Origin of the sequence: Magnetospirillum sp. SS-4 (assembly GCF_902729425.1) — a bacterium.
Classification (GTDB): Bacteria; Pseudomonadota; Alphaproteobacteria; order Rhodospirillales; family Magnetospirillaceae; genus Phaeospirillum.
Genome location: NZ_CACVCH010000001.1, coordinates 63,294 through 119,168, shown reverse-complemented (window position 1 = coordinate 119,168; position 55,875 = coordinate 63,294). Strand labels below are relative to the sequence as shown.

The 55,875-nt window shown below is 67.1% G+C and carries 52 protein-coding genes and 1 riboswitch (2 of these 53 running past the window's edge); of the genes, 35 read left to right on the top strand and 17 right to left on the bottom strand.

Annotation, left to right across the window (positions count from 1 at the left end):
• The 11 genes from nuoH to MTBSS4_RS00505 form a co-directional block, all read left to right on the top strand.
• On the top strand, positions 1-421 hold the final stretch of the coding sequence (gene nuoH / locus MTBSS4_RS00555) for an NADH-quinone oxidoreductase subunit NuoH (protein ID WP_173981436.1). 599 nt of this gene lie to the left of the window's left edge; only the last 421 of its 1,020 coding nucleotides appear in the window; the start codon falls outside the window, past its left edge; it ends in the stop codon at positions 419-421.
• Positions 422-434: 13 nt separating this feature from the next.
• Positions 435-923: an NADH-quinone oxidoreductase subunit NuoI gene (gene nuoI / locus MTBSS4_RS00550; RefSeq protein ID WP_173981435.1), complete on the top strand. Its 489-nt coding sequence runs from the start codon at positions 435-437 to the stop codon at positions 921-923.
• A gap of 16 nt (positions 924-939) precedes the next feature.
• Positions 940-1,542, top strand: a complete 603-nt coding sequence (locus MTBSS4_RS00545; RefSeq protein ID WP_173981434.1) for an NADH-quinone oxidoreductase subunit J — start codon at positions 940-942, stop codon at positions 1,540-1,542.
• Positions 1,542-1,853 carry an NADH-quinone oxidoreductase subunit NuoK gene (gene nuoK, locus MTBSS4_RS00540; RefSeq protein WP_173981433.1) on the top strand — a complete coding sequence of 104 codons (312 nt, stop codon included), beginning with the start codon at positions 1,542-1,544 and terminating at the stop codon, positions 1,851-1,853. Before MTBSS4_RS00545 ends, nuoK begins: the two co-directional genes overlap by 1 nt.
• A gap of 6 nt (positions 1,854-1,859) precedes the next feature.
• Positions 1,860-3,791, top strand: coding sequence for an NADH-quinone oxidoreductase subunit L (gene nuoL / locus MTBSS4_RS00535; RefSeq protein ID WP_173981432.1), 1,932 nt, complete (start codon positions 1,860-1,862; stop codon positions 3,789-3,791).
• 18 nt (positions 3,792-3,809) lie between these two features.
• Positions 3,810-5,324 carry an NADH-quinone oxidoreductase subunit M gene (locus MTBSS4_RS00530; RefSeq protein WP_173981431.1) on the top strand — a complete coding sequence of 505 codons (1,515 nt, stop codon included), beginning with the start codon at positions 3,810-3,812 and terminating at the stop codon, positions 5,322-5,324.
• Positions 5,325-5,343: 19 nt separating this feature from the next.
• Positions 5,344-6,801, top strand: coding sequence for an NADH-quinone oxidoreductase subunit NuoN (gene nuoN, locus MTBSS4_RS00525; protein WP_173981736.1), 1,458 nt, complete (start codon positions 5,344-5,346; stop codon positions 6,799-6,801).
• Positions 6,798-7,541 (top strand): biotin--[acetyl-CoA-carboxylase] ligase, encoded by a 744-nt coding sequence (locus tag MTBSS4_RS00520; protein WP_173981430.1) that lies wholly within the window; start codon positions 6,798-6,800, stop codon positions 7,539-7,541. Before nuoN ends, MTBSS4_RS00520 begins: the two co-directional genes overlap by 4 nt.
• 10 nt (positions 7,542-7,551) lie before the next feature.
• Positions 7,552-8,334, top strand: coding sequence for a type III pantothenate kinase (locus MTBSS4_RS00515; protein WP_173981429.1), 783 nt, complete (start codon positions 7,552-7,554; stop codon positions 8,332-8,334).
• Complete coding sequence (locus tag MTBSS4_RS00510) at positions 8,331-9,992, top strand: ribonuclease J (protein ID WP_173981428.1); 1,662 nt, start codon at positions 8,331-8,333, stop codon at positions 9,990-9,992. The genes MTBSS4_RS00515 and MTBSS4_RS00510 overlap by 4 nt, the downstream gene beginning before the upstream one ends.
• Before the next feature lie 88 nt (positions 9,993-10,080).
• A complete protein-coding gene (locus tag MTBSS4_RS00505) occupies positions 10,081-10,485 on the top strand; it encodes a bacteriohemerythrin (RefSeq protein ID WP_173981427.1) in 405 nt (134 codons plus the stop codon).
• 2 nt (positions 10,486-10,487) lie between these two features.
• Here the strand turns inward: MTBSS4_RS00505 and MTBSS4_RS00500 are convergent, their stop codons facing one another.
• Positions 10,488-11,624 (bottom strand): patatin-like phospholipase family protein, encoded by a 1,137-nt coding sequence (locus MTBSS4_RS00500; RefSeq protein WP_173981426.1) that lies wholly within the window; start codon positions 11,622-11,624, stop codon positions 10,488-10,490.
• A gap of 160 nt (positions 11,625-11,784) precedes the next feature.
• Here MTBSS4_RS00500 and MTBSS4_RS00495 point away from each other — a divergent pair, with 160 nt between their 5' ends.
• Both MTBSS4_RS00495 and MTBSS4_RS00490 read left to right on the top strand, forming a co-directional pair.
• The gene (locus tag MTBSS4_RS00495) at positions 11,785-12,855 is read left to right on the top strand and encodes a ParA family protein (protein ID WP_173981425.1); all 1,071 of its coding nucleotides are present in this window, start codon (positions 11,785-11,787) and stop codon (positions 12,853-12,855) included.
• Between the two features lie 44 nt (positions 12,856-12,899).
• The gene (locus MTBSS4_RS00490) at positions 12,900-13,772 is read left to right on the top strand and encodes an alpha/beta hydrolase (protein ID WP_173981424.1); all 873 of its coding nucleotides are present in this window, start codon (positions 12,900-12,902) and stop codon (positions 13,770-13,772) included.
• Positions 13,773-13,972: 200 nt separating this feature from the next.
• On the opposite strand, the gene MTBSS4_RS22680 is transcribed toward MTBSS4_RS00490, so the two are convergent.
• From MTBSS4_RS22680 to lptG, 3 genes are all read right to left on the bottom strand, one after another.
• Positions 13,973-14,587 (bottom strand): cold-shock protein, encoded by a 615-nt coding sequence (locus tag MTBSS4_RS22680; protein WP_173981423.1) that lies wholly within the window; start codon positions 14,585-14,587, stop codon positions 13,973-13,975.
• 129 nt (positions 14,588-14,716) lie between these two features.
• Positions 14,717-15,427: a phosphatase PAP2 family protein gene (locus tag MTBSS4_RS00480; protein WP_173981422.1), complete on the bottom strand. Its 711-nt coding sequence runs from the start codon at positions 15,425-15,427 to the stop codon at positions 14,717-14,719.
• A gap of 2 nt (positions 15,428-15,429) precedes the next feature.
• Complete coding sequence (gene lptG / locus MTBSS4_RS00475; protein ID WP_173981421.1) at positions 15,430-16,533, bottom strand: LPS export ABC transporter permease LptG; 1,104 nt, start codon at positions 16,531-16,533, stop codon at positions 15,430-15,432.
• 94 nt (positions 16,534-16,627) lie between these two features.
• Between lptG and MTBSS4_RS00470 the strand changes: the two genes are divergently transcribed.
• Complete coding sequence (locus MTBSS4_RS00470; RefSeq protein WP_173981420.1) at positions 16,628-17,194, top strand: cob(I)yrinic acid a,c-diamide adenosyltransferase; 567 nt, start codon at positions 16,628-16,630, stop codon at positions 17,192-17,194.
• 9 nt (positions 17,195-17,203) lie between these two features.
• Here MTBSS4_RS00470 and MTBSS4_RS00465 read toward each other — a convergent pair whose 3' ends face one another.
• A complete protein-coding gene (locus MTBSS4_RS00465; protein ID WP_173981419.1) occupies positions 17,204-17,407 on the bottom strand; it encodes a ribbon-helix-helix protein, CopG family in 204 nt (67 codons plus the stop codon).
• 96 nt (positions 17,408-17,503) lie between these two features.
• Here MTBSS4_RS00465 and MTBSS4_RS00460 point away from each other — a divergent pair, with 96 nt between their 5' ends.
• The gene (locus tag MTBSS4_RS00460) at positions 17,504-19,576 is read left to right on the top strand and encodes a transglycosylase domain-containing protein (protein WP_173981418.1); all 2,073 of its coding nucleotides are present in this window, start codon (positions 17,504-17,506) and stop codon (positions 19,574-19,576) included.
• A 21-nt stretch (positions 19,577-19,597) separates the two neighbouring features.
• Here MTBSS4_RS00460 and MTBSS4_RS00455 read toward each other — a convergent pair whose 3' ends face one another.
• From MTBSS4_RS00455 to MTBSS4_RS00420, 8 genes are all read right to left on the bottom strand, one after another.
• Complete coding sequence (locus MTBSS4_RS00455; protein ID WP_173981417.1) at positions 19,598-19,828, bottom strand: hypothetical protein; 231 nt, start codon at positions 19,826-19,828, stop codon at positions 19,598-19,600.
• A gap of 183 nt (positions 19,829-20,011) precedes the next feature.
• Positions 20,012-20,929 carry a site-specific tyrosine recombinase XerD gene (locus MTBSS4_RS00450; protein WP_173981416.1) on the bottom strand — a complete coding sequence of 306 codons (918 nt, stop codon included), beginning with the start codon at positions 20,927-20,929 and terminating at the stop codon, positions 20,012-20,014.
• Positions 20,929-21,708 carry a hypothetical protein gene (locus MTBSS4_RS00445; protein ID WP_173981415.1) on the bottom strand — a complete coding sequence of 260 codons (780 nt, stop codon included), beginning with the start codon at positions 21,706-21,708 and terminating at the stop codon, positions 20,929-20,931. Before MTBSS4_RS00445 ends, MTBSS4_RS00450 begins: the two co-directional genes overlap by 1 nt.
• An 8-nt stretch (positions 21,709-21,716) precedes the next feature.
• Entirely contained in the window at positions 21,717-22,487 is a 771-nt protein-coding gene (locus tag MTBSS4_RS00440; RefSeq protein WP_173981414.1) for a carbonic anhydrase, read from the bottom strand.
• 72 nt (positions 22,488-22,559) lie between these two features.
• Positions 22,560-23,348, bottom strand: coding sequence for an energy-coupling factor ABC transporter ATP-binding protein (locus tag MTBSS4_RS00435; RefSeq protein WP_173981413.1), 789 nt, complete (start codon positions 23,346-23,348; stop codon positions 22,560-22,562).
• Positions 23,336-24,070, bottom strand: coding sequence for a cobalt ECF transporter T component CbiQ (cbiQ, locus tag MTBSS4_RS00430; RefSeq protein ID WP_173981412.1), 735 nt, complete (start codon positions 24,068-24,070; stop codon positions 23,336-23,338). Before cbiQ ends, MTBSS4_RS00435 begins: the two co-directional genes overlap by 13 nt.
• Complete coding sequence (locus MTBSS4_RS00425; protein WP_173981411.1) at positions 24,067-24,342, bottom strand: energy-coupling factor ABC transporter substrate-binding protein; 276 nt, start codon at positions 24,340-24,342, stop codon at positions 24,067-24,069. Before MTBSS4_RS00425 ends, cbiQ begins: the two co-directional genes overlap by 4 nt.
• The gene (locus MTBSS4_RS00420; protein WP_254432312.1) at positions 24,339-24,983 is read right to left on the bottom strand and encodes an energy-coupling factor ABC transporter permease; all 645 of its coding nucleotides are present in this window, start codon (positions 24,981-24,983) and stop codon (positions 24,339-24,341) included. The genes MTBSS4_RS00425 and MTBSS4_RS00420 overlap by 4 nt, the downstream gene beginning before the upstream one ends.
• A 91-nt stretch (positions 24,984-25,074) precedes the next feature.
• Positions 25,075-25,299, bottom strand: a riboswitch (cobalamin riboswitch).
• A gap of 73 nt (positions 25,300-25,372) precedes the next feature.
• On the opposite strand from MTBSS4_RS00420, the gene MTBSS4_RS00415 reads away from it, so the two are divergent.
• On the top strand, positions 25,373-26,068 hold the full coding sequence (locus MTBSS4_RS00415; RefSeq protein ID WP_173981409.1) for a response regulator transcription factor: 696 nt from the start codon (positions 25,373-25,375) through the stop codon (positions 26,066-26,068).
• On the top strand, positions 26,061-27,671 hold the full coding sequence (locus MTBSS4_RS00410) for a stimulus-sensing domain-containing protein (protein WP_173981408.1): 1,611 nt from the start codon (positions 26,061-26,063) through the stop codon (positions 27,669-27,671). The genes MTBSS4_RS00415 and MTBSS4_RS00410 overlap by 8 nt, the downstream gene beginning before the upstream one ends.
• A 6-nt stretch (positions 27,672-27,677) precedes the next feature.
• Here MTBSS4_RS00410 and MTBSS4_RS00405 read toward each other — a convergent pair whose 3' ends face one another.
• Entirely contained in the window at positions 27,678-29,045 is a 1,368-nt protein-coding gene (locus MTBSS4_RS00405) for a glutamate--cysteine ligase (RefSeq protein WP_173981407.1), read from the bottom strand.
• Between the two features lie 182 nt (positions 29,046-29,227).
• Here MTBSS4_RS00405 and MTBSS4_RS00400 point away from each other — a divergent pair, with 182 nt between their 5' ends.
• Together MTBSS4_RS00400 and queC are read left to right on the top strand one after the other, a co-directional pair.
• Positions 29,228-29,770: an aspartate 1-decarboxylase gene (locus MTBSS4_RS00400; protein ID WP_173981406.1), complete on the top strand. Its 543-nt coding sequence runs from the start codon at positions 29,228-29,230 to the stop codon at positions 29,768-29,770.
• 56 nt (positions 29,771-29,826) lie between these two features.
• Positions 29,827-30,507 carry a 7-cyano-7-deazaguanine synthase QueC gene (queC, locus tag MTBSS4_RS00395; RefSeq protein ID WP_173981405.1) on the top strand — a complete coding sequence of 227 codons (681 nt, stop codon included), beginning with the start codon at positions 29,827-29,829 and terminating at the stop codon, positions 30,505-30,507.
• A 2-nt stretch (positions 30,508-30,509) separates the two neighbouring features.
• Here the strand turns inward: queC and MTBSS4_RS00390 are convergent, their stop codons facing one another.
• On the bottom strand, positions 30,510-31,127 hold the full coding sequence (locus MTBSS4_RS00390) for a response regulator transcription factor (protein ID WP_173981404.1): 618 nt from the start codon (positions 31,125-31,127) through the stop codon (positions 30,510-30,512).
• Between the two features lie 447 nt (positions 31,128-31,574).
• Between MTBSS4_RS00390 and MTBSS4_RS00385 the strand changes: the two genes are divergently transcribed.
• The 15 genes from MTBSS4_RS00385 to MTBSS4_RS00315 all read left to right on the top strand — a co-directional run bounded on the left by MTBSS4_RS00385 (position 31,575) and on the right by MTBSS4_RS00315 (position 53,011).
• On the top strand, positions 31,575-32,939 hold the full coding sequence (locus MTBSS4_RS00385; RefSeq protein ID WP_254432311.1) for a DUF1329 domain-containing protein: 1,365 nt from the start codon (positions 31,575-31,577) through the stop codon (positions 32,937-32,939).
• A 17-nt stretch (positions 32,940-32,956) separates the two neighbouring features.
• Positions 32,957-34,645 carry a DUF1302 domain-containing protein gene (locus tag MTBSS4_RS00380; RefSeq protein ID WP_173981403.1) on the top strand — a complete coding sequence of 563 codons (1,689 nt, stop codon included), beginning with the start codon at positions 32,957-32,959 and terminating at the stop codon, positions 34,643-34,645.
• Between the two features lie 82 nt (positions 34,646-34,727).
• Positions 34,728-37,088 (top strand): RND family transporter, encoded by a 2,361-nt coding sequence (locus tag MTBSS4_RS00375; protein WP_173981402.1) that lies wholly within the window; start codon positions 34,728-34,730, stop codon positions 37,086-37,088.
• An 11-nt stretch (positions 37,089-37,099) separates the two neighbouring features.
• Entirely contained in the window at positions 37,100-38,083 is a 984-nt protein-coding gene (locus MTBSS4_RS00370; protein WP_173981401.1) for a YCF48-related protein, read from the top strand.
• 91 nt (positions 38,084-38,174) lie between these two features.
• Positions 38,175-39,680 carry an aldehyde dehydrogenase family protein gene (locus MTBSS4_RS00365; RefSeq protein ID WP_173981400.1) on the top strand — a complete coding sequence of 502 codons (1,506 nt, stop codon included), beginning with the start codon at positions 38,175-38,177 and terminating at the stop codon, positions 39,678-39,680.
• 71 nt (positions 39,681-39,751) lie between these two features.
• Positions 39,752-41,311: a quinohemoprotein amine dehydrogenase subunit alpha gene (gene peaA, locus MTBSS4_RS00360; RefSeq protein ID WP_173981399.1), complete on the top strand. Its 1,560-nt coding sequence runs from the start codon at positions 39,752-39,754 to the stop codon at positions 41,309-41,311.
• A 14-nt stretch (positions 41,312-41,325) separates the two neighbouring features.
• Complete coding sequence (gene peaB, locus MTBSS4_RS00355; protein ID WP_173981398.1) at positions 41,326-42,753, top strand: quinohemoprotein amine dehydrogenase maturation protein; 1,428 nt, start codon at positions 41,326-41,328, stop codon at positions 42,751-42,753.
• Positions 42,750-43,070: a quinohemoprotein amine dehydrogenase subunit gamma gene (gene qhpC, locus MTBSS4_RS00350; protein ID WP_173981397.1), complete on the top strand. Its 321-nt coding sequence runs from the start codon at positions 42,750-42,752 to the stop codon at positions 43,068-43,070. The genes peaB and qhpC overlap by 4 nt, the downstream gene beginning before the upstream one ends.
• A 14-nt stretch (positions 43,071-43,084) precedes the next feature.
• A complete protein-coding gene (gene peaD, locus MTBSS4_RS00345; RefSeq protein ID WP_173981396.1) occupies positions 43,085-44,176 on the top strand; it encodes a quinohemoprotein amine dehydrogenase subunit beta in 1,092 nt (363 codons plus the stop codon).
• A 4-nt stretch (positions 44,177-44,180) separates the two neighbouring features.
• A complete protein-coding gene (locus MTBSS4_RS22675; protein WP_173981395.1) occupies positions 44,181-45,839 on the top strand; it encodes an ABC transporter ATP-binding protein in 1,659 nt (552 codons plus the stop codon).
• Positions 45,836-46,540 (top strand): S8 family serine peptidase, encoded by a 705-nt coding sequence (locus tag MTBSS4_RS00335; RefSeq protein WP_173981394.1) that lies wholly within the window; start codon positions 45,836-45,838, stop codon positions 46,538-46,540. The genes MTBSS4_RS22675 and MTBSS4_RS00335 overlap by 4 nt, the downstream gene beginning before the upstream one ends.
• Positions 46,530-48,455 carry a cytochrome c biogenesis protein CcsA gene (gene ccsA / locus MTBSS4_RS00330; RefSeq protein WP_173981393.1) on the top strand — a complete coding sequence of 642 codons (1,926 nt, stop codon included), beginning with the start codon at positions 46,530-46,532 and terminating at the stop codon, positions 48,453-48,455. The genes MTBSS4_RS00335 and ccsA overlap by 11 nt, the downstream gene beginning before the upstream one ends.
• Positions 48,452-49,351, top strand: a complete 900-nt coding sequence (locus MTBSS4_RS00325; protein WP_173981392.1) for a hypothetical protein — start codon at positions 48,452-48,454, stop codon at positions 49,349-49,351. Before ccsA ends, MTBSS4_RS00325 begins: the two co-directional genes overlap by 4 nt.
• Complete coding sequence (locus MTBSS4_RS00320) at positions 49,329-50,411, top strand: U32 family peptidase (protein WP_173981391.1); 1,083 nt, start codon at positions 49,329-49,331, stop codon at positions 50,409-50,411. The genes MTBSS4_RS00325 and MTBSS4_RS00320 overlap by 23 nt, the downstream gene beginning before the upstream one ends.
• Positions 50,408-53,011 (top strand): FIST N-terminal domain-containing protein, encoded by a 2,604-nt coding sequence (locus MTBSS4_RS00315; protein WP_173981390.1) that lies wholly within the window; start codon positions 50,408-50,410, stop codon positions 53,009-53,011. The genes MTBSS4_RS00320 and MTBSS4_RS00315 overlap by 4 nt, the downstream gene beginning before the upstream one ends.
• 309 nt (positions 53,012-53,320) lie before the next feature.
• Here MTBSS4_RS00315 and MTBSS4_RS00310 read toward each other — a convergent pair whose 3' ends face one another.
• Both MTBSS4_RS00310 and MTBSS4_RS00305 read right to left on the bottom strand, forming a co-directional pair.
• Entirely contained in the window at positions 53,321-53,830 is a 510-nt protein-coding gene (locus MTBSS4_RS00310) for a GAF domain-containing protein (protein ID WP_173981389.1), read from the bottom strand.
• Positions 53,831-54,144: 314 nt separating this feature from the next.
• Complete coding sequence (locus MTBSS4_RS00305) at positions 54,145-54,369, bottom strand: hypothetical protein (protein WP_173981388.1); 225 nt, start codon at positions 54,367-54,369, stop codon at positions 54,145-54,147.
• 105 nt (positions 54,370-54,474) lie between these two features.
• On the opposite strand from MTBSS4_RS00305, the gene MTBSS4_RS00300 reads away from it, so the two are divergent.
• Positions 54,475-55,875: the 5' portion of a carbon-nitrogen hydrolase family protein gene (locus MTBSS4_RS00300; RefSeq protein ID WP_173981387.1), read on the top strand. The gene runs 147 nt beyond the window's last position; only the first 1,401 of its 1,548 coding nucleotides appear in the window; it begins with the start codon at positions 54,475-54,477; the stop codon falls past the right edge of the window.

The following is a 55,875-nucleotide window of genomic DNA, read 5'->3' as shown; positions in this document are numbered from 1 at the left end:
GTTCTTCCTGTTCCTGATCTCCGGGCTGGCCGAGACCAACCGCGCCCCCTTCGACCTGCCCGAGGCTGAGGCCGAACTGGTGGCCGGCTACAACGTCGAATATTCGTCCATGACCTTCGCCCTGTTCTTCCTGGGCGAATACGCCAACATGCTGCTGATGGGCGCGATGACCTCGATCCTGTTCCTCGGCGGCTGGCTGGCGCCGTTCGGGATGACCTTCATTCCCGGAATCGTCTGGTTCATCCTGAAGATCTGCTTCGTGATGTTCATCTTCCTGTGGGTTCGCGCCACCTTCCCGCGCTATCGCTACGATCAGCTGATGCGCCTGGGGTGGAAGGTGTTCCTGCCGTTCTCGCTGTTCTGGCTGGTGCTGACCGCAAGCGTGCTGACCGCCTTCGATCTGCTGCCGAACCAGGGTTGAGGAGAGAGAAACGATGTCGTTCCTTGACCGCACCGCGCGCGCCTTCCTGCTGGCCGAGCTGTTCCAGGGCCTGGCGGTGACGCTGCGCTACTTCTTCAAGCCGCCGGTGACCATCAACTACCCCTATGAAAAGGGGCCGCTGAGCCCCCGCTTCCGCGGCGAGCACGCGCTGCGCCGCTACGCCAACGGGGAAGAACGCTGCATCGCCTGCAAGCTGTGCGAGGCGATCTGCCCGGCCCAGGCGATCACCATCGAACCCGAGCCCCGCGCCGACGGCTCGCGCCGGGCGCGCCGCTATGACCTCGACATGACCAAGTGCATCTATTGCGGCTTCTGCCAGGAAGCCTGCCCGGTGGATGCCATCGTCGAGGGGCCGAATTTCGAGTACGCCACCGAGACCCGCGCCGAGCTGATGTACAACAAGGCCAAACTGCTCGCCAACGGCGACCGCTGGGAGGCCGAGCTGGCCTTCCGCATCGCCGCCGACGCGCCGTACCGCTGATAGGGGACGACAGACAATGTTCACGGCATTGATCTTCTACATGTTCGCCGGCATAGCGGTGGCGAGCGGGGTGATGGTCATCTCGGCCCGCAACCCCGTTCATTCGGTGCTCTGGCTGATCCTGGCCTTCTTCAACGCCGCCGGCCTGTTCCTGCTGCTCGGCGCCGAATTCCTGGCCATGCTGCTGGTGATCGTCTACGTGGGCGCGGTGGCGGTGCTGTTCCTGTTCGTGGTGATGATGCTCGACATCAACCAGGTCGAGTTCCGCGAGGGCTTCCTGCAATACCTGCCCACCGGCGCCCTGATCGGCTTTGTGCTGCTGGTCGAGTTGCTGACCATGTTCGGCGGCTGGGCTTTCGCCCCCGACATCAAGGTGCTGGCGGCGACGCCGCCGCTGGAGCAGGCCAGCAACACCGTGGCGCTGGGCAAGCTGATCTACACCAAGTACGTCTATCTGTTCCAGGCGTCGGGTCTGGTGCTGCTGGTCGCCATGATCGGCACCATCCTGCTGACCCACAGGAAGCGCACCGGCGTCAGGAAGCAGGTGATCGCCGATCAGGTCGCCCGTTCGCCCAAGTCGGTCGAGCTGCAAAAGGTCCAGACGGGGAGGGGCATCTGATGTTCGAGATCGGTCTGTCCCACTACCTGACGGTGGCGGCGATCCTGTTCACGCTGGGCGTGATGGGCATCTTCCTCAACCGCAAGAACGTCATCATCATCATGATGTCGGTCGAGCTGATCCTGTTGGCCGTCAACATCAACTTCGTGGCGTTCTCGTCCTACCTGAACGATCTGGTCGGGCAGGTGTTCGCCATGTTCATCCTGACCGTGGCCGCCGCCGAGGCGGCCATCGGGCTCGCCATCGTCGTCGTCTTCTTCCGCAACCGCGGCTCCATCGCGGTCGAAGAAATCAGCCAGCTCAAGGGGTAGAAGCGGATGATCTACGTCCTCACCGTATTCCTGCCGCTGCTGGGCGCCGTCGTGGCCGGCCTGTTCGGCCGCTTCATCGGCGACCGCGGCGCCCAGATCGTCACCTGCGGCCTGTTGCTGGTCTCCGCCGTCCTGGCGGGCGTGATCTTCCAGAAGGTGGCGCTGGGCGGCCAGCCGGAGACCGTGGTCCTGGCCAACTGGATCCAGTCCGGCACCTTCAGCGCCACCTGGTCCATCAAGGTCGACACCCTGACCGCCGTGATGCTGATCGTGGTGACCTGGGTGTCGTCGGCGGTGCATATCTATTCCGTCGGCTATATGAGCCACGATCCGTCCATCGCCCGCTTCCAGAGCTATCTGTCGCTGTTCACCTTCGCCATGCTGATGCTGGTGACGTCGGACAACCTGGTGCAGATGTTCTTCGGCTGGGAAGGCGTCGGCGTCGCCTCCTACCTGCTGATCGGCTTCTGGTACGAAAAGCCGTCGGCATCGAGCGCCGCCATCAAGGCCTTCGTGGTCAACCGGGTCGGCGATTTCGGCTTCGCGCTCGGCATCTTCGGAGTCTACTTCCTGTTCGGCTCGGTCGGCTTCGACGCCATCTTCGCCGCCGCCGCCGACAAGGCCAACGCCACGGTGACCTTCTTCGGCGTCGAGTGGCACGCCATCACCATCTGCTGCCTGCTGCTGTTCGTCGGCGCCATGGGCAAGTCGGCCCAGTTGGGTCTGCACACTTGGCTGCCCGACGCCATGGAAGGCCCGACTCCGGTCTCCGCCCTGATCCACGCCGCCACCATGGTGACCGCCGGCGTGTTCATGGTGGCGCGGATGAGCCCGCTGTTCGAATATTCCGACACCGCGCTGACCGTGATCACCGTGATCGGCGCCTCCACCGCCCTGTTCGCGGCGACGGTGGGCTGCGTCCAGAACGACATCAAGCGCATCATCGCCTATTCCACCTGCTCGCAGCTGGGCTACATGTTCTTCGCCATCGGCGTGTCGGCCTATCAGGCCGCCATCTTCCACCTGATGACGCACGCCTTCTTCAAGGCGCTGCTGTTCCTGGGCGCCGGCTCGGTGATCCACGCCATGAGCGACGAGCAGGACATCCGCCGCATGGGCGGCATCTGGAAGCACGTCAAGGTGACCTGGGTCTTGATGTGGATTGGCTCGCTGGCGCTGGCCGGCATCCCGTTCTTCGCCGGCTACTACTCCAAGGACACCATCCTGGAGGCAGCCTGGGCGTCCCACACCATGGTCGGCCAGGCCGCCTATTGGATGGGCTGCATGGCCGCCTTCCTGACCGCGTTCTATTCGTGGCGCCTGCTGCTGCTGACCTTCCATGGCCGTCCCCGCGCCGACGAGCATGTGATGGCGCATGTCCACGAAAGCCCGGCGGTGATGCTGATTCCGCTGCTGTTCCTGGCGGGCGGCGCCCTGTTCGCCGGCTGGCTGGGCTTCGACCTGTTCGTCGGCCACCACAACGCCGAGTTCTGGGGCAAGTCGATCCTGGTCACCGCCGCCCATCCGTCGCTGGAGAACGCCCACCATGTGCCGTCGTGGGTGGCGTTGCTGCCGACCGTGGTGGCGGCCTCCGGCATTGCCCTCGCCTATCTGATGTACGCCTTCGCTCCTGGCATTCCGCCGGCGCTGGCCAACGCCCTGCCGGGCCTGTACCGGTTCGTGCTGAACAAGTGGTACTTCGACGAGCTCTACGACAAGATCTTCGTCAAGCCGGCCTTCAAGCTGGGCCGGGCCTTGTGGCAAGGCGGCGACGGCGCCCTGATCGACGGCGTCGGCCCCGATGGGGTGGCGGCCGCCACCATCGTGGTCGCCCGGCGGGTCGGCCGGGCCCAGAGCGGCTATCTCTACCATTACGCTTTCGCGATGCTGATCGGTGTGGCGGTCTTCGTCACCTGGTACATCTTCAACGCGCGCTGACGACGAGGAAGACGTCACATGAACGACTGGCCCCTTCTCTCGCTGACGACGTTTCTGCCGCTGCTCGGCGCGTTGTTCATCCTCACCATCCGCGGCGAAGCCGAGGTGGTGGCGAGGAACGCCCGTGCCGTGGCGCTGCTGACCTCAGTGGCGACCTTCATCGTTTCGCTGTTCATCGCGCTGAACTTCAACGGCGCGTCGGCGGACTTCCAGTTCAAGGAAACCGCCACTTGGTTCCCCGGCACCACCATCGCCTATTCCATGGGCGTCGACGGCGTCTCCATGTGGTTCGTGATCCTGTCCACCTTCCTGACGCCCTTGTGCATCCTGTCGTCGTTCGGCAGCGTGACCACGCGGGTCAAGGAATACATGGTCGCCTTCCTGGTGCTGGAAACCCTGATGGTGGGCATGTTCTGCGCCCTTGACCTGGTGCTGTTCTACGTCTTCTTCGAAGGCGTCCTGATCCCCATGTTCATCATCATCGGCGTGTGGGGCGGCCAGCGCCGGGTCTACGCGGCGTTCAAGCTGTTCCTCTACACCCTGCTGGGCTCGGTGCTGATGCTGGTGGCCATGCTGGCCATGTATGCCGAGGCCCACACCACCGACATTCCGTCGCTGATGGCGCATTCCTTCCCCTTCGCCATGCAACTGTGGCTGTGGCTGGCCTTCTTCGCCTCGTTCGCGGTCAAGGTGCCCATGTGGCCGGTCCACACCTGGCTGCCCGACGCCCACGTCGAGGCGCCCACTGCCGGCTCGGTGATCCTGGCGGGCGTGCTGCTGAAGATGGGCGCCTACGGCTTCCTGCGCTTCTCGGTGCCGATGCTGCCCGACGCCTCGGTCTACTTCACGCCGCTGATCTATACCTTGTCCATCGTCGCGGTGGTCTACACCTCGCTGGTGGCGCTGGTCCAAGACGACATGAAGAAGCTGATCGCCTATTCCTCGGTGGCGCACATGGGCTACGTCACCATCGGCATCTTCTCCATGACCCCCCAGGGGGTCGAGGGCGCCATCTTCCAGATGCTGTCCCACGGCGTGGTGTCGGGCGCCCTGTTCCTGTGCGTCGGCGTGGTCTACGACCGCATGCACACCCGCGAGATCAACCGCTATGGCGGCCTGGCCGTCCGCATGCCGGTCTACGCGGCGGTGTTCATGCTGTTCACCATGGCCTCGGTGGGATTGCCGGGAACCTCGGGCTTCGTCGGCGAGTTCCTGGTGCTGACCGGCATCTTCCAGGTCAATTCCTGGGTGGCGCTGTTCGCCGCCACCGGCCTGGTGCTGGGCGCCGCCTACATGCTGGTGCTGTACCGCCGGGTGATCTTCGGCCGGCTGGTGCGGGAAGACCTGAAGACCATCCTGGACCTGAACAAGCGCGAGGTCCTGGTGTTCGCGCCGCTGATCCTGGTGGTGATCTGGATGGGGGTGCAGCCGGCGGTATTCATCGATCCGATGCATGCCTCGGTGACCAAGCTGATCGACAATTACGAGCTGGCCCGGGCGGCGCATGCCGGCCTGTCGGTCGCGGCGCGTTGAGGGAGAATCCGACGTGAGCATGATCCCCGACCTCGTCCCGGCTCTGCCGGAACTGTTCGTCGCCGTCGCCGGACTGGCCCTGCTGATGCTGGGCGTATTCCGCAAGGAGGACAATACCGGCCCGGTCTCGGTGATGGTCATCCTGGTGCTGGCCGCCGCCATGGTGCTGGTCTCCGGCCTGGGCGGCGACAGGCTGACGGCCTTCGACGGCATGTTCGTCGTCGACCGCTTCTCCGGTTTCGCCAAGGCGCTGATCCTGTTGGCCTCGGCCTTTTCGGTGGCGATGTCGCTGTCCTATCTGGTCAAGGAGAAGATCGGCAAGTTCGAGTATCCGGTGCTGGTGCTGTTCGCCACGCTGGGCATGATGATGATGGTTTCGGCCAACGATTTCATGTCGCTCTATCTGGGCCTGGAACTGCAAAGCCTGTCGCTCTACGTGCTGGCCGCCTACAATCGCGACAACCTGAAGTCCACCGAGGCCGGGCTGAAATATTTCGTCCTCGGCTCCCTGGCCTCGGGCATGCTGCTCTACGGCGTGTCGCTGCTCTACGGTTTCGCCGGCACCACCTCGTTCGACGGGCTGGCCCAGGTGTTCGCCGCCGGTGAAAGCCATCACGTCAAGCCCGGTATCGGCATCATCGCCGGTCTGGTGTTCGTGGTCGCCGGCCTGTCGTTCAAGATTTCGGCGGTGCCGTTCCACATGTGGGCGCCCGATGTCTACGAGGGCGCGCCGACTCCGGTGACCTCGTTCTTCGCGGTGGCCCCCAAGATCGCCGCGCTCTGCCTGTTCGTTCGGGTCATGACCGGCCCGTTCGCCGACCTTGCGGACCAGTGGCGTCAGGTGGTGAGCTTCATCGCCTTCGCCTCCATGTTCGTCGGCGCCTTCGCCGCCATCGTCCAGACCAACATCAAGCGTCTGCTGGCCTACAGCTCCATCGGCCATGTCGGCTTCGTCCTGGTGGGCGTCGCCGCCAATTCGGTGCTGGGCGTTCAGGGCGTGCTGATCTATCTGGCCATCTATCTGTTCATGAATGTCGGCGCCTTCGCCGTCATCTTGTCCATGCGCCAGAAGGGCCGTCTGGTCGAGGGCGTCTCCGATCTGGCCGGTCTGTCCAAGACCAATCCGGTGATGGCCTTCATCATGGCCATGCTGATGTTCTCTATGGCGGGCATCCCGCCGCTGGCCGGGTTCTGGGGCAAGTTCTACGTGTTCATGGCGGCGGTGGAGGCCGGCCTGTTCACCCTGGCGATCCTGGGCGTGCTGTCGTCGGTGGTGAGCGCCTACTATTACCTGCGCATCATCAAGATCATGTATTTCGACGAGCCGGCCGAGGTTCTGGACCGTCCGGTCGGTCGGTCCATGGCGGTGGTGATGGCGGTTTCCATGCTGGTGGTGCTGGCCTTCACCTTCGTTCCGGCGCCGCTGGTCACCGGGGCCAAGGCCGCTGCCGCCATCCTGTTTCCCGTCGCGGGATGACGGAGCGTTCCCTGCCGCCGCCGTTCCGCCTGATCCGGCGGGACAGCGTCGGCAGCACCAATGACGAGGCGCGGCGGCTGGCCTTGGACGGGGCAGCCGCCGATTTCATGGTGGTCAGCGCCCGAATCCAGACCGCCGGCCGTGGCCGACGCGGGCGGGAGTGGCAGAGCCCCGAGGGCAATCTGCACGCCTCGGTGCTGATCCGGCAAAGCCGCCCGCTGGCGGAATCGGCGCAGGTCGGCTTTGTCGCCGCCCTGGCATTGGCCGAGGGGCTTGCCGAACTGGTTCCCGATGCCGACTTCTTATGCAAGTGGCCCAACGACGTCCTGGCCGACGGCCGCAAGGTCGCCGGCATGCTGCTGGAAACCGCCGGTGACGGCTGGATGGTGCTGGGGCTCGGCGTCGACGTCCTGCGGGCGCCGCCGCCGGGAGAGACCCTGCATGCGGCGGTCGCCCTGGCCGACCTGGGATGGGCCGGCGACGCCGAGACAGTGCTGGCGGCCTTCTGCCGCCGCTTCGCCCCCCGGCTGGAGGAGTGGCGGACCGGTGGGTTCGCGGCGGTGCGCGGCCCCTGGCTGGCGCGGGCGCGGGGATTGGGCGAGCCCATGGTGGTTCGCCTGGAGACCGATACCCTGACCGGCCGTTTCGCCGGTCTGGACGAAGACGGCGCCCTGATGCTGGACCAAGGGGGCGACGGGCACCGCCGCATCCTGGCCGGCGACGTGTTTTTCCCAGGTTAGGAGAGCGTGCATGCTGCTGGCCATCGATTCGGGCAACACCAACATCGTCTTCGCCGTCTATGACGGGGACAGGCTGCGCGGCGAGTGGCGCGCCTCGACCGATTCCGAGCGTACCGCCGACGAGTTGGGGGTGTGGCTGACCCAGTTGCTGACCATCGAGGGGCTGAACCGCCTCGACATCACGGCCGCCATCATCGCCAGCGTGGTTCCGGCCATGGTGTTCGGCCTGAAGACCCTGTGCCGCCGCTATTTCCGCTGCGAACCGCTGGTGGTGGGCGACGAGGGGGTCGACCTTGGCCTGTCGATCCTGCTGGACCGGCCCGAGGAAGTGGGCGCCGACCGTCTGGTCAACGCGGTGGCGGCTCACAAGTGCTATCAGGGGCCGCTGATCATCATCGATTTCGGCACCGCCACCACCTTCGACGTGGTGGACCAGGAGGGCAATTATTGCGGCGGCGCCATCGCGCCCGGTATCAACCTGTCGCTGGAGGCGCTGCATACCGCCGCCGCCAAGCTGCCCCGCGTCGCCATCGGCCGGCCCAAGCAGGTCATCGGCCGCGCCACCGTGCCGGCCATGCAGTCCGGCATCTTCTGGGGCTATGTCGGCCTGATCGAGGGATTGGTGCGGCGGATCAAGGACGAATTCGGCTCCGACATGATGGTGGTGGCGACCGGCGGGCTGGCGCCGCTGTTCGCCGACGCCACCAAGACCATCAACGCGCTGGACGCCGACCTGACGTTGCGTGGCCTGCTTGAAATTCATCGTCGCAATCGGGGGCTGACCCGGGAATGACCGCCGCCCCGACCGATGGAGAGCTGTATTTCCTTCCCCTGGGCGGGGTCGGCGAGATCGGCATGAACCTCGCCCTCTATGGCTGCGAGGGCAAATGGCTGATGGTCGATCTGGGGGTGTCGTTCGGCGACGAATCCATGCCCATGGTCGACGTGGTGATGGCCGATCCCGCCTGGATCGCCGAGCGCGCCGACAAGCTGGTAGGTCTTGTGCTGACCCATGGCCACGAGGACCATCTCGGCGCCGTTCAGTATCTGTGGCCGCGCCTGAAATGCCCGGTATGGGCGACGCCGTTCGCCGCCTCGATCCTGAAGGCCAAGCTGCACGAAACCGGCCTGCACACCCAGGTGCCGGTCACCGTGGTGCCGGCCGGATCGCGCTTTCAGGTGGGGCCGTTCGCGGTCGAGACCATCGGCATGACCCACTCCATTCCCGAAGCCACCACCCTGGTGATCCGCACTTCGGCCGGCACCGTGGTTCATACGGGCGACTGGAAGTTCGATCCCGATCCGCTGCTGGGGCCGCCGGCCGACAAGGGGGCGCTGCGCCGGGCCGGGAAGGACGGCGTGCTGGCGGTGGTGGGCGATTCCACCAACGTCTTCTCCAGGGGGCATGCCGGATCGGAATCCGAGGTCCGCGCCAGCCTGATCGGCCTGCTGGCCCGCTATGACGGGCGCATCGCGGTATCGTGCTTCGCCACCAACGCCGCCCGTCTGGAAAGCATCGCCATCGCCGCCCAGGCCAACGACCGCCACGCCGCCCTGGTGGGGCGATCGCTGTGGCGCATCGACAAGGCGGCGCGGGAGAATGGCTATCTGTCGGATCTGCCGCCGTTCCTCACCGATCACGACGCCGCCTATCTGCCCAACGACAAGGTGGTCTATATCTGTACCGGCAGCCAGGGCGAACCCCGCGCCGCCTTGGCCCGCATCGCCGCCGGCGATCATCCGCACGTCACCCTGGGCAAGGGCGACGTCACGATTTTCTCGTCGCGCATCATTCCCGGCAACGAGAAGGAGATCTTCCGCCTTCAGAACGATCTAGTCCGCCTGGGGGTCGAGGTTGTGACGGAGAAGGACGAGTTCGTCCACGTTTCCGGCCATCCCGGCCGCGAGGAGATGGAGGAGCTTTACCACCTGCTCCGTCCCAGGGTGGCGGTGCCGGTGCATGGCGAGGCCCGCCACCTTCAGGAGCATGCCCGTCTCGCCAGGGCCTGCGGCGTCGCCGAGACGGTGGAAATCAGCGATGGCGCCATGCTGCGGCTGGCTCCCGGCCCGGTCGAGGTGGTCGAACACGTTCCCACCGGCCGGCTGTGCGTCGACGGTCCCCGGCTGGTGCGGCTGGATTCCGAAATCCTGCGCAACCGTCGCCGCATGGTGTTCAACGGCTCGGCGGTGGTGACGGTGGTGCTGGACAAGGCCGGAACGTTGCTGGGTGCCCCGCAGCTGACCGCCCTGGGCCTGCTGGACGCCGGCCACGAGGCCGAGGAGCACGAGGCGGTGGTCCAGGCGGTCAAAGACGCCATCGCGCAATTGCCGTCCAAGGCCCGGCGCGATGATTCCCAGGTCCGCGAGGCCGCCCGGCTGGCGGTTCGCCGTTCGCTGAGGGACAGTCACGGCAAGAAACCGATCACCGATATCCACTTGGTCCGGGTGTGACCCGTGTGGGGCCGGACGTTTGTCGATCATGCCATGCGGCCGGAAATCGGCTATGGTCGTACCAGTGTGAATGGCGATGGAAGATCCGATGTCGCTGATCGAATGGGACGACTCCTTCAGCGTGGGGTCGGCGCGGATGGATGCCGATCACCAGCGGCTGGTGGCCTTGCTCAACCGGCTTTACGACGCTTGGCACGGCGGCGAGGGCATCGACGAACTGGGCTGGCTGTTCGATGAACTGATCGCCTATGCCGAGACTCATTTCCTTGCCGAGGAAATGGCGCTGGAAGCGAGGAACTATCCCCGCCTGGACAAGCAGCGGGAGGATCACATCCGGCTCAAGGCCTCGGTGATCGACTTCCGCCAGCGCCACCTGTCCGGCGAGGCGCCGGCGGTCCTGACCGAGGCGATGACCGTGTTCCTCAAATCCTGGCTGCTGGAGCATATCCTGGGCGAGGACATGCTCTACAAGGCGTTCATCGACAACGCCTGAACTCAGGCCCGTTCGCGGGTGGCGATGGCCTTGCGGGCCAGGATGCTGTCGCACAAGGCGGTGGTGTCCCAGGACGAACGCTTGCCCAGCGCCGATTGAATCGCCGGCCACGACGACTTGAAGGTCTGGCGGCCCAGGTCGCGCAGGTGCACCAGGAAGTCCCAGGCGGGGGCATCCTTGGAGTAGATCCCCAGCCGGGCCATGTCCTCGTCGGCATGGATGCGGTGCAGGTTGATGCGGTGATAGGGCCGCTCGCGGGCCGGCGGGTCCTTGACCATGCCGGCGTCGATCAGCCGGTTGATGGTCTCGATGGCGTTGACCTCGTGAACCAGCGAGGCGTTGAAGGTGACCTCGTTCAGCCGGTCCAGCATCTGGCGCGGCCCGACCGGCGGCTGGTCGCGGTGCAGCGGATTGATGGTGACCACCACCAGGTCGTGGGCCTCGGTCTCGCGCAGGCATTCGATCAGGGGGGTGAGGGGGGGGCTGCCCATGTAGCCGCCGTCCCAGTAATGGCGCTCGCCGATGGCGACGCTGTGGAAACTGGTGGGCAGGCAATTGGTGGCCCGGATCACGTCGGGCGAGACGGCGCCGTCGATGAACAGCTGGCGGCGGCAGTCGGCGATATCGGTGGCGGCGACCACCAGCATCGGCGCGCCGGTCTGCGGCAGGGCGAAGATGGCCGGAATCTGGGGCAGCACTTCGCGCAGCACCGTGGTCAGGGTGGCGCCCAGTCCGGTTTCGCTCTGCTGGGCCGAGGCGGTGGCGACGTCGGCCCAGCGGGCGGCGGCGGTCTCGTCTATGTTCCAGCCGGTGGACATGCCGACGGCGGCGACGAAGGGATTACCGCCCCAGAAGGCGGTGCGGGCGACGGTTTCCCACAGTTCCCGGATCTTGCCGCGGGCCGCCTCGGCCATGCGCCGGGTGCGGGCGGTGGCGGGACCGGGCAGGGCGGCGCCTTCGTGGAAGCCGTAGACCAGGGCGGTGGCGGTCAGCGCCCCCGACGACGAACCGCTGACCCCGACGATGTCGACGGCTCCGGCGGCGGCCTCGTCCAGCAGGGCGTCCAGCACGCCCCAGGTGAAGGCTCCGTGCACGCCGCCGCCTTGCAGGGCCAGCGCGATCTTGTGCGTCCTTGCCATGACGTCTCCCCTTGAAGCCGGTTGTTGCTTTTCGTCGAGCGTACTCCTGCCGTCGGCAAGGAGCAACCTCGACTCGGCGCGGAACCGGCGGCGATGGGCGGTTGCCGCCGGCCGGCGCGGGCGGCTATTGTCTTGGGCGGAACCGATCCGGGAGGGGGGAATGGCACGGGCGGGAAAGGCCACCACCATCGTGGTCTTCAATCAGAAGGGCGGTATCGGCAAGACCACCACCAGCGTCAATCTGGCGGTGTGCCTGGCCGCGCTCGGCCGCCGCGTCGTCCTGATCGACCTGGACGCCCAGAGCAACGCCACCACCAGCGTCGGCCTGTCGTCGCCGGCGGCCACCGGCGCCTATCAGCTGTTGCGCGGCGAGGTCGACCTCGCCCATGCCTGCCGCCCCACCCCCTATCCCAATCTGCGTCTGGTGGCCGGTTCCGACGATCTGTCGTGGGCCGACGTGGAGATCGCGGTAAAGCCCGATCCGCAATACGTGCTGGAGCGTGCCCTGGCTTCGGCTCCCGATGACGTGGACGTTCTGGTGGTGGATTGCCCGCCCGCCTTCGGCATCTTGTCGGTCAACGCCAGCGTCGCCGCCGACGTGGTGATCCTGCCGGTGGTGCCGTCGCCCATGGCGCTGGACGGCCTGCACAAGGCGTGGTGGAACATGCAGCGGGTCCGCACCCACTTCAACCGCGATCTCGGCGCCATGGGCATCTTGTTCACCATGACCGAGGATAGCGAACTCATGCACCGGCTGACCGAGGCCATCATGGCCTCGTTCGGCGAGCGGGTGCTGCCGGTGATGATTCCCCGCGATCTCAAGGTGATCGAGGCGGCGGCCCGCGACCTGCCGCTGGTGGTGCTCGACCCCGATTCACTGGCGGCGACGGCGTATCAGTACCTGGCCGAGGTGGTCCTGACCCGGCTGATGGGAGAAGACGGCGCCGCCATGACCGATGCCCGCCGCGACGAACTGCGCGAGCGCTTGCGGGAATGGCGGGGTCCGCGGCCCGACGCCGGCCAGCCCGGCGCCCTGCCGGCGGTCCGGGAAACGCCGCCGCTGGAGGCGGGGCCGGCGCCGGAGGAGGGATGGGACGACGATCCTTCCCAGTATTCCGGCGACCTGGAACCGGTCGGCGGATTGGGATGGAAGATCGGCGTCGCGGTCCTGCTGGTGGCGCTGGGCGCCGTTCTCGGCTTCGCTTTCGGCCGCTGGCTGTATTTTTATTAACCGTCGGCGGCGCACCATCAAATCCTCCCGACGAGGAGGACATCATGGCGCGGCCCACCAATCGCTTGCTTGCCGTCGGATTCGCCCTGGCCCTGTCGGGCTGCGCCGGTTCGACCGCCTATACCATCGGCGCCGACCGCATGGCGCAGCGGGCCGGCATGGGAATGCTGGAGGTGGCGACCGAGCGCTTCACCCTGTTGACCTATGCCCGCCTGCACGCGCCGGGCAAGCCGGTGACCATCTATATCGAGGACGAGGGCCGCGTCTGGTTCAATCAGCGGCGGACCACCTTGTCCGTCAACCCCACTCCCGACGATCCGGTGGCGTTGCGCCTCGCGGTGCGCGACCCGTCTCGCAACGTCGCTTACGTGGGACGGCCCTGCCAGTACGTGGAACTGGCCTACGAGCCGAATTGCGGCGACGAATACTGGCTGGGCCGGCGCTATTCCCCCGAGGTGGTGGCGGCCATGTCCCAGGCGGTCGACCGCCTCAAGGCCCGCGCCGGGGCGCCCGCCGTCCACCTGGTCGGGTTCGGCGGCGGCGCCGCCATCGCCATGCTGGTGGCGGTGGGGCGCAGCGACGTGGCCAGCCTGCGGTCGGTCGCCGGCATTCTCGATCATCGGGCGGTTCCGAAGGATGCGCGCTTGCCGCCGCTGGACGGTTCCCTCAACCCCATCGACGTCGCCGGGCAATTGGCGCGGGTGCCTCAGATTCTGTACAGCGGCGGCGACGACCGCGAGGTTCCGCCCGCCATCGCCGAGGCCTATGCCGAGGCGGCCGGTCCCCGGTCCTGCATCCGTCTGGTCACCGTTTCCGGCCTGGCCGAATCCCGGATCTGGCCGGAACGCTGGGCCTATGACCTGCTGACGGATTCCCTGCCCACCTGTGGACAGGGGCGGGACAGTTCCCAGCCCTGACCAGCGGACAAAAAAGAGGCGGAATGTGGTGTTGTCCACATTCCGCCCAGATGTCAGGGAGACAAAGCAGTAATGAGCATTACGGTACCGGAATGCCTAAATAGGGTCAAGCCAATTCATGCGCCCAATCCCTACGTCATAATCCAAGGTCAAAAAAGATGTGCCGGCCCTTCGCGACGGAAGGGCCGACCAACCTTAACCTAGGAAATGATGGCGACCGTGTCCGCCTGCGGCCCCTTGAGGCCGAGGGTGGTGGTCACCCGCACCCGCTGGCCGGATTCGAGCGCCGACAGGCCGGACCGCTCCAGCGCCTTCACGTGCACGAATACGTCCTTGCCGCCTTCGTCGCAGGCGACGAAGCCAAAGCCCTTCTCGGCCGAGAAGAACTTGACCACGCCCTCGACGGTCTGGGTCGGACCGCGTTCTTCGCGACGGGGCGGCGCCTTGCTGGCGACCGCCGTGCTGCTGTCGACTTCGTGAACGGTCACGACCTGGGGGCCGCGCTGACCCTGTCCCAGATCGACCACGAGGGTCGTGCCCTCGGCCACCTGGGACAGGCCGGCGCGCTCCAGCGCCGAGATATGCAGGAATGCATCGGGCGAGCCATCGGCGGGAGCGACGAAGCCAAAGCCCTTGGAGGCATTGAACCACTTCACAGTGGCACTGACGTTCGCCTGGCTGACCATCTGTCGGTCGAAGGAGCTGGGTCCGACAGTACGGGCGCTACGCGGCGGTTCGTACGCCGGCTCGCCGAAGTCGTCCCTCCGCCCACGATCCCGGGAGCGGCTTCCATGATTATCTCGGTTCCATGCCATGTGTCGTTCTCGTCGTAAGTAAACAAAATCCCCCGCGCCCACGCGAAGGGCATGACGCCCCCGGCCAGTTCTGCCAAGGTCAGTCTGAACGGATATCATTACCCGAAGTGAAGCTGCCCCGCTAGGGGGTTACGGAGATTCTGGCGGCTCGGGATGATTATTTTTGCGAGTCTTGTTCTGGTCGGCCGGTACCATCCGGTCATGCAGCCAAAGGGTCAGTCCGACCACGATCATTCCTGAAACCAGCACATCCGACAGGAAATGCCCGCCCTGGCCGATCCTGACCAGCCCGACCAGGGCGCCGAACACCACCGCCGCCCGCAGGCCGCGCCGCCGCCAGGCGGGGGGAATCAGCAGGGCGAAGGCCACCACCCAGAAGCCCAGCGCCGCGTGGCCCGATGGAAATGAACAATTGTCCAGGCATTGTGACGACGGCAGGAATGGCGGCACGTATTGGTTGGGGCCGGAGAACTCGGCGATGGTGGAGGGGCGCGGCCGTCCCCAGTGGTCCTTCAGGATCAGGTTGACCACCAATCCCGGTCCCAGCGCCAGCGCCGCCAGCACGAACAGGGCGCGCCGCCCGTCGACGCCCAGCACCGACCGCCGCCGCCAGGCGGCCACCGCCCCCGCCGCCGCCGTCAACCCGGCCAGGGCGAACAGGAAGATCGGCAGGATCTTGCGCACGAATTCGCCGACCGGATGGGTGCGCAGCACGAAGATGCGCCGTTCCGGCTCGAAGAACAGGGCGGAGACCGAGATGTCGATCTGGGGGAACAGCAGCAGCGGCGCCAGCGCCGCCAGCGACCATCGCCAGGGATGACGTTCCAGAGACGACAGCATCGTCAGCCGTCTTCCAGGTGGAACAGGCCGGCCATGCCGACCAGCCCGGCGAAGACGGCCGGCGTCCAGGCAGCCAGGGATTGCGGCAGGGTCGAGGACAGGCCCAGGGCGTAGACCACCTTGGAGAAGAAATAGACGATGAAGCCGGTGGCGATGCCGGCGGCGATCCGCGAGGTCAGTCCCCCCGCCCTGACATTGGGCCGCAGCGAGAAGATGGCCGCCAGCAAGACCATGCCGCAATACAGGACCGGAGAGGCCAGAAGCGATTGCAGGTACAGGCGGTGCTTGGTGGCGGTGAAGCCGGCCCGCTCGAAAAAGCGGATGAAGCCGGGAAGTTCCCAGAACGACAGGGTTTCCGGCGAGGCGAAATTGTCGTGGATGCGTTCCAAGGTGAGCTGGGTCGGAATGCGCATGCTGTCCATGAACACCGAGGGCTTGCCGGCCTCCATCACCCAGGCGCGATGGGCCTCGAACATGCCGTCCACCAGGGTGGCGGTCTCGGCGCTGATGCGGCGCTGGAAGTGGTCGGGGCGGTCGTAGATGAAGATCTGGGCGTCCTTGAGGAACAGGGTCAGGCCTTCCTGGCGGACGTCCTGGGAATGCACCACCATTTCGCCCTGGTCGTGGGGCTCGCGCAGCCACAGCCCCACCTCGGACAGGTCGAAGGCGGTGGCGCGGTTATGGATCAGTTCGTCCTGCATGCGCTCGAACCGGCCGTACATGGCCGCCGCCAGCGGATTGAACACGGTGATCTCGAACAGGCCGAACACCAGCGACACGCCCAGGATCGGGGCGATGAACTGCCAGACCGAGATGCCGGACGAGCGCGCCACCACCAGTTCGTGGGTGCGGGTCAGCCGCCAGAAGCTGACCATGGCGCCGATCATCACCGCGAAGGGCAGGACGGTATGGAGCATCTGCGGCAGTTTCAGCACCGCCATCGCGATGATGGAGGCCATGCCCATCTCGGCCCGTCCGGCGCCGCGCCGGATCAGTTCGATCAGGTCGAACAGCAGGATCATACCCAGGATCACCAGCAGCACCCCGGCGAACGCCGCCGCGAATTGCTTCGCGATATAGCCGCTCATGATGGGGGAAAGGCGCATGCGCAGGGGTTCCGGGTGATGGCCGCACGAGAGTATAGAGATTTCGCCCCGGCCCGTGCCATAAACCTTGGCGGCCGGAACAAGGAATTCGACCATGGTCAGACTGACACGCATCTATACCCGGACGGGCGACAAGGGCAAGACTTCCCTGGGCAATGGCGATCGCGTCGACAAGCACGCCATCCGGGTCGAGGCCTATGGCACTGTCGACGAGGCCAACGCCGTGCTGGGCCTGGCGCGTCTGCACGCCGGGGGCAAGATGGCCGAGACTCTGGCCCGGATGCAAAACGACCTGTTCGATCTCGGCGCCGACCTGTGCACGCCGTCGGCCGGGGACGAGGCGCCCGATGCCCGTCTTCGCGTCGTCCAGGCCCAGGTCGACCGTCTGGAAGCCGAGATCGACGCCGCCAACGAGCATCTGGCGCCGCTGAACTCGTTCATCCTGCCGGGAGGGAGCGCGCTGGCCGCCCACCTGCACCACGCCCGTACCGTGGTGCGCCGCGCCGAGCGGATGATGACCGCCCTGGCCGAGGTCGAACCGGTCAGCCCAGCCGCCATCGCCTACGCCAACCGCCTGTCGGACCTTCTGTTCGTGCTGGCCCGCGTCGCCAACGACCACGGGCGGGCAGACATCTTGTGGGTGCCGGGCGGCGGTCGCTGAGGCGGCCGTCTATTCGTTGACGGCAGCCTTGAGGACGGCGCGGGCCTCGTGCTCGTCGATCTGGTGGACGTCGGACAGATGGGTTTCCCAGTTTTCCACGTATTCCTGGACCGCCACCAGCAGGCACTCCTCCAGGCTCTGCCCGGTCTCGGCAGCCAGCGCCTCCAGCCGTTGCTTCAGTTCGGTGGGAATCGCGACCGACAGGGCTTCCATTATGCTTTCCTCGTGAACGGCGGGGCCGACAGTTTACAACCAATGTCGCGAGGTTGCCAGTTCCGACCGAAGCCGGTGTTGTGGTAGATAGCGCGGATGACCGCTCCTCCCTCCCGCCCCAAGCGCGGCGCCAATCCGTTCAGGCTCTCCGTCGATCCGTCCGACCGGCTGAGGGCCGGTGGCGATGCCGCCCCCCCGCCCCGTCCACCGGCCCGCAAGCCGGCCAGGGAGCCAAGGCGCCCGGGTGGCGGCAAGGGCGGCCGGAACTGGGCCAGGCGGCTGCTGATGTGGGGGCTGACCCTGTCCATCTGGGTCGGCGTCGGCCTGGGCGGCGTGGTCGCCTATTACGCCCTCGACCTGCCCGACATCGACAAGATGACCGCCACCAGCCGGCGCCCCAGCGTGGTCTTCCAGGCCGCCGACGGCGAGGTATTCGCCGCCTATGGCGACCTGTACGGCGAGACCCTGGACCTGGGCGAGATATCCCCCTTCATCGCCCAGGCTGTGCTGGCGACCGAGGATCGGCGGTTCTTCAGCCACTGGGGTTTCGACCCCATCGGCCTGGCCCGCGCCCTCTACAGCAATCTCAGGGCCGGCCACACGGTGCAGGGCGGCTCCACCATCACTCAGCAACTGGCCAAGAACCTGTTCCTGACTCCCGACCGCACCCTGAAGCGCAAGGTTCAGGAACTGCTGATGGCGCTGTGGCTGGAAAAGCGCTTCACCAAGGAACAGATTTTGACGCTGTATCTCAACCGCGTCTATCTGGGATCGGGAACCTTCGGCGTCGACGCGGCCGCCCGCCGCTATTTCGACGTATCCGCCCGCAAGGTCGACCTCTATCAGGCCGCCGTCATCGCCGGCCTGCTGAAGGCGCCGTCGCGCTACAGTCCGCTCAACGATCCCGAGGCCTCGCGCAGGCGCACCGCCGACGTGCTGGCCAACATGGTCAAGGCCGGCTATATCGACCAGAAGACCGCTGACACCGTCCAGGTCACCGGCGCCTCGCAGATGATCCACCGGCCGCCGCCCACCGGCCGCTACTTCGCCGATTGGGTGATGGGCCAGCTCGATCAGTTCGGCGAGGTCGCCGGCAAGGACATCGTGGTGCGGACCACGTTGGACATCGCCCTGCAACGCAAGGTCGAGGCCAGCCTGGCCGCCATGCTGAACGGACCGGGGGCCAAGGCCCGGGTGGGGCAGGGCGCCGTGGTGGTCATGACCCATGACGGCGCCGTCCGGGTGATGGCCGGCGGCAAGGATTACGACGACAGCCAGTTCAATCGCGCCGCCCAGGGGCTGCGCCAGCCGGGATCGGCCTTCAAGCCGTTCGTCTATCTGGCGGCCATGGAGAAGGGGCACGCTCCCGACGATCTGTGGGAGGATGCCCCCATCAAGCGGGGCAACTGGAATCCGGGCAATTACACCGGCAAGTATCTCGGCCCCATCACCCTGCGCCAGGCCCTGGCCGAATCGGTCAATACCGTGGCGATCCGCCTGATCGAGGACGTGGGGCCGGGGCGGGTGATCGCCACCGCCCGCAAGCTGGGCATTTCCTCCAGCCTGACCGACAATGCCAGTCTGGCGCTGGGCACCAGCGAGGTGACGCTGGTCGAACTGACCACCGCCTATGCCGCCCTGGCCAATGGCGGCATCGGAGTAGGCGCCCACGCCGTCGCCCAGATCACCGATTCCTCGGGCCGTGTGCTGTATCAGCGCGGTGGCGGCGGCTTTGGCCGGGTGATCTCGCCCGATGTCCTGGCCCGCATGCACGACATGATGGGCGCGGTGATCGCCGGCGGCTCGGGCAAGGCGGCGCGGCTGGACCGTCCCGCCGCCGGCAAGACCGGCACTACCCAGGATTACCGCGACGCCTGGTTCATGGGCTTCACTGCCGATTATGTCGCCGGCGTGTGGATGGGCAACGACGACTACCGTGTCGAGATGAGGAAGGTCACCGGCGGCGGGCTGCCGGCCCAATTGTGGAAGCAGGTGATGACCGCCGCCCACAAGGGCTTGCCGGTCCACGCCCTGCCCTCGGCGGAGCCGCCGACGCCGTCCGACGATTCCCCCGATATCGCCGGAGAGATCGCCTCCGGCGCCGCCGAGGCGGTGCGCGGCATCGGTGGCGTCATCGACGACCTGCTGAAGGGCATCTTTGGGCGTTAGCAGGCAGCTAAGGCCCAGGCCTCAGGCCCGCAGCGCCTTGCGGATCAGTTGAAGGCGCATGTCCTCGGGCAGTTGCTCCATCAGCCGCAGCAGGGCCCCCACCCCCACCGGAACGCGCGAGCGTCCGTCAACCCAGCGCCAGACCGTGGTCGGCGCCGGCTGGCGCTCGCCCAGATCGTCGAGCAACCGCGCCAGGGCAGCCTGGGACAGGCCCAGCCGCAGCAACGATTCGGCAAGTTCATCCCCGGTCATGGACGCATCATCCCCCAGTGTTCCCCAATCCCGACTTATATCCTTCGACCAGAGTCATAGCTGGGGTAAGGGATGGGGGGCTGTCAACTGCCGACATGCCGGATACGTGGAAATCCTTATCGAAAGATAAGCGGCCGATCCCGTTTTGAGGTGGCGCGTGGTCGGCCATTCCCTCCCAGGATGCTATTCGCAGTCTTTACTTGCCGATTTAGCGAGGGGGTGATGGTCGTTAACCAGCCTGATCCGCTGTTCATCGAGGATGTGAGTGTAGATCTCGGTGGTGGCGATGTCGGCGTGCCCCAGCATCTGCTGGACGCTGCGCAGATCGGCCCCGCCGGCCAGCAGATGGCTGGCGAAGGAGTGGCGCAGCACATGCGGCGACACCCGCGCCAGGTTCAGGCCGGCCTTTTCCGCGACCCGGGCCAGCATCCTGGCGAAGCCCGAGCGGGTCAGGTGACCCGTCCTGCCGTGGGAGGGAAACAGCCAGCGCGAAGCCCTGCCTCCGGGCTGGGGGGCGTCGCGGACCGAACGCCAGGCGATCAGCGCCGCCCGCGCCGGATCGGACAGCGGCACCATGCGTTCCTTGTCGCCCTTGCCGCGGACCACCAGCACCGCCGGGTCGCGGGCGACGGCGGCGGCGGGCAGCGACACCAGTTCCGATACCCGCATGCCGGTGGCGTACAGGGTCTCCAGCAGGGCGGTCATCAGGATTCCATCCTCGCCGTCGAGGGCTCGGGCGGCATCCAGCAGCTTCGCGACCTCGTCGGTACCGAGATGTTTGGGCAAGGGCTTGCCCAGGCGAGGCGCGTCCAGGTTGGAGGTGGGATCGTCGGCGCGGATTCTCTCGGCGAACAGGAAAAGGTAGAACTGGCGGATGCAGGACAGCCGCCGTGCCTGGGTCCGGGGCGCCATGCCGGCGGCGGCCTGGGCCGACAGCCAGTCGCGGATAGCCGCGGCATCGGCATCGGTCACGTTACGGCCGCGCCTTGCCAGGAAATCCGCCAGATCGTCGAGGTCGCGGCGATAGGCGTCCAGGGTGTTGGCCGCGGCGCCCCGCTCCGCCGCCATCATCTCCAGGAAGGATTCAACGTGGCGGGACATCACTTCTCCCGGCCGGCGGCTCCGCATTCGCCGATGACCTTGCCCAGGTCCTTGCAGATGGCCTTGCCTGCGGCGGCGTCCGGAGCGGGGGCGAACAGGCGGACGAACTTGCCCTTGCCCTTGATCTCGACTTCGCGGGTGACCGGCTCCAGCCCCCTGAGGCCGGCCGATCCAGCCGCCAGGACCGTCCAGCCCTTTCTGGCCCAGACCTCGGTGCGATAGGAGGCGAGATAGACCAGGACGGGCGGCGGCGGGGCATGGATCTCGGCCATGGGCGGCGGTGGCGAGGCGGTGGCCGGCGGCGTCGGCATTGGCGCTTCCAGAGTCATGGGGGCGGGGTCGCCGGCCAATTTCTCGCCGTGTTCCAGCCGCAGCAGCCAGGGGCCGTGGCGGTGAAGCAGACTGCCATCGGGCTGGACGGCATAGCGGGCGAAGCGTTGGCCGGCGCAGCGCACCTCCAGCACCACGACCTCGCGGTCCAGTTCGCCGCCCGACCGGGCGGCGCCCAGCGCGTCGCCCAGTCGGGTCCGGCTCTCGCCGTACTCCGGCCAGGGGCAGATCCGGCCGGCCGGATCGCCGGCCACGGCCGCGTCCAGGCGGACCCGCTGGCCGCGTGGTACCGAGGCGGCGTCGGTCACCGCCCCGGCGGGAAAGGCGTCGGTGACGATCCAGATACCGCCCGACGCCGCGCCCGGCCCGGCCGTCATGGTTTCCGGACCGGCGGCGCAGGCCCCCAGCAGCAGCAGGCCGGCCAGCGACAGGGAATGGAATCTGGGCATGACGCTCCTCACAGGACGTCCAGCAACAGCTTGCGGCGGTTGAGCGGCTGAATCGGCCGCGCATTGTTGGGAAACAGCGCGGCGAAGCGCGCGATCTGTTCGGCCGAGGCGGTGATTCCCTGGCGGTAGACCACCCACTGCACGACCTCGGTGCAGGGCGGCGTGGTCAGCGATCCGGCATAGCGGAAGCTGACCTTGTCGGCGGGCAGCATGGTGGCGGGGTCGAACGTGCCGCCGGCATTGACGGTCTCGCCGCCCTTGGCCGGCATCACCTGCCAGATGGCTTCCAGCGCCGGATTGGCGGCGCCCTTGGCGATCATGACGCCCAGCACCGCCAGGCCGCCGTCGGCCGCCTTGTGGACGAAGTGACATTCCATGTCGAAACTGGCGCCGTCGACGGTGTGTTCGCTGGGGTAATGGAAATGGAACTGGAGCAGGGCGTAGGACTTGCCATCCAGCGTCAGGGTGCCGCCGTCGGCGCAGTCGGCCTGGATGGTGTGGCCGTTGTTGGACACCTTGAGCGGCAGCGGCCGCCACGCCGGCACCGGGTCGCCCATGATGGCGGCGGTGGGGCTGGCAAGGTCGACGGGAGATTGTTCCCGGCCCATGGAACAGGCGGCATAGTCCGGCGACAGGCCGCCCCATTCCTTGGGACCGCCATGGCCGCCATAGGTCCAGTGGGCGCCTTCCCCGGCGATGGCCTGGCCGATGCCGCCCCCGGCGGCGCCGCACAGACAGGCGGCTCCGGCGGCGCGATGGAGGAACGAGCGACGGTCCAAGGGCAATCCTCCCACATTGGAATGATGATTAATGATCAGCCTATCTTGGAAGCCGGAAGGCGTCCACGATCTTCACGATCGCCAGCGGGCCAGCGCCTCTTCCCGCGTCCGGACGCCCAGTTCCAGCAGCAGCGGCGGCTCCAGCCCCGCCTGTGCCAGCGCTTCCCGGTCCGCCAGCACTTCGGCCGCCGGTCCGCTCCGGGCCACCCGGCCGGCAGCGAACAGCGCCACGTCGTCGGCGAAGTCCCAGGCCAGATCGACGTCGTGGGTGGAAAACACCAGGGTGGTTCCCGCCGTCGCCAGCCGGTCCAGGGCGTCCAGCAGCCGTCTGGCCCCCAGCCGGTCGAGGCCGGCCAGCGGTTCGTCCAGCAGCAACACCTCGGGCCGCATGGCCAGGGCTCCGGCAATGGCGGCCCGCTTCTTCTGGCCGAACGACAGCATATGGGTGGCGCGGTCGGCCAGGTCGCCGATCCCCAGCGCCGCCAGCGCCTCGTCCACCCGCTGGCGGGTCGTGGCCTCGCCCAGGCCGAGATTGAGTGGTCCGAACGAGACGTCCTCGGCCACGGTGGCGGCGAACAGTTGGTCGTCGGGCTCTTGCAGCACCAGGCCGACGCGACGGCGCCATCGGGTCAGGCCGGCGCGGGAATAGGCGGTCTCGACCCCGTCCAGCAGCACCCGCCCGGACCGGGGGCGCAAGGTGCCGTTGAGGTGCAGCAGCACGGTGGACTTGCCGGCGCCGTTGGGGCCCAGCACCGCCAGCTTGCGGCCCCGCCGGATGCCGAGGTCGAGGCGGTCGAGGGCGGCGACGCCGCCGGGATAGTCGAAGCTCAGTCCCCGGGCTTCCAGGATCAGCTCAGCCACAGGCTTGCCCCCGCCAGCGCGGCCTGGCCCGCCAGCACCGTCGCCAGGAAAACGGACGAGACCGGCCGGGCCGGTGACAGCATGGGCAGCGACCCGTCGTGGCCCCGCGCCGCCAGGCCGATCTCCAGTCGCCTTGCCCTCTCCATGGCGCGCGGCAGTAACTGGGCGATCAGCAGGCCGGCCGAACGGAGCGAGCGGCGCCAGCCATGCCAGCCCAGCCGCGAGTCCTGGGCGATGCGGATGGCGGCGGCGCAATCCAGCAGCAGGAATACGAACCGCCAGCTCAGCAGCGCCAACTCGGCGATCTCGGCCGGCAGTCCCAGCCGGCGCAGCCCCCGCAGCAGGTCGGGGGTGGGGGTGGTGACCGCCAGCAGCAGCAGGCACGACAGCGACGCCGTCGCCCGCAGCGTCACCGCCAGCGCCCGGGCACCGGAATCGGCGGCCAGGGCAAGGCCGTCGGGGTGAAGTTCCACCGCCAGGGCGGCCGCGCCGGTCAGGGCGAAGCCCATGGGAACGGCGTTGAGCCGCAGCCACTCGCCCACGGGAATTCCGGCCCCGGCCAGGGCGGCGGTCCAGGCGGCCAGCAGCACCATCGCCGATCCCGGCCATGGCGGCAGCGCCAGGGCAAGGGCCAGAAGGCCGAGGGCGAGCACCGCTTTTTCCATCGGTGCCCGCCTGCGCCAGCGACCGGTCTGCGCCAGACGATCTATGGTCAGGGTCATTCGTCGGAACGGCGGCGCCGGCGGCCGAGGACATATCCCAGCAGGCCGGCGCCGAAGGCGGCCTGCAAGGCGAACAGCGAGCTTTCCACCTCCTTGCCCGGCGGCTGCCACAGCGGTCCGGTCCATTTCTCGTAGCCGGGGTTGGAGGCGGCCACCACCTGGCTGGCGGCGTCGTCGGTGCCGCCGAAGGGAGCGTCGGGAGACAGAACCAGCGGCGCGGCGACGATCAGGGCGGCGAGGCCCAGCAGCAGGACGTTCATGCGGGCGGTCATGGCCTGGCTCCTTCGATGCGGATCATGCCGCGCCCGACCAGGGCGTTGACGACCACGACGGTGACCAGACCCTCGGCTACCGCCAGCGGCAATTGGGTAATGGCGAAGATGCCGGCGAACTTGGCGAAGGCGCCGGTCAGGCCGGTGGCGGCGTCGGGGAAGGCCAGAGCCAGTTGGAGCGAGGTCACCACATAAGTGGCGAGATCGCCCAGGAAGGCGGCCAGGAAGATGCCGGCGGTGACGGGCAGGCCCAGCCGGATGGCCAGCCGCCATGTCGCCCAGGCCACCCACGGCCCGGCGATGGCCATGGAAAAGACGTTGGCGCCAAGGGTGGTGATGCCGCCATGGGCGACCAGCAATCCCTGGAACAGCAGCACCAGGGTGCCCAGAACCGCCATCACCGGCGGGCCGAACATGACGGCGCCCAGGCCGGTTCCGGTGGGATGCGAGCACGAGCCGGTGACGCTGGGCAGTTTCAGCGCCGACAGCACGAAGGTGAAGCCGGCGGCGGCGGCCAGTTGCAGGCGCGCCTCGGGGCGCTCCTCGATGACGCGCTTGAGACGGCGGGCTCCCGCCACTACGAAGGGGGCGGAAATCGCACTCCAGGCCAGCGCGTGCTGGGCCGGAAGAAATCCTTCCATGATATGCATTCGGACAGACTCCGTTCGTCGAGACCGCATGTCGTCGCGAAACGGAATACCAACCCACCGGCACACCCCGGCCGAACGGGCTCGCAACGACTCTCGTGATGGCAGGTCTCCTGACTCGCGGGTCATGAGGTTCGGCATAGCCTTCCCAGCCGTTTTCCAGCCAGTGGCGATCTCCGGGGCCGAACCCTCTCCGCCTACAGTTGCGGGGGCAGTCACGGATTTGGCCCCCTTTTCGGGTGCCGCACCGTCGTTCCCATTTTCACCCGGAGCCTATCCGGCACCGGGAACCATCGCGGCCACTATAATTTCGCCACGATCCGGATGCAAACCCTTCGCGAGGTGCTACCTTAATGATCGCCGTTTTTGGGGGAGTTCCGTCCTTGCCGCACACTATCGTCCTGGTCGACGACGACCGCAATATCCTGACCTCGGTCTCCATGGCGCTGGAGGCCGAAGGCTTCAAGGTCCGCACCTACGCCGACGGCGCCGAGGCGCTGCGCGGACTGGCCGGCCAACCGGCCGATCTGGCCGTGCTGGACATCAAGATGCCGCGCATGGACGGCATGGAACTGCTTCAGCGTCTGCGCAAGCAATCGGCCATCCCGGTGATATTTCTCACCTCCAAGGACGACGAGACGGATGAATTGCTGGGTCTGCGCATGGGGGCCGACGACTACATCAAGAAGCCGTTCTCGCAAAAGCTGCTGATCGAACGCATCCGTACCCTGATCCGTCGGATGGAGGCCAACGCCGGCGGCGAGGCTCCTGGTGGCGATCTGCTGGTCAGGGGCGATCTGGTGCTGGATTCAGCCCGCCACGTCTGCGCCTGGAAGGGGGAACGGGTCGATCTGACCGTCACCGAATTCTTGCTGCTGAAGGCGCTGGCGGTCCGGCCCGGCCACGTCAAGAACCGCGACCAGCTGATCGACGCCGCCTATGGCGAGTCCATCTATGTCGACGACCGCACCATCGACAGCCACATCAAGCGGCTGCGCAAGAAGTTCCGCGACGTCGACGAGACTTTCGGCCAGATCGAGACCCTTTATGGGGTCGGCTATCGCTACAGCGATGCCTGACGGCCGGTCCGGGGTGGCCGGCCGCAAGCTGCCGCGCTGGCGGCGGCTGGCCTCGCCGCTGACCCGGCGCATCCTGGCGGTGAACCTGCTGGCGCCGGTGGTCCTCGTCATCGGGCTGTTCTATCTCGACCATTACAAGCAGGGGCTGATCCGGACCGAGCTGGAGGGGCTGGGCACCCACGCCAAGGTGATGGCCGCCGCCCTCGGCGAGGGCGCGGTGACCGAGGAGGAGGCAAGCGGCTTCAGGCTCAATCAGGCCATGGCGCGGCAGATGCTGCGCCGCCTCGCCGAACCGGCCAAGCTGCGCGCCCGGCTGTTCGACAAGGACGGCGACATGGTGGCCGATTCCCGCATTCGCCCCGGTCCCAAGGGCGCCGTCCAGATCGAGGAACTGCCGGTGGCCGGAATCTCGCGCTGGGCCGACCGTCTGCGCCTGACCTGGGAGCGTTACACCCGCTGGATTCCCGTCGACGAATCCCTGCCGCTCTACACCAACCCGGCCCACCCCAAGGCCGGCGAGTTCGCCGAGGTGATGTCCGCCCTGGCCGGCCATCAGGACTGGGCGCTACGGGTCCGCAAGAGCGGCGGCCTGGTCTTGTCGGTGGCGGTGCCGGTGCAGCATTACAAGCAGGTGGTCGGCGGATTGCTGATCACCATCGACGGCACCAACATCGCCCGCTCGCTGTTCCAGGTGCGGGTCGCCATCCTGGAAATCTTCGTTCTGTCGCTGGCGGTCACCATCGGCCTGTCGCTCTATCTGGCCGGCACCATCGCGCGCCCCGTCCGCCGACTGGCCCTGGCGGCCGAACGGGTCCGTCACGGCCAGGGACGCGGCCACGCCATTCCCGACCTGTCGGCCCGCAAGGACGAGATCGGGGAATTGTCGGTGGCCCTGAAGGAGATGACCGAGGCGCTGTGGCGGCGCATGGACGCCATCGAGGCTTTCGCGGCCGATGTCGCCCACGAGATCAAGAATCCGCTGACCAGCCTGCGCTCGGCGGTCGAAACCGTTGCCCGTATCGAGAATCCCGAGCAGCAGCGCCGCCTGATGGCCATCATCCTCGACGATGTCGGGCGCCTCAACCGCCTGATCAGCGATATTTCCGACGCATCGCGCATCGATGCCGAGATGTCGCGCATCGAGACCGCGCCGGTCTCCATGGCCGCCATGCTGAACGCCCTGGCCGAGGTCCATAGCGGCGTCGCCGAGACCGAGGCCGTCGTCTTCGCCGTCGAGCTTCCGGACGGCGACCCGCTGGAGGTCCCGGGACTGGAGTCCAGGCTGGTGCAGGTGCTGCGCAACCTGATCGCCAACGCGGTCTCGTTCAGTCCCAGCGGCGGCACCATCCGTCTGCGGGCCGGCCGGATTCCGTCGGGCGTCCGCGTCGAGGTCGAGGACGACGGCCCCGGCATTCCCGCCAACAAGCTGGAATCCATCTTCGAGCGGTTTTATTCGGAGCGGCCGTCGGGCGAGAAGTTCGGCACCCATTCCGGGCTGGGGCTGTCGATCTCGCGCCAGATCGTTGAGGCCCACGGCGGCAGCCTCCGGGCCGAGAACCGTCCCGAGGGCGGGGCGGTGTTCATCCTGGACCTGCCGACGTGAGCGTTCTCAGTAGGCGTATTCGCGAAAGATCGGCTCGATCCGGCCCTGCCAGCGGCCGTGGAAGGCGTCGAGCATCTCCTCGGCCGGGGTGCGGCCCGACCGGACGGTGGCCAGCAGCGGTTCCAGGTATATGCTTTCGTCGCGGCCGGAATCGTTGAGGCGGGCCCGCCGCTTCAGGCCGGCCGAGGCCAGGTCCAGCACGTCGGCGGCGATCTCGCGCAGGCCGCGGCCGCCGATGGCGGCCGACAGGCCGGCGGCGGGAACCTCGCGGCGCAGCCGGTCGCGGTCCTCGGCGGTCCAGTCCTTGACCAGTTGCCACGCGCCATCCAGGGCGGCGTCGTCGTAAAGCAGGCCGGTCCACAGCGCCGGCAGGGCGCACAGCCGCCGCCACGGGCCGCCATCGGCGCCCCGCATCTCCAGGAATTGCTTCAGCCGCACCTCGGGGAAGGCGGTGGTCAGGTGGTCGGCCCAGTCGCCCATGGTCGGCGTCTCGCCCGGCAGGGCCGGCAACCGCCCGGCCAGGAAGTCGCGGAAGCTCTGTCCGGCGCAATCGATGTACCTGCCGTCGCGGTAGACGAAGTACATGGGAACGTCCAGCATCCAGTCCACATAACGCTCGAATCCCATGCCGGCCTCGAAGGCGAAGGGCAGGGGGCCGGTGCGGTGGGGGTCGGTGTCGGTCCACACGGCGGCGCGCGAGGACAGCAGGCCGGACGGCTTGCCGTCGACGAACGGCGAACTGGCGAACAGGGCGGTGGCGACCGGCTGCAACGCCAGCGACACCCGCAGCTTGCTCACCATGTCTGCCTCGGAGGCGAAGTCCAGGTTCACCTGCACGGTGCAGGTGCGCAGCATCATGTCGAGCCCCTTGCCGCCCACCAGCGGCATGTAGCGCCGCATGACGGCATAGCGGCCCTTGGGCATCCACGGCGTGTCGTCGCGGCTCCACTTGGGCTGGAAGCCGACGCCGAGGAAGCCCAGCCCCAGCGGATCGGCCACCTGCCTGACCTGATCCAGGTGATGGGTGATTTCGGTGGCGGTCTGGTGGATGGTTTCCATCAGGCCCCCCGACAGCTCCAACTGGCCGCCCGGCTCCAGGCTGATGGCTGCGCCCTGGCCGTCCTTCAGGGCGATGACGTTGCCGCCCTCGAACACCTTCTGCCAGCCCAGCCCCGCCAGCCCCTCCAGCACCGCCCGGATGCCGCGCTCGCCTTCATAGGGCAGCGGCCGCAGATCGTCGAGGGCATAGCCGAACTTCTCGTGCTCGGTGCCGATTCTCCAGGCGGTCCTGGGCTTGCACCCCGATTCCAGGGACGCGATCAGCTGGTGCTTGCCGGAGATGGGCTCGCCGCTGGACGTGGCGGGTGCGGACATGGGGTGACGGCCCTGATCAACTATGACGGCCGGTAGCAAACGACAGCGGCGGCAAGCGCGTCAAGCACCGAATCTGCGCCTCTCTCCTGTCCGGAGGGGGGAGGGTGCAATTAAGGTGTTGCGGAATGGCCGCCGCTGCGCTTAGGTCTCAGCTCGATTCTGGCTGTCTGTTCCGGTGCCCCATGATGAATATCATCCGCGCGAAGCTTCACGGCATTCGCGTCACCAATGCCGACCTCAACTACCACGGTTCGATCACGCTCGATCCCGAGCAGTGCGAGATGGCCGGCATCTATCCCATGGAATTCGTCGAGATCTGGAACAAGAATTCCGCCGCCCGCATCTCCACCTACGTCATCTTCGGCGAGCCGGGCTCGCGCTGCTGCGTGCTGAACGGCGCCGCCGCCAGGACCTGCCAGAAGGGCGACGAACTGATCATCGCCGCGTCCGAGATCATCAGCGGGCCGGAAAAGCTCTACGAGGTCAAGCCGCGCATCCTGACCTTCCTGCCCGACAACCATGTCGACCAGGTGCTGTACTACGACGTGTTCCAAAGCGAGCGGCGCCCCTACGACTTCCGCATCGTCGACGCCGACAAGCATACGGTGGAAAGCTGCCACACTTGGCCCAACGTCGACATCTACGGTGTCCGCAGCGGCCTGGCCGCCAAGGGCTGGAGCGAGGTCGAGATCGACGCCTTCATCGCGTCGCATTTCTCGTTGTAGGTCGCCCCGCCCGGCTCCCGCGCCGCGAGGCGCGCCGGCATAAGGGATTCGCCGAGATGAAACCTGCAATCGTCCTGCTGTCGGGCGGTCTCGATTCCGCCACCACCCTGGCCATCGCCAAGGCCGAGGGCTTCGTCCCCGCCACCTTGACCTTTCGCTACGGCCAGCGCCACGCGGTCGAGATCGACGCCGCCCGCCGCGTCGCCCTATCGGCCGGGGTGATGGATCACCGCATCGCCGACATCGACCTCAGGGTGTTCGGCGGCTCGGCCCTGACCTCGGACATCGCCGTGCCCAAGGGGCGCGAGGATGCCGAGATCGCCAGCGGCATCCCCGTCACCTACGTGCCGGCCCGCAATACCATCATGCTGTCCTTCGCCCTGGCCTTCGCCGAGGTGATCGGGGCCGACGACATCTTCGTGGGCGTCAACGCGGTGGATTATTCCGGCTATCCCGATTGCCGGCCCGATTACATCAAGGCGTTCGAGGCCATGGCCAATCTGGCCACCAAGGCGGCGGTCGAGGGACGCAGGCTGACGCTCCACACGCCGCTGATCGATCTGACCAAGGGCGAGATCATCCGCCGGGGGCTGGCCCTGGGGGTGGATTACGCCATCACGTCGACCTGCTACGATCCCGATGCCCTGGGCCGGGCCTGCGGCCAGTGCGATTCCTGCCGGCTGCGCCTCAAGGGCTTCGCCGATGCCGGGCTGGCCGACCCGGCCCCCTACGTCTGACCCTATCGCATCTGGTGCGCCATCAGGACGGCCTGGGCCCGGTTACTGGCGCCCAGCTTCCTGAGAATGGCGGAGATGTGAATCTTCACCGTCTCCTGGCTGATGCTCAGCTCGTAGGCGATCTGCTTGTTGGACTTGGCCTCGCCCAGCAGGCGGAGCACGGTCAGCTGGCGCGGAGTCAAGGTTTCGAGTTCGGCCGAGCGGATATGGCTGGGCAGGACGGCGCCGCCGGTTTCCGCCGGAAAGTGGGTGTCGCCGGCCAGAACCTTGGCCAGGGCGGTGTGCATGGTGGTTCCGGCGCAGTTCTTGGTGATGTAGCCGCTGACTCCGAAGCAGGCGGCGCGCTGGATCATGTCGGCGTCGTCGATGGCCGACACCACCACCACCGGAGTCGACGGCGCCAGGCTGCGGATGCCCAGGATGCCGGCCAGGCCGCTGGCGCCCGGCAGTCCCAGATCCAGCAAGATCAGATCGAAGGCGGATTCGCCGCCCAGCAGGGTGGTGGCCTGTTCCATCGATTCCGCCTCGACGCAGACCGATTCGTCGTCCAGCCGTGAAATGACGAAGGTCAGCGCCTCGCGGAACAGCGGGTGATCATCGATGATCAGAGCCTTTACCATCTGGCCGCCGCTCCACAAAAACACAACGTCACTACAATATGACGCGGATCAAGTAAATGTTGCGATGCACAATGCGCCATGAAAGCATCGGGACCGTAGCATGGTGGTCATGATCGCCGAATAACCACATTTGGTTATTTCGGGATGATAGTCCCGTTTGCTATCACAATAAAGCCCGCCGATAGAGTGGAATAATTAAAAACACCGTGATGTGGGCATGGAGGCACGTTGCTTCCATGGGAGTGGCTTCGACGTAAATCTAGAGAGTTCTTCAAATCTGAATGGAACATGGCGGGACGGTTGTCTGCCCATCCTCATGTCATATGCGGGATGGCAAGGGGGACGCTTTGTCTTCATTGATGGCCGCGCCTTGCTCGACTGAACCACGCATCGTCCCGTCGTCCGCCGGATGGGGGGCGGACGGCGCGGCCTAACCAGGGAGGTTTCATGCGACTTGCTCATTCCCTCGCTCTCGGTGCTGCGGCGTCTGTGCTGCTCAGCTTCGGGACCATGGCCGGCCCGACATCGGACGAGATCGGGCGACTCGGCAAGGACCTGACGCCGGTCGGCGCCGAAAGGGCCGGCAACAAGGACGGCGCCATACCCGCCTGGACCGGCGGCAATCCGACGCCGCCGGCGGGGTGGAAGGTCGGCGACCCCCGTCCCAATCCCTACAAGGACGAGAAGAAGCTGTTCTCGATCGATGCGACCAACGTCGATCAGTACAAGGACAGGCTGCCCGAGGGACAGGTCCATCTGATCAAGACCAAGCCCGGTTATCGCATGGACATCTATCCCACCCATCGGTCCTGCGCCTATCCCCAGTGGTTCTACGAGCGCACCGCCGCCAAGGCCGGCAAGGCCTCCATCGACGGCGTCTACATCAAGGACGTGGCCGGCGGCACCGTTCCCTTCCCGATCCCGAAAACCGGCATCGAGGCGCTGTGGAATTTCAAGCTGCGCTATGCCGGCGAAGGCAAGATCGAGCACTACACCACGGTGTTCTCCAGCAAGAACGGCAATTTCGGCAGCCTGAAGCAGAGCCAGAACGTCCTGCATCCGCTGTCCGACCCCAAGGTGGAATCGCCCGCCGACGTCGACAGCCTGGAATGGATGATCCTCAATACCGTGGTGTCGCCGCCGGCCCGCAACGGCGAGATGATCCTGGTGCTGAACTACATCGACCGGCCCAGCGGAGACGCATGGCTGTACTTCCCAGGCCAGCGCCGGGTGCGCCGCGCCCCCACCTTCGCCTACGACAACCCGGTTCCCGGCTACGAGAACCTGGAGATGGTCGACCAGTATCCCATGTATGCCGGCTCGCCCGACCGCTACGAATGGAAGCTGGTCGGCAAGCAGGAGATGTTCGTCCCCTACAACAGCTATGAATTCAGGGCGCGCCGCGGCGATCTCCACGACATCTATCTCGGCGATTACACCAACCGCGACCTGGCCCGCTACGAACTCCACCGGGTGTGGAAGGTCGAGGGCACCATCAGGGACGGCATGCGCCACAACGCCTCGAAGCGCGTCTTCTACATCGACGAGGACAGCTGGCAGATGCTGCACGCCGACCTCTACGACGCCCAGGGCAAGCTGTGGCGAATCCAGGAGGGATCGCTGTGGATGGCCTGGGAACTTCCAGCCTGCGTCCAGCAGGAATTCGTCAGCTACGACATCAGCGCCGACCGCTATATCGGCGAGAACGCCACCCAGGATGGTCCCGAGACCGACTGGCTGGCCGCCCGCGAGGGACGGGTCCGCAAGAACCAGTTCGATCCGGGCGAGTTGCGTCGTCAGGGCGAGCGCTGAGCAAGGGGGAATGAACGATGCATAATCCGAACAAGGCCCGTCTGCGGATGGGCGTAGCGGCCGGCGCCATCCTGTCCGGCCTCTGTCTGGCTGGCGAGGCCAGGGCGATCGACTTCACCCTGGGCGAGGTCAAGGGCAGCTTCGACAGCACCTTGTCCATCGGCTTCCAGCAGCGCCTGGAATCGGCCGATTGCCGGGTGGTCAGCCGCGACAACGGCGGCTGCGCCCGGGTGGTGGGCGAGGTGGCGGGCGCCCTGTCCAATCCCGACGTCAACATGCTGAACGCCGACAGCGGCAATCTGAACTACAAGCGGGGCGACATCGTCTCGCTGGCCTACAAGGGAACCCACGATCTGTCGCTGAAGGGGCCGAACGGGTGGAGCGCCCTGGTCCGGGGAACCTGGACCGGCGACGTCATGGCCCCCGATACCCAGCGCACCCCGCTGGAGACCGAGGCCAAGAAGCTGTTCAACCCGCACGCCGAACTGCTGGACGCCTACGTGTCCAAGTCGTTCAGCTGGGCCGGCAACAACGCCAAGGTCAGAATTGGCAATCAGGTGCTGAGCTGGGGCGAGGACATCTTCATCCCCGGCGGCATCAACGTCATCAACGCGCTGGATTTCCGCAAGCTGCACATTCCGGGAACCCAGTTGAAGGAGGTGTTCAAGCCGGCGCCGATGATCTCCATCAGTTCCGGCCTGACCGACAATCTCAGCGCCGAGGCCTACTATCAGGTGATGTGGAACTCGTTCTCCTTCGACCCGGTGGGCAGCTTCTTCTCCACCAGCGACGTGGTCGGTCCCGGCCGCCGGTCCTTCTACCTGCCGGCCTCGGCCGGAGCCGGCGTGATGGGCGACGAAGGCACGCCCGGCGCCAACACCAATCCGGTTCCCGGCCTGTCGTCCAACAATCCGCGCAACGACGGCCAGTTCGGCCTGGCCCTGCGCTATCGGCTCGGCATCTCGGAACTGGGCGCTTACTACATTCGTTATCACGACAAGCTGCCGCAGGTGAGCTTCACCGGCACCGCGCCGATGACACCCACCGGCTTCTACAACGATTACGGCGAGGATCGCGACCTGTTCGGCGTGTCGGGCAATTCCCGCCTGGGACCGGTGGCGGTGGGCGCCGAGCTGTCCTTCCGTCCCCGCGATTCGGTGGCCATCGACCCCACCGTTCCCGCCGCCGGACGCTATGCCATCGGCGCCCATAATCGCGGTTTCGTCGAGGAACGGAAGTGGCAGGGGCATGTCACCGCCAACTATCTGTGGGAGCCCAATACCTGGCTGGGCGACCTTCAGGACAAGCTTGGCGCCAACGACGCCTATATCCTGGTCGAGGCCGCCGGCGCCTACTATCCCGGTCTGGCCACCGATCTCAGCGTTCCCTACCTGTTGCCCAACTACAGTGTTCCTGACCGTTTCTCGTGGGGGTATGTCGCCGAGATCGGCATGGTCTACCCGGAAATATTCGGCAGCGCCGTCAACCTGATTCCCGTCATCGATTTCTATCATGACGTCTCGGGAACCAGTCCGAATGCCTCGCCGTTCATTCAGAACCGCAAGGCTCTCGCCTTCGGCCTGACGTTCAATTACCAGGACAGGACCAAGCTCAACCTCACCTACGCCACCTTCTGGGGCGGCGGCGACAACAACCTGATGCGGGATCGCGATTTCTGGGGCGCGACCCTCTCCACCTCGTTCTGAGCGTGTTTGGCCGCCCCGAATCCTTCCCGCCGGGGCGGCCGCCTTTTTCGATTTGCCAAGATGATGATTTCAGGAGTTCTTCATGCTCAAGAGGGTGGTTGATCGCCTCGGGGCCGTATTCTTCGAGAACAGGGCTGTCGTTCTTGCCGTTCTGACCGTTCTGACCGTCGTCATGGGCTATTTCGGCGCCCAGTTGAAGATGTCGGCGGGGTTCGACAAGCAACTTCCGTCGGGACATGAATATATCCAAACCTTCGAGCGGTATCGCGGCGACCTGTTCGGGGCTAACCGCGTCATCGTCGTGCTGCGTCCCCACCAGGGCGACGTCTGGACCGAGGCGGCGCTGCGGCGCCTGTTCGACGTCACCCAGGCGGTGATGTTCCTGCCCGGCGTCGACCGCCGCACCGTCCAGTCGCTGTGGACGCCAAACACCCGGTCGCTGGAAATCACCGAGGAGGGCTTGCAGGCCGAGGACGTGATCGGCGGCGACGTCACTCCCGACCGGCTGTCGCCGGACCGCATCGCCCGCATCCGGGACAACACGGTGGTCGGCGGCTACATCGGCAGTCTGGTCGCCAGGGACGGCAGCGCCGCCATGGTGGTGGCCGACCTGCTGGAAACCGATCCCGTCACCAAGCGGCCGCTGGATTACCTGGATCTCAACCGCCGCATCGAGACCGAGATCCGCGAGCGTTTCGGAGACGAGCGCTTTCAGGTCCAGATCATCGGCTTCGTCAAGCAGATCGGCGACATCGCCGACAGCGCCACCAGCGTGCTGGAATTCTTCGCCCTGGCCTTCGTGCTGACCATCGCCGCCGTCTACTGGTACACCCGGTCCAAGCGGATGACCTTCCTGCCGCTGGTCTGCTCGCTGGTTTCGCTGGTCTGGCAGTTCGGGACCCTCACCCTGCTCGGCTACGGCCTCGACCCGCTGGCGATCCTGGTTCCCTTCCTGGTGTTCGCCATCGGCGTCTCGCACGGGGTGCAGCAGGTCAACGCCATCGCCAAGGAAGTGGCCATGGGGGTCGACGGCTATACCGCCGCCAGGACCAGTTTCACCAGCCTGCTGATTCCCGGCACCCTGGCCCTGGTCACCGCCTTTGTCGGTTTCGCCACCCTGACCCTCATTCCCATTCCCATGATCCGCGAACTGGGCATCACCGCCTCGATCGGCGTCGCCTACAAGATCGTCACCAACCTGGTGATGCTGCCGGTGGTGGCCAGTTGCTTCTCGTTCCCGCCGGCCTATACCGAGAAGGTGGAACGTCTGCGCCGCGACCGCGAGCGCTGGATGTCCGTCCTGGCGCGGGTGGCGGAACGCCATTACGCCTGGCCGATCGCCATCGGCGGCCTGCTGCTGATGGGGCTGGCCACCTGGCAGAGTCAGGACCGCCAACTGGGCCACGTCACCGCGGGCGTGCCGGAATTGCGGGCGGATTCGCGCTACAACCTGGATGCCGCCAGCATCGCCGACAATTTCGACATCGGCCTCGACGTCCTGACGGTGGTGTTCGAGACTCCCAAGGATTCGTGCGGCAACCATGCGGTGATGAGCCTGATCGACCGGTTCGGCTGGGAAATCGCCAACCAGCCGGACGTGATCTCGGTGCTGGCCCTGCCCAACGTGGTCAAGGTCGCCAATTCCGGCCTGAACGAAGGCCACCCCAAGCGTGCGGCCCTGCCCTACGAACCCCAGGCGCTGACCAGCACCATGGGCTTCGCCCCCGACAATGCCGGCCTGTTCAATCAGGACTGCACCGTTCTGGCGTCCAACATCTATCTGTCCGACCACAAGGCGGAAACCATCAAGCGGGTGGTGGCGGCGGTCAAGGCGTTCAGGACCGCCCATCCCATGGAGGGCGTCACCGTGCGCCTGGCCAGCGGCAACGCCGGCATCCAGGGCGCCATCAACGAGGTGCTGGAGATCACCGAGCTGCCGATGATGCTGTGGGTCTACGCCACCATCGTCGCCCTGGTGTTCATCACCTACCGCGACTGGCGCGCCACCGTCGCCTGCTGCGTGCCGCTGACGCTGTCCAGCTTCCTCGGCTACTGGTTCATGAAGGAGCTGTCCATCGGCCTGACCGTCGCCACCTTGCCGGTGATGGTGCTGGCGGTGGGTATCGGCGTCGACTACGCCTTCTACATCTACAACCGCCTTCAGTTCCATCTGGCCCACGGAATCGAGATCGTCGACGCCTTCAAGAAATCGCTGATGGAGGTCGGCGTCGCCACCATCTTCACCGCGCTGACCCTGTCCATCGGCATCGCCACATGGTCGTTCTCGGCGCTGAAGTTCCAGGCGGACATGGGCCTGCTGCTGACCTTCATGTTCATGATCAACATGCTGATGGCCATCACCCTTCTGCCCGCCCTGGCGGTGGTGATCGACACCCTGGTGCCGCGCACCGGTCCGATCCGCGCCCCCCTGGTTTCCCACTGACGGAGATGGACATGAGAGTCCCCACCCTTCTCGCGTTCATCCTCGTCGGCCTGATCCCGTCGCTGCCGACCCCCTCCATCGCCGATGACGGGACCAGGCCACCCATTCTGCGTCCCGCCCATCGCGGTCCGATGGCGCTGCACGCCCCCATGACCGAGATCGCCAGGGCCGCCCGCCGGCTGGTCGCCGTCGGCGATTACGGCATCGTCCTGCTGTCGGACGACGACGGCAAATCCTGGCGCCAGGCCCGCGACGTGCCGGCTGATTCCATGCTGACCTCGGTCGTCTTCACCGGGCCGGAGCAGGGATGGGCGGTGGGACATGGCGGCCTGATCCTTTCGACAGTCAATGGCGGCGAGAGCTGGAAGCCGGCGTATCGCGCGTCCGCCGACACCGTCTTGATGTCGGTGGCGTTCGACAAGGCCGGACGGGGCCTTGCCGTCGGGGCCTATGGAACCGCCCTCAGGACCACCAACGGCGGCGTCGACTGGCAGCCGGTCGTGCCGGGGCGGGGCGAGGACGCCGACCGGCATCTCAACCATGTCGTGGTGACGCCGTCAGGCGCCTTCGTGGTAGCGGCCGAGACCGGCGCCCTGTTCCGCTCGGAAGACGGCGGATCGTCGTGGTCGGTCATCACCCTGCCCATCAAGGGGTCGCTGTGGTCGGTGCTGGTGCTGGCCGACCGGTCCCTGCTGGCTACGGCCATGGGCGGGCGGCTGTTCCATTCCACCGACGACGGACGCTCCTGGACCGCGCTGGCGTCCCCGACCACCCAGGCGCTTGGCGGCGCCGCCCAACTTGAGGATGGGCGCGTGGTGGTGGTCGGACTGGCGGGAACGGTGCTGACCAGCGGCCCCGCCGGTCTTGAGTTCAGCGCCGCCACCAGGCCGGACCGCCTCGCCATCTCGTCCGTCCTGACCGTGGGCGCCAACGCGGTGCTGCTGGCCGGCAACAGCGGCATCACCCGCATGGAGGTGAATCGTCCCCAGCCGTAACCACAAGAGGTTATCGCGCATTTCTGGCGCGATTGGTCTAATGCATCCACGTTGATCTACCCAGTCTAAAACTAACCAAAAGGTGGCAGTCATGACAGCTGACAATATCCTCGGCTCCATTCGCCAGGACACCCGGGACTTCCTCGCAAAGCCGCTGAAGCTGCTGATCGGCGGCCGCTGGGTCGATGCCGTTTCCGGCAAGACCTTTCCGGTCTACGACCCCGGCACCGGCCGTCAGATCGCCTCGGTGGCCGAGGCCGACGCGGCCGACGTGGACCGCGCCGTCGCCGCCGCCCGCGCCGCCTTCGAGAGCAAGGCGTGGCGCGACATGAAGGCCTGCGACCGCGAGCGCCTGCTGCACCGCCTCGCCGACCTGATCGAGGCCAACGCCGACCAGCTGGCCGAGCTTGAATCGCTGGACAACGGCAAGTCGGTGATGATGGCGCGTCACCTCGACATCGTGGCGGCGGTGGACTTCATCCGCTACATGGCCGGCTGGCCGACCAAGAACGAGGGCGCCACCATTCCGGTGTCGATGCCCTATGTGCCGGACGGCAAGTTCTTCGCCTACACCCAGCGCGAGCCGGTGGGCGTGGTCGGCCAGATCATCCCGTGGAACTTTCCGCTGCTGATGGCGGCGTGGAAGCTGGCGCCGGCCCTGGCGGCCGGCTGCGCCACCATCTTGAAGCCGGCCGAGCAGACGCCGGTCACGGCGCTGCGCATCGGCGAACTGATCCTGGAGGCGGGCTTCCCCGAGGGCGTGGTCAACATCCTGCCCGGCTACGGCCACACCGCCGGCGCCGCCATCGCCGCCCATGCCGGCATCGACAAGGTCGCCTTCACCGGCTCGACCGAGGTCGGGCGCCTGATCACCCAGGCGGCCATGGGCAACCTGAAGAAGGTGACCCTGGAACTGGGCGGCAAGTCGCCGGCCATCGTGCTGGACGACGCCGATCTCGACATCGCCATTCCCGGCGCCGCCATGGCGATCTTCTTCAACCAGGGTCAGGTCTGCGCCGCCGGATCGCGGCTGTACGTCCACAAGTCGATCTTCGACAAGGTGATCGACGGCGTCGCCGGCGCCGCCAAGCAGTTCTCCATCGGCCACGGCCTGTCGCCCACCACCCAGATGGGACCGCTGGTGTCGGAGGAACAGGTCAAGCGGGTGTGCGGCTATATCGACGGCGGTCTGGCCGACGGCGCCAAGGCCGTGGTCGGCGGCCGCCGCCTGGACCAGCCCGGCTATTTCGTCGAGCCCACCGTCCTGGTCAATACCCAGCCGAGCATGAAGGTGGTGCAGGAGGAGATCTTCGGCCCGGTGGTGGTCGCCATGCCCTATTCCGACCTGGACGAGGTGGTCGCAGCCGCCAACAACAGCATCTACGGCCTCGCCGCCAGCATCTGGACCCGCGACGTCTCCAAGGTGCATCGTATCGCTCCGGCCCTGAAGGCCGGTACGGTATGGGTCAATTGCCATGGCCTGGTCGACGCGGCGATGCCGTTCGGCGGCTACAAGCAGTCGGGCTGGGGACGCGAACTGGGCAAGGCCGCCATCGACGGCTATACCGAAACCAAGTCGGTTTGCCTGGCGTATTGAGAGTAGATACGGACGGCGGTGCGGCCGATATCCGCGCCGCCGCTTCCGCCGAAGGTTTCCGGAGGTCGAGCATGAAGTACACGTCCTGGCGTTTCCTCGCGGCGATGGTCGCCGTTCTGACCTTGTCCGGTCTGGCGTCGGCCCGGCAGGCCGAGGCCAGGGAGCCATCGGCGGAGGCTCTGCTCAATGCCAAGTGCTCGGCCTGCCATCCCCGCACCCGGTCGGGGGGGCTGTTCCGCGTCGACGAGCAGCGCAAGTCGCCCGAGGGCTGGGCCATGACTGTCCGCCGCATGCGCGAATGGCATGGCCTGATCGTCAGCGAGGCCGAGGAACAGGTACTGGTCAAGCATCTCGCCGACCGCCAGGGGCTGGCGCCGTCCGAAAGCGCTCCGTTCCGTTACGGGCTGGAGCGCCGTACCTTGGTGGAATCCCCCGACGATCCCGAACTGGCGGTCCTGTGCGCCCGTTGCCATTCCTATGCCCGGGTCGGATTGCAGCGCCGCACCGCCCCGGAATGGCGCCGTCTCGCCCACATGCATCTGGGACAGTGGCCGACCGCCGAGTATCAGGCGATGTCGCGCGACCGCCGCTGGTGGGAAATCATTTCCGGCGAATTGCCCGACAAGCTGGCCGCCAAGTGGGGCTTCGATTCCACCGCCTGGACGGAATGGAAGACGCATCGCGGCCCCGACCTGTCGGGCAGTTGGGCGGTATCGGGGCATCGCCCCGGCAAGGGTGATTTCCATGGGCGCATGGAGGTCAGGCGCGCCGCCGCCGATTCCTACCGCATGACCTACAGCCTGACCTGGGCCGACGGTTCCGCCACCGCCGGCGAGGGCCGCTCGGTGGTCTACACCGGCTACGAATGGCGCGGCGCCACCCGGCTTGGCGACGAGCGGATCAGCGAGGTGTTCCAGGCCTCGGCCGACGGCCGCCGCCTGGAGGGACGCTGGTACCTGGACGACCAGGACGCCGTCGGCGCCGACATGGTGGCGGTGCGCGGCAAGGGGGCGATCGCCGGTCTGTCGCCCGCCGCCGTCAAGGCCGGCGGCTCGGCCCGCATCGTCGTCAGCGGCAAGGATCTGGGCAAGACCGCCATCGCCGGCGACGGCCTCAAGGTCGACAAGGTGATCTCCGCCACCGCCGATTCGCTCACCCTTCAGGTTTCGGCCGATCCTTCGGCCGCCGCCGGCCCGCGAGAGATCGTCATCGGCAAGGCCAAGGCGCGGCTGATGGTCTACGACCGCATCGCCAGCGTGAAGGTCGAGCCCGACACCATGGTCGCCCGCCTGGGCGGCAATGGCGGTCCGGTGCCGCCGGCCCACGCCCAGTTCGACGCGGTGGCCTACACCGCCGGCGGCTTGCGCATCGGGCCGGTTCCGGCCGAATGGAGCGTCGCCAATTTCGACGAGATCGCCGAACACGACCAGGATGCCCGGTTCGGCGGGGTCCTGCGTCCCGATGGCCGCTTCGTTCCCGCCGATGCCGGCCCCAATCCGGCCCGACGCGGCAACAACAACATCGCCAACCTGCTGGTCAAGGCCACGGTGACCGATGGCGGCGCCACCATCGGCGGGACGGCGCACCTGTTCGTGGCGCCCCAGCGCTGGAACGACGCCGAAATCCGCTGAGGAAAGGTCGGGCCATGCTGGATATGAACTGGCGAATGGCGCAAGCCGATGCGCGGCGGATCGAGGTGGACGGCCGGCCGGTGCTGTTCCACGTCCCCACCACCAGCCTGTTTGAACTGGATGGCGTGGCCGACGCGGTGGTGAGGGGGCTGGCGGATGATGGCTGCCTGGACCTGTCAGCCCTGGCCGAAAGTTTTCCGCCGGCCGAGGTGGAGGAAGCCCTGCGCGATCTCGCCGCCCTGAACGTGATCCGCCCCGACGGAACCGCCGCCGCCGTCCGGACCCGGCCGGCCCTACCGGAAAACAGCCTGACCAGTCTGGTGCTGACCCTGACCACCGGCTGCAATCTGGCCTGCACCTATTGCTACAAGGAGGACCTGGCCCGTCCCGGCGCCGCCGGCCATCTGTCGCCGGATCACGCCGAACGGGCGGTGGACCTGCTGATCCGTGAATCCGGGGCGCGCAAGCGGGTCAACCTGACCTTTTTCGGTGGCGAGCCGCTGACGGTGCTTCCCCTCGTCCGCCGCGTCGTCGCCCATGCCGAACGGCGCGGCCGGGAAACGGGCAAGGACTTCGATTTCTCGCTGACCACCAACGCCACCTTGCTGAACGACGACATCATCGATTTCCTGGCGGCCCATCGCTTCGCCCTGACCGTCAGCATGGACGGTCCCGAGGCCATTCATGACCGCAATCGCCGCACCCTGGGCGGCAGCGGCACCCATGCCGTGGTGGCGGAACGGGCCCGGCGCCTGCTGGAACGCTATCGCGTCCGGCCGGTGGGGGCGCGGGTCACCCTGACCGCCGGCATCACCGACGTGGCCGCCATCCACTATCATCTCAAGTACGAGATCGGTTTCGCCGAAATCGGCTTCGCCCCGGTCACCGCCGGCCTGCCCGCCGGCTTCCGTCTGGGCGATTCCGAGACCCGCGAGGTGTTCGACAATCTGAAGGCCCTGGCTCTACAATGGCAGGACGCCGCCCTGGAGGGGCGCGACATCGGCTTTTCCAATATCGGCCAGATGATGACGGCGCTGCACGAAGGGTCCAGCAAGCTGATTCCCTGCGGCGCCGCCGTCGCCCTGCTGGCGGTGGACATCGCCGGCAACCTGACGCTGTGCCACCGCTTCGCCGGCGGCGAGCTGGCGCCGTTCGGGCATGTCGAGACCGGCATCGACCGGGCGGCGGTGGCCGCCTTCGTCGAGCGGGCGCTGGACCGGTCCGAGGGCTTCTGCGGCGATTGCCACGCCCGCCATCTCTGCGCCGGCGGCTGCTATCACGAATCCCATGCCCGCCACGGCGACCTGTTCCGCCCCACCGATCATTACTGCGACCTGATGCGGGAATGGGTGGATCTCGGCATCGCCATCCATGCCCGACTCATGGCGGGAAACCCCACTTTCTTGGCCCGCAGGTCGGGACCGCGAGGGAGCGACACATGAAGCATCTGAAGCCCATCAACCGAAAGGCCGCGCAGGTCGAACAGGGCGCCGAGGCCGGCACGTCAGGCGAGGTCCGGGTCATGCAGGTGGTCAGCGGCTGCACCTCGACCCTGGACCCCGGCTGGGAGGTCGACCCGTTCGGCGGCATCGCCGCCCTGTGCCAGCCGGTGGAGGCCGACCTGTACGGCTGTTCCGATCCGTGCTGGTGGCCGGTCCAGGTGCCCGACACCATCAACACCCATCCGGACTGGAGCGCCGAGGTGCCCTCGGCGCCGCGCGACTGGCGCAAGCTTCAGTCCGTCTACCGCAAGAAGTGAGGGGAAGCCCGACCATGACGTCAAAGTCCTTCGTCGCCGCGCTGCTGGCCCTCGCCGCATTCGCGTTCCAGCCCGCCACCGCGTCGGGCAAGGAATACATCCTGACATCCACCAAGCCCAACACCCTGGTGCTGGTGGACCCCGCCGCCCGCAAGGTGGCGCGCACCTACAAGATCGCCGGACCGGGGGCACCGCTGGGCATCGCGCCGTCGCCGGACGGCCGCATCGCCTATGTGGTCACCAACCACTGGGGCAGCGTGGTCGGCATCGACCTGGACAGCGGCAACGAGGTGTTCCGCGCCGACCTGTCGGACGGCGCCATCCGCGCCCGCAACATGTTCGGCCTGGAGGTCAGCCCCGACGGCAAGGAACTGTTCGTCATGCGCTCGCCGGTGCGCCTCGGCCAGGGCGAGTACGAGGTCCAGGACGTCGGCATCGCCGTCTACAGGACCGACGCCGGGCTGAAGGCCAGGCCGGACCGCATCCTGCCGGTTCCGCGCCGCACCACCGGCCTGTTCATGGCCCCGGCGGGCGACAAGCTCTATGCGGTCAGCTGGGACATCCATACCCTGGATCCCAAGGACGGCAAGGTGCTCAAGGTGGACAAGGTCGCCAATTGGGACCGCCCCAATTACGGCACCCCGGACGTGTTCGGGGTGTGGAACCAGTACGAACAGGCCAAGATGTTCGTGAACCCCTATTTCGTCGCCCGCACCGACGTGGCGCCCACCGATCCGTCGGCGGCCAAGACCGGCCTGCTGACGCTGGATTTCGCCACCGGCAAGGTCACCATGGCCGATTTCGAGGACAGCGCGGCCATCATGTTCTCGTCGGTGGTCAACCCGGTGCGCCGCAACGAGGTGTTCTCGGTCTACAACACCCTGACCAAGACGGATATCGGGACTAACCGTCTGGTCAAGCGGGTGACGCTGCCGCACACCTATTACTGCCTGAACATCTCGGGCGACGGCAAGGAGGTCTATGTGGCCGGCACGGTCAGCGACATCGGCATCTATTCCACCGAGACGCTGGAGCGGATCGGCGAGATCCGCCTGCCCGACGATCACGACATGGGCGGGACCTGGATCAGAATGGTGCAGCGCTGAGCCCATGACCCGCGGTTTCCGCCCCCTGTTCGGACTGCTTCGGCCGCATGTGGGGGCGGTGGTCCTGGTGCTGGGCGCCTCGGCGGCGTCGTCCGCCCTGGCCCTGGCCCAGCCCTGGCTGGCCAAGCACCTGATCGACGACGGCCTGATCGCCCGGCGCATGGACGTGGTCGCCGCCAGTTGCGGCCTGATGCTGGCGGCGGCGGTGCTGTCGCTGGCCATGGGCGCCTTCAACCGCTGGCATTACCTGACCCTGTCCGGGACGGTGCTGTTCCGGTTGCGCGAACGGGTGTTCGGGCATCTTCAGCGCCTGCCGCCGTCGTTCTTCGCCCGACGCCCGACCGGCGACATTCTGTCGCGCATGGACGGCGACGTGGCCGAGGTGCAGCGATTCGTGGTCGATACCGTGCTGGCCTCGGTCAACGCCGTGCTGGTGCTGGTCGGCACCCTGGCGGTGATGGCGGCGCTGTCGCCGGAACTGATGGTGGCGGCCTTCGTGCTGCTGCCGGTGCAGGTCGTGGCGGTGCGCCGCCTGCGCCCGCGCCTGGAAACCCTGACCCGCCGCCTGCGCGAGCGCAGCGCCGAACTGTCGGGTTTCCTGGTGGAAAGCCTGCAATCGGTCAAGCTCGCCCAGGTCGTGGGCAGCCAGCCGCGCGACGCCGCCCGCTTCGCCGCCCTCAACGCCGGCTATCTGGCCGAACTGCGCCGCGCCGAACTGTTTGCGGCGGTGGCCGGCGGCATTCCCGGCCTGCTCAACGGTCTGGCGGCGGCGGCGGTGTTCCTGGCCGGCGGCGCCCTGGTGATGGACGGCTCCCTCACCATCGGCGCCCTGGTGGCCTTCACCGTCTATCTCGGCCGGGCGGCGGGGCCGGTCAATACCCTGCTGGGCCTGATCCTGGCCCAGCGCCGCGCCCGCGTCAGCCTGGAACGGGTGGCCGACCTGCTGGACGAGCCGGTGGCGGTGGTCCCCCCCGCCGACCCGGTGGCGCTGCCCGCCGACGCCAGGGGCGCCGTCCGCTTCGAGGATGTCGGCTTTTCCCATGGCGGCGAGAGGCCGGTGTTCAGCGGCGTCGACGCCACCCTGCCGGCCGGAGTCAAGGTCGGGCTGGTGGGCGCGTCCGGCATCGGCAAGTCGACCCTGATCGACCTGCTGCACCGGCATTACGATCCCCATGCCGGCCGCATCCTGCTGGACGGCATCGACCTGCGCCGGCTCGACCCGGCCGAGCTGCGGCGGCGGGTGGCGGTGGTGGCCCAGGACAGTCCGGTGATGGCCGGCACCATCGCCGCCAATATCCGTCTCGCCCGTCCCGAAGCGTCCGACGACGAGATCGGGCGGGCGGCGGAATTGGCCGAGATCGGCCATCTGGGGCTGGAAACGCCGGTGGGCGAGCGCGGCCTCGCCCTGTCGGGCGGCGAGCGCCAGCGCCTCGCCCTCGCCCGGGCCCTGTTGCAGGACCCGCTGGTGCTGGTGCTGGACGAGGCGGTCTCGGCGGTGGATGCGGATTCGGCCCGGCGCATCGCCGCTTCCGTCGATGCCCTGTTCGCCGGCCGCACCCGCATCGTCATCTCGCACCATGCCGATATCCTGGATGGGGCGGCGCTGGTGCTGGAATTGACCTCGGCCGGCCTGATCCGCCGTCCGACGGAGTCGGCGGCATGATCCGGCGGGTGATCATCGGCCTGCTGGACACCGGCCTGTCGGGGCATCTGGCCGGCCGGACCCTGCTGTCGCGGCGGTTCTGGCTGGACCGGCTGGGCCGGGTCGCCGAGGGACCCGCCCGCCCCGACCTGATGGGGCACGGCACCGCCCTGGCCGAACTGATCGCCGAGCGCAACCAATCGGCCAAGCTGCTGAACGCCCAGGTGTTCGATACCGAGGGCGTGTCGGCCCCGGTGACCATCGCCGCCGGGCTGCGCTGGCTGGTGGAGAACGGCGCCCGTATCGTCAACATGAGCTTCGGCCTGAGAGAGGATCGCCGCATCCTGGCCGAGGCCTGCGACGAGGCCGTCCGCCGGGGCGTGCTGCTGGTGGCCTCGGTTCCGGCCATGGGCGAGATGGTCTATCCCGCCGCCTATCCCGGCATCGTCCGGGTCACCGGCGACGGGCGCTGCCAGAGTGACGAGATATCGCTGATGGAGGACGGGCGGGTCCGGTTCGGCGCCAGCCCCCGGCTGATCATGCCGGCGGGACGGCCGCATCCGGTCATGGCCGGGGCCAGCGTCGCCACCGCCCGCGTCACCATGCGCCTGACCCGCCTGCTGACCGAATTTCCCGATGCCGGCAACGACGACCTGCTGGCCTGCCTGACACGATCGGCCGCCCATCTGGGACCGCAGCGGGAGCATCTTCATGCGAGCTGAGTCCGGCCGGCCGGCGCTTGCCTGGACCGCCCTCGCCCTGGCGGTTCCGCTCAGCGGCGCCGCCATGCTGCTGGCGGTCCAGTTCCTGACCGGCGACATCGGCAACGCCCTGGTGTTCCGCCATGCCGCCCATGGGCAGCCGTGGCCGCTGCGGCTGGCCGGATTATGGGCCAGCGATCAGGGAACGTTGCTGCTGCTGGCGCTGCTGCTGTCCTGGGCCGGCGTATCCTGGTGCCGCCGCGACGGCTGGGCCGGCCCCGGCGCGCTGCTGCTGGCGCTGTGCCTCGCCCTGGGGGCGGTGGCGTGGAACCCGTTCGAAGCCACCCCGGCCGAGGCGCTGGTCGGCCCGGCGCCCCGCCACAATTCCCATCTCGCCAACCCGTGGATGCTGATTCATCCGCCGCTGACCCTGGCCGCCCTGGCGCTGCTGCTGGCGCCGGCCGGCGCCGCCCTGGAGGCGCTGTTCCGCCCGGACGCCCGGTCCTGGAGCCCGCTGGATGGCGGCGGTTCTCGCATCGCCTGGATCGTGCTGAGCGCCAGCCTCGCCTCCGGCATGTGGTGGGCCTATCAGGACGTCTCGTTCGGCCAGTTCTGGCATTGGGACCCGGTCCAGACCGCCATCTTCGCGGTATGGCTGGTGCTGACCGCCCAGCTTCACGCTGCCCCGGCCCATGGACGCTTCGTCCTGGCCCGGCCGCTGCTGGCGCTGGCGGCCGCCATCCTGGCCCTGGTGGCCATGACGGTGGTGCGGCTGCCCCAACTGGCGTCGTCGCACCGCTATGTGGGCGACACCTCGGCGCCGCTGCTGGCGGGGATGGCCCTGGTCCTGACGCTGGCCGGCGTCGCCGCCCTGATCCGCCGCCCCGCCACCCCGGCCGGGCGGCGCGACATGCTGGACGCCGCCATCGTCCTAATGCTGCTGTGCGCCGCCATCGCCCTGGCCCATCTTGGCCACGCCCTGCTGGCGGAAGCGTCGCGCCTGCCCCGGCCGGACCGGTTGAAGCCGTTCCTTGACATGCTGCTGCGCTGGGCGACGCCCGCCGAGGCGGAGGAATTGCGCCGGGCCTTCGCCCGGTGGGAACCCGATCCGGTGGCCATCAACGCCTGGCTGCTGCCGCCGGCCATCGCCCTGTTCCTGGCCGGCGGCCATGTCCTGCTGCCCTGGGGGCAGCGTCGCGCCGCGTCCCTGACGGCCCTGGCGGCGGTGGCGCTGACCGTGATCCTCGATCCGGTGTCGGGGGCGTTCGAGGGCGGCGGCTCGACCGCCGCCGGCACCTTGGACCAATTGGACCATATCGGCGGATTGTGGGCGGCTCTGGCCTATTTCGGCCTCGCTTCGCTGGTCCGGCTGGCGACCGCCCTCCGGGAAGGCGAGGCGAGACCGGCCCTGGTCGGCGGCCTGCACCTGGGGCTCGCGGTGGCACTGGCCTCGTTCCTGGCCGCGACGGTATTCGATCGGGTGGCGCAGCAAAGCTTCCGCTGGCCCGATCAGGCGGGCGCGCCGTTGCGCCTGCCCGACGGCCAGAGCATCGCCGTCTCGCCGGACGATGCCGGCCTTCGGGTGACGTGGCGGCTGGATCGCGACGGCGTCGAGATCGAGCGGAGCGAGGGCGCCATCCACATCCTGGACCCGGCGCCGGTTCCGGCCGGCCTGAAGGGAGCCCAGCGCCTGGCCTGCGAGATTCTGGATTACCGCTATGCCCGGCAGGTTTCCGCCACCCGCGCCGTCGATCCGTTCATCCATCGCGGCCTGTGGCGGGACGTGCAGGTGTGGATTCCCGCCGTGGACGACACTTTGTCCACCGGTCTGCCGGTGGTGGTGAGAACATTCCCGCTGGTGTCGTGGTTGTGGGGCGGGCTCGGGCTCGCCCTGCTGTCGGCGGCGGGGCTGGCGTTGCAAGGGAGGCCGAGATGACCGAGATCGCCCTGACCCTGGTTCAGGCCCGGCTGCTGGACGGTCTGCTGGCCGGTGGGGCTCCCACCGTGGCGGAATGCGCTGCCCGGTTGGGCTGGCCGGCGGTGCCGTTGCCCGAGGGCGTCGCCGGCCTTCCGGTGACGCGCTTTCACCTGGGCTCGGAGTTCTGCGAGACCCTGCTGCCCACCGAGATCCAGCTTCGTCAGGCCGTCGCCGCCGTCGGGGCGGCGGGGCTGGGTGTCGCCCTGGCGACGCCGGTGCTGTCGGTGGCGGGGATGGAGGCGCTGGCCGGCCTGCTGCCTCACCTGCCGCCGGGAACCGAGGTGATCGCCAACGACTGGGGCTGTGTCGGGTTGCTGCGGGAATCGCGGCCCGACCTCGTTCCGGTGGCCGGCCGGCTACTGTGCAAGATGGTCAAGGACCCGCGCCTGCCCTCGGCCGAGTGGACCCGGCTTTATCCCCACGGCATCCATTCCGGCCCGTTCGGGGCGGTGCTGGCCCGCATGGGCGTCGAACGCATCGAGATGGACGCGCCGCCCTTCGCCCGCATGGAGGATTTCCGTTCCGGCCGGGTCCGCGTCTCGGTCCACGCGCCCTACGGCTTCTCCGTCAAGGGCCGCGCCTGCCGCATCGGCTCGCTGTCGGCCGAGCCCGGGGACAAGTTCGTCAGCGGCCAGGAATGCCGGCGGGAATGCCTGATCTACGTGGGCACCCTGTCGCGGGGCGAGGCGGGCGACGGAGACGGAACCGATCTCGTCACCTACCAGCGCGGCAATACCCTGTTCTACCGGCATTCCCCGGCCATGACCGCGGCCGTGGACGCCGCCATGGCAAAGGGCTGGATCGACCGCCTGATCCTCAACGGAGACTGGAATGAAAATCGTCGCGCCCATTAGCCGGGTCGAGGAGGCGGCGCCGATGGCGGCGGCGGGAGCCGGCGAGATCTATTGCGGCATCGTGCCCGCCGACTGGACCGACCGCTTCCGCAGCGCCGGCGTCAACCGGCGCGCCTTCGGCAACCTGACCCGCTACGAGGACCTGGCCGAGGTCGTGGACATCGCCTCCGGTCACGGCGCCACGGTGTCGCTGGTGATGAACGCCCAGCATTACGCCGACGAGCAGGTCGACGTCTTGCTGGACCTGGCCGGACGGTTCGCCGAAATGGGCGGTCACGCCCTGATCGTCGGCGATATCGGGTTGCTGGCCCGGCTGGGCGAGCGGGACCTGCCGGTCCGGCTGCACGCCAGTTCGCTGCTGGCGGCCCGCAACGCCGAGGCCGCCGCCCTGCTGGGCCGGTTGGGGGCGAGGCGGATCGTGCTGCCCCGCGACGTCACCCTGGACGAGATCGCCGCCATGGCCGCCCGGCGGCCGGACCTGGAGTTCGAGGCCTTCGTCCTGAACGACGGCTGCGTGTTCGAGGAGGGCAACTGCCACACCATCCACCTGCCGGGCCGGCTGGGCGGTCCGATCTGCCTGGACCGCTACGCCACCGGCTATTCCCGCGTCGACGGCCGCGCCCTGGACGACGCCGAGGCAAAAGCCCTGGCCGCCAACGACGAATGCCATGATCGCTGGTTGTGGTACCGCTTCGGCTGCGGCTTCTCGCAGACACCCGAAGGCCTGCCGTTCGGCCCCTGCGGCCTGTGCGCCCTGCCCGACATGGCCGCCGCCGGGCTGGCGGCGGTCAAGATCGCCGGCCGCGAGGGGCCGCTGGAGCGCAAGCTGGCCAGCGTCCGCATGGTGCGCGCCACCTTGGACCGGCTGGAGGCCACCGGCCGGGCGGACGCGGTGGCCGCCTTCGCCCAGGGCCTGCGCCGGCGTCCTGATCTCTGCGCCAGCGGCTATATGTGCTATTACCGGGAAGTCCTCGACCGCCCCGCCCCTCCACCCCAAGATCGCGCCGGGGACGATTGCGTTTCCGCCGCCGCCGATCCTACACTCCCGAGGGCGATGTGAGCCGGCGCCCGTCCGGGCGGCGGTTCCGTCCGGCCAAAGGCTCCGGCAAGGCGGTGTCGGCTTCGATGATCCAGCAGGCGGTATCCACCCGGTCCGATCCCCTGGAGGCGGTGCGCGAGCTTCATGCCGCCATCGCGCGGCAGCCGCTCGGCCTCGCCGTGGTGTTCTGCTCCAAGCGCTACGACAAGGACGCGCTGGAGCAGGCGTTCCAGGAGGTGTTCGGCGATGACGCGCCGCTGGTGGGCTGCACCACCGCCGGCGAGGTGTCGATGCTGGGCTATACCGACGGCACCATGACCGGGCTGGGGCTGGCGGCCGAGGCCTGCGTCGCGGTGTCGGACTTCATTCCCGAGATTTCCGGCTTCAAGCCGGCCCAGGGCCGCGCCGTGGTGGCGTCGCTGCTGGAGGAACTGCGGCGGCAGGGAATCGAGCCGACGCCGCATGACACCTTCGGCCTGCTGATGATCGACGGCATGCGCTTCGTCGAGGAGCAGGTGATCAGCACCCTGAACGCCGCCCTCAACGGCCTGCCGCTGTTCGGCGGATCGGCCGGCGACGACATGGCCTTTTCCGATCCCCAGGTGCTGTTTCGCGGGCGTTTCCATTCCGACGCGGCCATTTTGACCCTGGTCCACACCCGCCTGCCGTTCAAGGTGTTCTCGTCGCAGCATTTCGTCGGCAGCGGCGAGCAGGCCATCGTCACCGGCGCCGATCCCGACCGCCGCATCATCACCGAACTGAACGGCGAGAGCGCGGCGCTGGAATACGCCCGCCTGCTGGGCCGCGACATCGAGGAACTGCGGACCCAGGACATTCCGCTGGCGCCGCTGGTGGTGCGCATCGGCGGCGCCTGGTACGCCCGCAGCCCCGAGCGGATCAACGACGACAACAGCCTGCAACTGGCCTGCGCCATCGACGAGGGGGTGCCGCTCAGCATCGGCCGCAACACCGGCATGATTCCCAATCTGCAAAAGACGTTCGAGACCATCCACGCCGCCATCGGCGAACCGGTGGCGGTTCTGGGATTCGATTGCGTGGTGCGGCGGGTCGAGGCGTTCGCCACCGGTCTTCAGGCCGATGCCGCCCGGCTGTTCGCCGCCAACCGGGTGATCGGCTGTTCCGCCTATGGCGAGCAGATCAACGGCATGCACCTCAATCATACCCTGACCGGGGTCGCCTTCGGCCGGCCGGTGGGCGTCCGGGCGCCGGCTCCCGCCTGCGCTCCGGCGACGCCCGCCGACGGCAGCGAGGTCACCAGGCTGGAGAGCGAGAACGCCAAGCTGCGCAAGACGGTGCGGGTCCTGCTGCAACGCATCGAGCGCAGCATGAACCTGCCCAGCGATACCTTCTCGCTGTTCCAGAACAACGTCCTGCTGGAAACCACCGTCCAGCGCCGCACCGAGGAAATGGCCGAGCTTAACCGCAAGCTCAACCAGGAACTGATCGCGCGGCGCGAGACCGATGCCGCCCTGACCGCCGCCAAGGCCGAGGCCGAGCGGGCCAATCTCAGCAAGACCAAGTTCCTGGCCTCGGTCAGCCATGACCTGCAACAGCCGCTCAACGCGGCGCGGCTGCTGCTGGGCGCCCTGATGGAAGAGGATCTGTCCTCGGCCGGGCGCTCGCTGCTGGGGCGCATCGAGGGCGCCCTGGAGGCGGCGGAGGAGATGCTGGCCGATTTCCTGGACGTGGCCAAGCTGGAATCGGGCGGCGTCACCGCCCATTCCTCTCATTTTCCCATCGCCCAGCTTCTGTCGCAGCTGGAGGCGGAATACACCCCGCAGGCCCGGCGCAAGGGACTGGTCCTCACCATCGTCCAAAGTTCGGCGATGCTGTATTCCGACAAGGGGCTGCTGCAACGCATCTTGCGCAACCTGCTGGCCAACGCCGTCCGCTACACCAAGCGCGGACGCATCCTGGTGGGCTGCCGTCGCGGGGCGGGGGGGCTGCTGGTCGAGGTCCACGACACCGGCATCGGCATTCCGGCGGACCGGCTGCAAGAGGTGTTCCAGCCCTATCTGCGCATCGACAGCGGCGATCCCAGCGCCACCCGGGGGTCGGGGCTGGGGCTGACCATCGCCAAGAACATCGCCGACATCCTGGGGCTGACCCTTGCCGTCCGTTCGGTCGAGGGGGCGGGGTCGACCTTCACCATAGGCATTCCCATGGCCGCCAACGCCATCCTGCCCGAGCCGCTTCCGCCGCGAACCGGCACCGCCGCCGCCCTGGCCGGGCGGCGCATCCTGGTTCTCGACGACGACGACGCCTCGCGCGAGGCGCTGGCCGCCGCCCTCGGCGGCTGGGGCTGCGAGGTGTCCGCCGCCGCCACGGTCGAGCAAGCCGCCGCCTCGGTCCGGCTTCGGCCCGACCTGCTGATCATGGACTATCACCTGGACAATTCCGTCACCGCCCTGGACGCCCTGGACATCCTGCGCGTCCACATGGATGCCGCCAAGCCGGTGCTGGTCATCTCCGCCGACCGCTCCGCCGCCGTCGACGAGCAGGTCAGGCGGCGCGGCCTCGAATTCCTGTCGAAGCCGATCAACCCCGCCCGGCTGCGTTCGCTGGTGACCTATCTGCTGTGCTGTCCGACGGCGTCGTGACAGGCATTGCTGAAAGTCAATAATTACGAATAACCAGCATTGGTTATTTATAAAAATAATTACAAGTAAGTATAGTCCGCCCCATGGCCTCGAACTCGGTCTGATCGGTGGGGGTGTGATGCCGAATTTATCAAATATAAGAATTGCCTATAAGGCGATGATTGGGCTTGGCGCTCTTGCCGTTCTCGCGATTTTTCCCGATATGTATCTTGTCTCGATGATGCGGAGCGTCAACAGCGATTAGCGATGTTTGACTACCCCAATGATGGGGGGAGTATGGCGGGGGCGAGTGGTCAAATCATAGACGCTTTACCTCGTCCGCCGAAACTCGCGGAGAGCCTTTCTGTTATCCAATTCGTGCATGATCAGGAAGGCAAGATCGGCCAGTATCTTCTCCTGACTGGCATTCAGCAGCGGCCGGGGAACCCGGTCGATGATGCAGATGGTGCCAAGTCCGAAGGCGTCTTGGGTTACGAGGGGCGCACCTGCGTAGAAGCGAATCTTGGGGTCGCCGGTAACCAGCGGATTGGCCTCGAACCGCGCGTCCTTGGTCGCGTCAGCAATGGTGAAGACCTTAACGTCCTTGATCGCATGGGCGCAAAAAGACTGGTCTCTCGGCGTTTGCTTTGCCGACAAGCCAACGGCGGACTTGAACCATTGCCGATCCCGATCAACCAGCGAGATCAGCGCGATGGGGGCCTTGAAGACATGGGCCGCCAAATTCGTGAAGCGGTCAAAGACCTCTTCTGAGCCCGTGTCGAGGAGGTCGTAGCTCAGAAGTGCCGACAATCTCTCGGCTTCATTCACAGACAGTTCCATGGCAGGCTCCTTTCCCTAGCGAGGCATGTCATCGTCTCATGCCGTCACTAAAATTGGAATGGATCGCCGAGTGGAGCGGGCCATGCAGTTACAGAGGCCGCCATTGCCGCAGGATGGAGGTTTCGCAAAACCCGGCTGACCGAGAAGTTCGCCTTGGATGACCTGATGGCTCAGACGAGTGGAAACTGCGTGATGATCGCCATCAAACATGACACCGGCAGACTGGAATTGGCACCGATATCGACCGCTCAGTCCCCCAAGCCCGGTTCCACCGTGCTGAGCTTTGGTCCCAAGGAAATCTGATGCCGGCGAGCCTACGGGACGACCTTTCTGATCCAGGGCTGGAAACAGAGGCTCATGATCCGGCCGGTTTCGGCGACGAGAGCTTTCCAAGCCTGGCAACAGGCCTGGACGATGGCGGGTTGGTCCTGCGCGCACAGCCAGACGCAGAGCGAGAGGAAGCGTTCCCGCAGGAACAACAATAAGCGTTCGACCGGGTTGAGTTCCGCCGAATATGGTGGAGAATTGATGCGAATCAATCAACGCTGTTACCTTTCTATTGAAATTCCGTACCGCGTCAAGCCTCATTGATGCCGCATTTATCCTGAAAGATGGGTGCCAAGCAATCGTAAGAAAGGGCCATAATGTCTATCAGCAAAGCCCCCGATCTCGTTGTCCGCAAGGCCAAGTTCAGCGATGTCGCCGACATCGTAACTCTCATGAACAGCATCTATGGGCCGGACTTTCTTTATGTTCCGGCGATGATCCGGGCGCAGATACGCCATTTCCCCGATGGTATTTTCGTCTGCATCTACCAGGATCGTCTGGTCGGCTATTGCTCGACCTTCCGCATTTCCGAAAAAGTGGCGTTGACGACGCACACTTGGGACGAAATCACCGGCGGCGGCTACTCCGCCCGCCATGATCCGACCGGCGATTTCCTCTACGGCATGGACGTGGCGGTGGCTCCCGATTGTCGGAAGATGCGCATAGGCCAACGGCTCTATGACGAGCGCAAAAAACTGTGCATGTTCCTCCGATTGAATGGCATCGCCTTCGGCGGTCGAATGTCCGGCCTGAGCCGCCGCGGCAAGCGCATGACTCCGGCCACCTATGCGGAAGGGGTGACTAATCGTAAGATCAAGGACACGGTGCTGAGCTTTCAGATCCGCAACGGGTTCGAGATCATCGGCGTCCTGCCCAAGTATTTCCCCACCGACACCGAATCACGCGGATACGCCGCCTTGCTGGTGTGGCGCAACCCGCGCATGGTCGAAATTCCCAAGCCCGCGACCACGGATCGGGGGCGACTGCCTCTGTCCATGCGTATCGGCGCCATCCAGTACCAACAGCGCCGCATCGCCTCGTTCGAGGAGTTCGGGACGCAAGTGGAGTATTTCGTCGACGTGGTCGCCTCCTACCGGGGGGATTTCGCCGTCTTCCCCGAACTGTTCACCCTGCAACTGCTGTCCATCGATAACAAGCCTCTGTCACCCCAGGAGGCCATCGCCTCCCTGTCGTCCTACGAGGAGCGGTTCAAGGAACTGATGAGCGGACTGGCGGTGCGCCACAACGTCAACATCATCGGCGGCTCCATACCTAGCAAGGCTGAGGACGGAACCATCCGCAACGTCTGCTACGTCTTTTTGCGCGACGGCTCGATCCATTCCCAGGCCAAGATCCAGCCCACTCCCAACGAACGCGATTGGTGGAACCTCACTGGAGGCACCCAGTTGGACGCGATCCAGACCGATTGCGGCCCGATCGGCGTATTGATCTGCTACGACAGCGAGTTTCCGGAACTGGCCCGGCATCTGGTCGACCAGGGGGCGCAAACCCTGTTCGTGCCATTTTGTACCGACGAGCGTCAAAGCTATCTCCGGGTCCGCTATTGCTGCCAGGCGAGGGCGGTGGAGAACCAAGCCTACGTCATCATGGCCGGCAATGTTGGCAACCTGCCCAGCGTCCGCAACATGGACATTCAGTACGCCCAGAGTTGTATCCTGACGCCCTGCGACTTTCCCTTCGCCCGCGATGGGATCGCG

What these genes read in the sequence shown, in the direction of transcription:
- nuoI (WP_173981435.1), top strand. Translation starts at nt 435, where the DNA reads ATGTCGTTCCTTGACCGCACCGCGCGCGCCTTCCTGCTGGCCGAGCTG.
- MTBSS4_RS00545 (WP_173981434.1), top strand. Translation starts at nt 940, where the DNA reads ATGTTCACGGCATTGATCTTCTACATGTTCGCCGGCATAGCGGTGGCG.
- nuoK (WP_173981433.1), top strand. Translation starts at nt 1,542, where the DNA reads ATGTTCGAGATCGGTCTGTCCCACTACCTGACGGTGGCGGCGATCCTG.
- nuoL (WP_173981432.1), top strand. Translation starts at nt 1,860, where the DNA reads ATGATCTACGTCCTCACCGTATTCCTGCCGCTGCTGGGCGCCGTCGTG.
- MTBSS4_RS00530 (WP_173981431.1), top strand. Translation starts at nt 3,810, where the DNA reads ATGAACGACTGGCCCCTTCTCTCGCTGACGACGTTTCTGCCGCTGCTC.
- nuoN (WP_173981736.1), top strand. Translation starts at nt 5,344, where the DNA reads ATGATCCCCGACCTCGTCCCGGCTCTGCCGGAACTGTTCGTCGCCGTC.
- MTBSS4_RS00520 (WP_173981430.1), top strand. Translation starts at nt 6,798, where the DNA reads ATGACGGAGCGTTCCCTGCCGCCGCCGTTCCGCCTGATCCGGCGGGAC.
- MTBSS4_RS00515 (WP_173981429.1), top strand. Translation starts at nt 7,552, where the DNA reads ATGCTGCTGGCCATCGATTCGGGCAACACCAACATCGTCTTCGCCGTC.
- MTBSS4_RS00510 (WP_173981428.1), top strand. Translation starts at nt 8,331, where the DNA reads ATGACCGCCGCCCCGACCGATGGAGAGCTGTATTTCCTTCCCCTGGGC.
- MTBSS4_RS00505 (WP_173981427.1), top strand. Translation starts at nt 10,081, where the DNA reads ATGTCGCTGATCGAATGGGACGACTCCTTCAGCGTGGGGTCGGCGCGG.
- MTBSS4_RS00500 (WP_173981426.1), bottom strand. Translation starts at nt 11,624, where the DNA reads ATGGCAAGGACGCACAAGATCGCGCTGGCCCTGCAAGGCGGCGGCGTG.
- MTBSS4_RS00495 (WP_173981425.1), top strand. Translation starts at nt 11,785, where the DNA reads ATGGCACGGGCGGGAAAGGCCACCACCATCGTGGTCTTCAATCAGAAG.
- MTBSS4_RS00490 (WP_173981424.1), top strand. Translation starts at nt 12,900, where the DNA reads ATGGCGCGGCCCACCAATCGCTTGCTTGCCGTCGGATTCGCCCTGGCC.
- MTBSS4_RS22680 (WP_173981423.1), bottom strand. Translation starts at nt 14,587, where the DNA reads ATGGCATGGAACCGAGATAATCATGGAAGCCGCTCCCGGGATCGTGGG.
- MTBSS4_RS00480 (WP_173981422.1), bottom strand. Translation starts at nt 15,427, where the DNA reads ATGCTGTCGTCTCTGGAACGTCATCCCTGGCGATGGTCGCTGGCGGCG.
- lptG (WP_173981421.1), bottom strand. Translation starts at nt 16,533, where the DNA reads ATGCGCCTTTCCCCCATCATGAGCGGCTATATCGCGAAGCAATTCGCG.
- MTBSS4_RS00470 (WP_173981420.1), top strand. Translation starts at nt 16,628, where the DNA reads ATGGTCAGACTGACACGCATCTATACCCGGACGGGCGACAAGGGCAAG.
- MTBSS4_RS00465 (WP_173981419.1), bottom strand. Translation starts at nt 17,407, where the DNA reads ATGGAAGCCCTGTCGGTCGCGATTCCCACCGAACTGAAGCAACGGCTG.
- MTBSS4_RS00460 (WP_173981418.1), top strand. Translation starts at nt 17,504, where the DNA reads ATGACCGCTCCTCCCTCCCGCCCCAAGCGCGGCGCCAATCCGTTCAGG.
- MTBSS4_RS00455 (WP_173981417.1), bottom strand. Translation starts at nt 19,828, where the DNA reads ATGACCGGGGATGAACTTGCCGAATCGTTGCTGCGGCTGGGCCTGTCC.
- MTBSS4_RS00450 (WP_173981416.1), bottom strand. Translation starts at nt 20,929, where the DNA reads ATGTCCCGCCACGTTGAATCCTTCCTGGAGATGATGGCGGCGGAGCGG.
- MTBSS4_RS00445 (WP_173981415.1), bottom strand. Translation starts at nt 21,708, where the DNA reads ATGCCCAGATTCCATTCCCTGTCGCTGGCCGGCCTGCTGCTGCTGGGG.
- cbiQ (WP_173981412.1), bottom strand. Translation starts at nt 24,070, where the DNA reads ATGACCCTGACCATAGATCGTCTGGCGCAGACCGGTCGCTGGCGCAGG.
- MTBSS4_RS00425 (WP_173981411.1), bottom strand. Translation starts at nt 24,342, where the DNA reads ATGACCGCCCGCATGAACGTCCTGCTGCTGGGCCTCGCCGCCCTGATC.
- MTBSS4_RS00420 (WP_254432312.1), bottom strand. Translation starts at nt 24,983, where the DNA reads ATGGAAGGATTTCTTCCGGCCCAGCACGCGCTGGCCTGGAGTGCGATT.
- MTBSS4_RS00410 (WP_173981408.1), top strand. Translation starts at nt 26,061, where the DNA reads ATGCCTGACGGCCGGTCCGGGGTGGCCGGCCGCAAGCTGCCGCGCTGG.
- MTBSS4_RS00405 (WP_173981407.1), bottom strand. Translation starts at nt 29,045, where the DNA reads ATGTCCGCACCCGCCACGTCCAGCGGCGAGCCCATCTCCGGCAAGCAC.
- MTBSS4_RS00400 (WP_173981406.1), top strand. Translation starts at nt 29,228, where the DNA reads ATGATGAATATCATCCGCGCGAAGCTTCACGGCATTCGCGTCACCAAT.
- queC (WP_173981405.1), top strand. Translation starts at nt 29,827, where the DNA reads ATGAAACCTGCAATCGTCCTGCTGTCGGGCGGTCTCGATTCCGCCACC.
- MTBSS4_RS00390 (WP_173981404.1), bottom strand. Translation starts at nt 31,127, where the DNA reads ATGGTAAAGGCTCTGATCATCGATGATCACCCGCTGTTCCGCGAGGCG.
- MTBSS4_RS00385 (WP_254432311.1), top strand. Translation starts at nt 31,575, where the DNA reads ATGCGACTTGCTCATTCCCTCGCTCTCGGTGCTGCGGCGTCTGTGCTG.
- MTBSS4_RS00380 (WP_173981403.1), top strand. Translation starts at nt 32,957, where the DNA reads ATGCATAATCCGAACAAGGCCCGTCTGCGGATGGGCGTAGCGGCCGGC.
- MTBSS4_RS00375 (WP_173981402.1), top strand. Translation starts at nt 34,728, where the DNA reads ATGCTCAAGAGGGTGGTTGATCGCCTCGGGGCCGTATTCTTCGAGAAC.
- MTBSS4_RS00370 (WP_173981401.1), top strand. Translation starts at nt 37,100, where the DNA reads ATGAGAGTCCCCACCCTTCTCGCGTTCATCCTCGTCGGCCTGATCCCG.
- MTBSS4_RS00365 (WP_173981400.1), top strand. Translation starts at nt 38,175, where the DNA reads ATGACAGCTGACAATATCCTCGGCTCCATTCGCCAGGACACCCGGGAC.
- peaA (WP_173981399.1), top strand. Translation starts at nt 39,752, where the DNA reads ATGAAGTACACGTCCTGGCGTTTCCTCGCGGCGATGGTCGCCGTTCTG.
- peaB (WP_173981398.1), top strand. Translation starts at nt 41,326, where the DNA reads ATGCTGGATATGAACTGGCGAATGGCGCAAGCCGATGCGCGGCGGATC.
- qhpC (WP_173981397.1), top strand. Translation starts at nt 42,750, where the DNA reads ATGAAGCATCTGAAGCCCATCAACCGAAAGGCCGCGCAGGTCGAACAG.
- peaD (WP_173981396.1), top strand. Translation starts at nt 43,085, where the DNA reads ATGACGTCAAAGTCCTTCGTCGCCGCGCTGCTGGCCCTCGCCGCATTC.
- MTBSS4_RS22675 (WP_173981395.1), top strand. Translation starts at nt 44,181, where the DNA reads ATGACCCGCGGTTTCCGCCCCCTGTTCGGACTGCTTCGGCCGCATGTG.
- MTBSS4_RS00335 (WP_173981394.1), top strand. Translation starts at nt 45,836, where the DNA reads ATGATCCGGCGGGTGATCATCGGCCTGCTGGACACCGGCCTGTCGGGG.
- ccsA (WP_173981393.1), top strand. Translation starts at nt 46,530, where the DNA reads ATGCGAGCTGAGTCCGGCCGGCCGGCGCTTGCCTGGACCGCCCTCGCC.
- MTBSS4_RS00325 (WP_173981392.1), top strand. Translation starts at nt 48,452, where the DNA reads ATGACCGAGATCGCCCTGACCCTGGTTCAGGCCCGGCTGCTGGACGGT.
- MTBSS4_RS00320 (WP_173981391.1), top strand. Translation starts at nt 49,329, where the DNA reads ATGAAAATCGTCGCGCCCATTAGCCGGGTCGAGGAGGCGGCGCCGATG.
- MTBSS4_RS00310 (WP_173981389.1), bottom strand. Translation starts at nt 53,830, where the DNA reads ATGGAACTGTCTGTGAATGAAGCCGAGAGATTGTCGGCACTTCTGAGC.